The sequence below is a fragment of the Blautia glucerasea genome, from assembly GCF_013304385.1.
Classification (GTDB): domain Bacteria; phylum Bacillota; class Clostridia; order Lachnospirales; family Lachnospiraceae; genus Blautia_A; species Blautia_A ammoniilytica.
This window is the reverse complement of sequence record NZ_JAAITU010000004.1, coordinates 1-57,671: the sequence shown is the minus strand read 5'-3', so window position 1 is coordinate 57,671 and position 57,671 is coordinate 1. Positions and strand designations below refer to the sequence as shown.

Annotated in this window: 50 protein-coding genes, 1 pseudogene and 1 riboswitch (1 of these 52 running past the window's edge); of the genes and pseudogenes, 8 read left to right on the top strand and 43 right to left on the bottom strand. The window is 44.0% G+C overall.

Annotated features, from left to right (window positions below; genetic code table 11):
* On the top strand, window positions 1-180 hold the 3' end of the coding sequence (locus G5B11_RS02850) for a hypothetical protein (protein ID WP_158420878.1). The gene continues 375 nt to the left of window position 1, outside the view; 180 of the gene's 555 nt are visible here — the last part of the coding sequence; the start codon falls outside the window, past its left edge; it ends in the stop codon at window positions 178-180.
* A 155-nt stretch (window positions 181-335) separates the two neighbouring features.
* On the opposite strand, the gene G5B11_RS02845 is transcribed toward G5B11_RS02850, so the two are convergent.
* The 10 genes from G5B11_RS02845 to G5B11_RS02800 form a co-directional block, all read right to left on the bottom strand.
* The gene (locus G5B11_RS02845) at window positions 336-779 is read right to left on the bottom strand and encodes a DUF1934 domain-containing protein (protein ID WP_158420887.1); all 444 of its coding nucleotides are present in this window, start codon (window positions 777-779) and stop codon (window positions 336-338) included.
* Window positions 780-971: 192 nt separating this feature from the next.
* On the bottom strand, window positions 972-1,793 hold the full coding sequence (murI, locus tag G5B11_RS02840) for a glutamate racemase (RefSeq protein WP_158420879.1): 822 nt from the start codon (window positions 1,791-1,793) through the stop codon (window positions 972-974).
* A 159-nt stretch (window positions 1,794-1,952) separates the two neighbouring features.
* Window positions 1,953-7,112 (bottom strand): hypothetical protein, encoded by a 5,160-nt coding sequence (locus G5B11_RS02835; protein WP_173726811.1) that lies wholly within the window; start codon window positions 7,110-7,112, stop codon window positions 1,953-1,955.
* A gap of 273 nt (window positions 7,113-7,385) precedes the next feature.
* The gene (locus G5B11_RS02830; RefSeq protein ID WP_173726810.1) at window positions 7,386-7,640 is read right to left on the bottom strand and encodes a hypothetical protein; all 255 of its coding nucleotides are present in this window, start codon (window positions 7,638-7,640) and stop codon (window positions 7,386-7,388) included.
* A 25-nt stretch (window positions 7,641-7,665) separates the two neighbouring features.
* On the bottom strand, window positions 7,666-9,375 hold the full coding sequence (locus G5B11_RS02825) for a GerAB/ArcD/ProY family transporter (RefSeq protein WP_173726809.1): 1,710 nt from the start codon (window positions 9,373-9,375) through the stop codon (window positions 7,666-7,668).
* Entirely contained in the window at window positions 9,375-10,883 is a 1,509-nt protein-coding gene (locus tag G5B11_RS02820) for a spore germination protein (RefSeq protein WP_262582795.1), read from the bottom strand. Before G5B11_RS02820 ends, G5B11_RS02825 begins: the two co-directional genes overlap by 1 nt.
* Before the next feature lie 150 nt (window positions 10,884-11,033).
* A complete protein-coding gene (locus G5B11_RS02815) occupies window positions 11,034-11,708 on the bottom strand; it encodes a GntR family transcriptional regulator (RefSeq protein ID WP_158421745.1) in 675 nt (224 codons plus the stop codon).
* Complete coding sequence (ispE, locus tag G5B11_RS02810) at window positions 11,698-12,579, bottom strand: 4-(cytidine 5'-diphospho)-2-C-methyl-D-erythritol kinase (protein WP_173726808.1); 882 nt, start codon at window positions 12,577-12,579, stop codon at window positions 11,698-11,700. Before ispE ends, G5B11_RS02815 begins: the two co-directional genes overlap by 11 nt.
* 85 nt (window positions 12,580-12,664) lie before the next feature.
* Window positions 12,665-14,215 (bottom strand): DUF3794 and LysM peptidoglycan-binding domain-containing protein, encoded by a 1,551-nt coding sequence (locus G5B11_RS02805; RefSeq protein WP_158421743.1) that lies wholly within the window; start codon window positions 14,213-14,215, stop codon window positions 12,665-12,667.
* Window positions 14,216-14,254: 39 nt separating this feature from the next.
* On the bottom strand, window positions 14,255-14,665 hold the full coding sequence (locus G5B11_RS02800; protein WP_244092893.1) for a protease complex subunit PrcB family protein: 411 nt from the start codon (window positions 14,663-14,665) through the stop codon (window positions 14,255-14,257).
* A 124-nt stretch (window positions 14,666-14,789) separates the two neighbouring features.
* On the opposite strand from G5B11_RS02800, the gene G5B11_RS02795 reads away from it, so the two are divergent.
* Window positions 14,790-15,530 (top strand): lysophospholipid acyltransferase family protein, encoded by a 741-nt coding sequence (locus G5B11_RS02795; protein ID WP_158421742.1) that lies wholly within the window; start codon window positions 14,790-14,792, stop codon window positions 15,528-15,530.
* A gap of 118 nt (window positions 15,531-15,648) precedes the next feature.
* Here G5B11_RS02795 and G5B11_RS02790 read toward each other — a convergent pair whose 3' ends face one another.
* The 3 genes from G5B11_RS02790 to G5B11_RS02780 form a co-directional block, all read right to left on the bottom strand.
* Entirely contained in the window at window positions 15,649-18,069 is a 2,421-nt protein-coding gene (locus G5B11_RS02790) for a glycoside hydrolase family 3 protein (protein ID WP_173726807.1), read from the bottom strand.
* A 283-nt stretch (window positions 18,070-18,352) separates the two neighbouring features.
* The gene (locus G5B11_RS02785) at window positions 18,353-18,769 is read right to left on the bottom strand and encodes a hypothetical protein (protein WP_158421740.1); all 417 of its coding nucleotides are present in this window, start codon (window positions 18,767-18,769) and stop codon (window positions 18,353-18,355) included.
* Between the two features lie 566 nt (window positions 18,770-19,335).
* Complete coding sequence (locus tag G5B11_RS02780; RefSeq protein ID WP_173726806.1) at window positions 19,336-19,731, bottom strand: hypothetical protein; 396 nt, start codon at window positions 19,729-19,731, stop codon at window positions 19,336-19,338.
* Window positions 19,732-19,856: 125 nt separating this feature from the next.
* Between G5B11_RS02780 and G5B11_RS02775 the strand changes: the two genes are divergently transcribed.
* On the top strand, window positions 19,857-20,921 hold the full coding sequence (locus G5B11_RS02775; RefSeq protein ID WP_158421738.1) for an undecaprenyldiphospho-muramoylpentapeptide beta-N-acetylglucosaminyltransferase: 1,065 nt from the start codon (window positions 19,857-19,859) through the stop codon (window positions 20,919-20,921).
* Here G5B11_RS02775 and G5B11_RS02770 read toward each other — a convergent pair whose 3' ends face one another.
* Together G5B11_RS02770 and G5B11_RS02765 are read right to left on the bottom strand one after the other, a co-directional pair.
* Window positions 20,922-21,449: an RNA polymerase sigma factor gene (locus G5B11_RS02770; protein WP_158421737.1), complete on the bottom strand. Its 528-nt coding sequence runs from the start codon at window positions 21,447-21,449 to the stop codon at window positions 20,922-20,924. It abuts the gene before it with no gap.
* A 43-nt stretch (window positions 21,450-21,492) separates the two neighbouring features.
* Window positions 21,493-21,897 (bottom strand): HIT family protein, encoded by a 405-nt coding sequence (locus G5B11_RS02765; RefSeq protein ID WP_158421736.1) that lies wholly within the window; start codon window positions 21,895-21,897, stop codon window positions 21,493-21,495.
* 231 nt (window positions 21,898-22,128) lie between these two features.
* On the opposite strand from G5B11_RS02765, the gene G5B11_RS02760 reads away from it, so the two are divergent.
* A complete protein-coding gene (locus tag G5B11_RS02760) occupies window positions 22,129-22,815 on the top strand; it encodes a sensor histidine kinase (protein WP_158421735.1) in 687 nt (228 codons plus the stop codon).
* On the opposite strand, the gene G5B11_RS02755 is transcribed toward G5B11_RS02760, so the two are convergent.
* The 13 genes from G5B11_RS02755 to G5B11_RS02695 form a co-directional block, all read right to left on the bottom strand.
* A complete protein-coding gene (locus G5B11_RS02755) occupies window positions 22,767-23,387 on the bottom strand; it encodes a rhomboid family intramembrane serine protease (RefSeq protein ID WP_173726805.1) in 621 nt (206 codons plus the stop codon). The two genes, G5B11_RS02760 and G5B11_RS02755, sit on opposite strands and share 49 nt — an antisense overlap.
* Window positions 23,388-23,513: 126 nt before the next feature.
* The gene (locus G5B11_RS02750) at window positions 23,514-25,004 is read right to left on the bottom strand and encodes an AAA family ATPase (RefSeq protein ID WP_173726804.1); all 1,491 of its coding nucleotides are present in this window, start codon (window positions 25,002-25,004) and stop codon (window positions 23,514-23,516) included.
* 108 nt (window positions 25,005-25,112) lie between these two features.
* Complete coding sequence (locus G5B11_RS02745) at window positions 25,113-26,501, bottom strand: DUF6382 domain-containing protein (RefSeq protein WP_173726803.1); 1,389 nt, start codon at window positions 26,499-26,501, stop codon at window positions 25,113-25,115.
* Window positions 26,498-26,932 carry a TadE family protein gene (locus tag G5B11_RS02740; protein ID WP_262582791.1) on the bottom strand — a complete coding sequence of 145 codons (435 nt, stop codon included), beginning with the start codon at window positions 26,930-26,932 and terminating at the stop codon, window positions 26,498-26,500. The genes G5B11_RS02745 and G5B11_RS02740 overlap by 4 nt, the downstream gene beginning before the upstream one ends.
* Window positions 26,929-27,342, bottom strand: coding sequence for a prepilin peptidase (locus G5B11_RS02735; protein ID WP_158421732.1), 414 nt, complete (start codon window positions 27,340-27,342; stop codon window positions 26,929-26,931). Before G5B11_RS02735 ends, G5B11_RS02740 begins: the two co-directional genes overlap by 4 nt.
* A 15-nt stretch (window positions 27,343-27,357) precedes the next feature.
* Entirely contained in the window at window positions 27,358-28,203 is an 846-nt protein-coding gene (locus G5B11_RS02730; protein WP_244092892.1) for a TadE/TadG family type IV pilus assembly protein, read from the bottom strand.
* Window positions 28,204-28,218: 15 nt separating this feature from the next.
* On the bottom strand, window positions 28,219-29,724 hold the full coding sequence (locus tag G5B11_RS02725) for a DUF5702 domain-containing protein (RefSeq protein ID WP_173726802.1): 1,506 nt from the start codon (window positions 29,722-29,724) through the stop codon (window positions 28,219-28,221).
* 45 nt (window positions 29,725-29,769) lie between these two features.
* Window positions 29,770-29,949 carry a Flp1 family type IVb pilin gene (locus G5B11_RS02720; RefSeq protein ID WP_158421730.1) on the bottom strand — a complete coding sequence of 60 codons (180 nt, stop codon included), beginning with the start codon at window positions 29,947-29,949 and terminating at the stop codon, window positions 29,770-29,772.
* Between the two features lie 15 nt (window positions 29,950-29,964).
* Window positions 29,965-30,996, bottom strand: coding sequence for a type II secretion system F family protein (locus G5B11_RS02715; RefSeq protein WP_158421729.1), 1,032 nt, complete (start codon window positions 30,994-30,996; stop codon window positions 29,965-29,967).
* Window positions 30,997-31,011: 15 nt separating this feature from the next.
* Complete coding sequence (locus G5B11_RS02710) at window positions 31,012-31,860, bottom strand: type II secretion system F family protein (RefSeq protein ID WP_244092891.1); 849 nt, start codon at window positions 31,858-31,860, stop codon at window positions 31,012-31,014.
* Window positions 31,857-33,047, bottom strand: a complete 1,191-nt coding sequence (locus G5B11_RS02705) for a CpaF family protein (RefSeq protein ID WP_173726801.1) — start codon at window positions 33,045-33,047, stop codon at window positions 31,857-31,859. The genes G5B11_RS02710 and G5B11_RS02705 overlap by 4 nt, the downstream gene beginning before the upstream one ends.
* Window positions 33,037-34,056: a hypothetical protein gene (locus G5B11_RS02700; RefSeq protein ID WP_173726800.1), complete on the bottom strand. Its 1,020-nt coding sequence runs from the start codon at window positions 34,054-34,056 to the stop codon at window positions 33,037-33,039. The genes G5B11_RS02705 and G5B11_RS02700 overlap by 11 nt, the downstream gene beginning before the upstream one ends.
* On the bottom strand, window positions 34,053-34,565 hold the full coding sequence (locus G5B11_RS02695) for a prepilin peptidase (protein WP_173726799.1): 513 nt from the start codon (window positions 34,563-34,565) through the stop codon (window positions 34,053-34,055). The genes G5B11_RS02700 and G5B11_RS02695 overlap by 4 nt, the downstream gene beginning before the upstream one ends.
* Before the next feature lie 493 nt (window positions 34,566-35,058).
* On the opposite strand from G5B11_RS02695, the gene G5B11_RS02690 reads away from it, so the two are divergent.
* The gene (locus G5B11_RS02690; protein ID WP_173726798.1) at window positions 35,059-35,691 is read left to right on the top strand and encodes an SGNH/GDSL hydrolase family protein; all 633 of its coding nucleotides are present in this window, start codon (window positions 35,059-35,061) and stop codon (window positions 35,689-35,691) included.
* Between the two features lie 27 nt (window positions 35,692-35,718).
* Window positions 35,719-36,480, top strand: a complete 762-nt coding sequence (locus tag G5B11_RS02685) for a GNAT family N-acetyltransferase (RefSeq protein ID WP_158422765.1) — start codon at window positions 35,719-35,721, stop codon at window positions 36,478-36,480.
* 147 nt (window positions 36,481-36,627) lie between these two features.
* Here G5B11_RS02685 and G5B11_RS02680 read toward each other — a convergent pair whose 3' ends face one another.
* On the bottom strand, window positions 36,628-37,188 hold the full coding sequence (locus G5B11_RS02680; RefSeq protein ID WP_158422764.1) for a folate family ECF transporter S component: 561 nt from the start codon (window positions 37,186-37,188) through the stop codon (window positions 36,628-36,630).
* Between the two features lie 86 nt (window positions 37,189-37,274).
* A riboswitch (THF riboswitch) is annotated at window positions 37,275-37,379 on the bottom strand.
* 136 nt (window positions 37,380-37,515) lie between these two features.
* On the opposite strand from G5B11_RS02680, the gene G5B11_RS02675 reads away from it, so the two are divergent.
* Window positions 37,516-38,679: a hypothetical protein gene (locus G5B11_RS02675; RefSeq protein ID WP_173726797.1), complete on the top strand. Its 1,164-nt coding sequence runs from the start codon at window positions 37,516-37,518 to the stop codon at window positions 38,677-38,679.
* Between the two features lie 2 nt (window positions 38,680-38,681).
* Here the strand turns inward: G5B11_RS02675 and G5B11_RS02670 are convergent, their stop codons facing one another.
* The 14 genes and pseudogenes from G5B11_RS02670 to G5B11_RS02605 form a co-directional block, all read right to left on the bottom strand.
* A complete protein-coding gene (locus tag G5B11_RS02670) occupies window positions 38,682-39,563 on the bottom strand; it encodes an amidohydrolase family protein (protein WP_173726796.1) in 882 nt (293 codons plus the stop codon).
* Between the two features lie 11 nt (window positions 39,564-39,574).
* Window positions 39,575-40,729, bottom strand: coding sequence for an alanyl-tRNA editing protein (locus G5B11_RS02665; RefSeq protein WP_173726795.1), 1,155 nt, complete (start codon window positions 40,727-40,729; stop codon window positions 39,575-39,577).
* Window positions 40,730-40,759: 30 nt separating this feature from the next.
* Entirely contained in the window at window positions 40,760-41,749 is a 990-nt protein-coding gene (locus G5B11_RS02660) for a biotin--[acetyl-CoA-carboxylase] ligase (RefSeq protein ID WP_330603029.1), read from the bottom strand.
* Window positions 41,739-42,728, bottom strand: a complete 990-nt coding sequence (locus tag G5B11_RS02655; RefSeq protein WP_173726794.1) for a helix-turn-helix transcriptional regulator — start codon at window positions 42,726-42,728, stop codon at window positions 41,739-41,741. The genes G5B11_RS02660 and G5B11_RS02655 overlap by 11 nt, the downstream gene beginning before the upstream one ends.
* Window positions 42,729-42,739: 11 nt before the next feature.
* Window positions 42,740-43,012, bottom strand: coding sequence for a hypothetical protein (locus tag G5B11_RS02650; protein WP_158422759.1), 273 nt, complete (start codon window positions 43,010-43,012; stop codon window positions 42,740-42,742).
* 347 nt (window positions 43,013-43,359) lie between these two features.
* A complete protein-coding gene (locus G5B11_RS02645) occupies window positions 43,360-44,052 on the bottom strand; it encodes an LrgB family protein (protein ID WP_173726793.1) in 693 nt (230 codons plus the stop codon).
* Entirely contained in the window at window positions 44,049-44,414 is a 366-nt protein-coding gene (locus G5B11_RS02640; protein ID WP_158422757.1) for a CidA/LrgA family protein, read from the bottom strand. Before G5B11_RS02640 ends, G5B11_RS02645 begins: the two co-directional genes overlap by 4 nt.
* 61 nt (window positions 44,415-44,475) lie before the next feature.
* Window positions 44,476-44,988, bottom strand: coding sequence for a hypothetical protein (locus tag G5B11_RS02635; RefSeq protein WP_173726792.1), 513 nt, complete (start codon window positions 44,986-44,988; stop codon window positions 44,476-44,478).
* 59 nt (window positions 44,989-45,047) lie between these two features.
* A complete protein-coding gene (locus tag G5B11_RS02630) occupies window positions 45,048-45,512 on the bottom strand; it encodes a metallophosphoesterase family protein (RefSeq protein ID WP_173726791.1) in 465 nt (154 codons plus the stop codon).
* Between the two features lie 77 nt (window positions 45,513-45,589).
* Window positions 45,590-46,804: pseudogene (locus tag G5B11_RS02625) on the bottom strand (endonuclease Q family protein); the annotation flags it as partial.
* A gap of 112 nt (window positions 46,805-46,916) precedes the next feature.
* Window positions 46,917-50,225, bottom strand: coding sequence for a fibronectin type III domain-containing protein (locus G5B11_RS02620; protein ID WP_173726789.1), 3,309 nt, complete (start codon window positions 50,223-50,225; stop codon window positions 46,917-46,919).
* Between the two features lie 266 nt (window positions 50,226-50,491).
* On the bottom strand, window positions 50,492-51,673 hold the full coding sequence (locus G5B11_RS02615) for a MalY/PatB family protein (RefSeq protein WP_173726788.1): 1,182 nt from the start codon (window positions 51,671-51,673) through the stop codon (window positions 50,492-50,494).
* On the bottom strand, window positions 51,654-52,832 hold the full coding sequence (locus G5B11_RS02610; RefSeq protein WP_173726787.1) for a trans-sulfuration enzyme family protein: 1,179 nt from the start codon (window positions 52,830-52,832) through the stop codon (window positions 51,654-51,656). The genes G5B11_RS02615 and G5B11_RS02610 overlap by 20 nt, the downstream gene beginning before the upstream one ends.
* Before the next feature lie 200 nt (window positions 52,833-53,032).
* Window positions 53,033-56,239 (bottom strand): Ig-like domain-containing protein, encoded by a 3,207-nt coding sequence (locus G5B11_RS02605; RefSeq protein WP_173726786.1) that lies wholly within the window; start codon window positions 56,237-56,239, stop codon window positions 53,033-53,035.
* Between the two features lie 586 nt (window positions 56,240-56,825).
* Here G5B11_RS02605 and G5B11_RS02600 point away from each other — a divergent pair.
* Window positions 56,826-57,398, top strand: coding sequence for a TIGR00730 family Rossman fold protein (locus G5B11_RS02600; protein WP_173726785.1), 573 nt, complete (start codon window positions 56,826-56,828; stop codon window positions 57,396-57,398).
* The last annotated feature ends 273 nt before the right edge of the window (window positions 57,399-57,671 follow it).

Here is a 57,671-nt window from a genome sequence, read left to right as displayed (position 1 = left end):
ATCCATGGTACTCTGGAGGCTCCAGTCAAGAAGAAAAAAGGCTTTTTTGCCCGCTTCAAAAAAGACAAAGCTCCGGAAGTCCAGTCACAGCCAAAGCAGTCCGGCAAATCCGCAAAAAATACCAAAACTGCTGCAGCTAATACCAATACAACCGACAAGAAAAACAAGAAAAAGAAATAAGCCGTATTTCGGCACTATACGAAATGTCTACACGCTGCGTAGACATTTTGAACAAGCTAAAGCCGTATACAAAAACCTGTATACACAGACCTGCTTCCCAGGCTGTATATACAGGTTTTTTTTTGGATCCGGATTACCCGGATCTTCAATATCTTCTATAAAGCAAAATGATCGTTCTTTTCTTCTACCAGAATAGAAAGACAGCAGTCCGCCACATAACCCTCATTCATTTCCAGGGCATAGTCCACTTTCATATCCAGGCATCCTTCTTTTTCTTTAAATTCCAGATTCGTAGCAGCGATCCCCATCTGCAGAGTGCCAAAGGGTGTGGTATAAAAGGCCACATTCTTCTTTCCCTGTTCAAAGACCATATGGGTATTCACCAGGCCTTTCTTACGCACCTCCATCCCCTTAGGGGAGATCTTGATATAATTTACTGTTGGTTTATTGCTGTCATCCAACATTTCTTCATATCGCACATAATGGCTGCCATTGCGGAAATAGTGTTCCCCCGGAACCACGATCTCTACCGGTTCCTCCTGTCCATCTCCTTCCATCATATGCAATCCGCTTACATGCACCAGCACCTGTTTTTCCATGTTATGTTCATTTCCTTTTCTGTTCAAGAATGCCTCGGCATTCTTGCTGCGAGGTGCGCGTCATGCAATTGCATGACATACTTCTCCTGCGCACCTCTGCAATCCTGCCGGAGCCGGCCTTTTGGATATGCATCCTGCTCCTGTGTTATAATTCTCTGTTTTTGTTATGTTCCTGTTCTTATGCCAGTCCTTTTAGTATTTCTCTATGTCGATCTTCTTTGTCATAGACACATCATAGGGCAGGATGGAATTTGCAAATCCTGTAAATTTGTCTGCCAGATCGCTGACGAAAAATCTATAAGGAAAATCCTCCTGGATTGTTCCTGCACTGAGCATATCTTTTTCTTTCAAAAGCCTTCCCAGCTCCAACGCTGTCTCATAGGCAGGATTCACAAGGCGTACACCATCTCCCATCACCTGTGCGATGGTGGATCTCAGCAATGGATAATGGGTACAGCCAAGGATCAGTGTATCAATGTTCTCTTTTTTCAGATCCTCCAGATACCTTTCGGCTACCTGGGTGGTTACAGGATCATGGGTCCACCCTTCTTCTGCTAAAGGTACAAACAACGGGCAGGGCCGGCCGATCACTGTGATCTTCGGATCCAGCTTTTTCAGATATTTTGCATGGATCCCACTGCCAATGGTACCTTCTGTGCCGATTACACCAATGCGGTGATTCCTGGTCACTGAAGCAGCTACCTTTGCACCGGCCTCGATCACTCCAATCACCGGAATATCCTGCTCTGCCTTTACAGTATCCAGTGCAAAGGCACTGGCTGTATTGCAGGCTATGACAATAGCCTTTACCTGCTGTTCCTTTAGGAAATGGATGATCTGCCTGGAATATCTGACGATCGTCTCCTTTGATTTACTTCCATATGGAACTCTGGCTGTATCACCAAAATATACGATTTTCTCCGAAGGAAGATTACGCATGATCTCTCTTGCCACAGTCAACCCGCCTATCCCGGAATCAAATACTCCAACAGGGGCATCTCTATCTATCTTCATTATTAATTCTCCGTTCTCATGGATTCAGGGCAGAATCTGTCCCCTGCATCTTAGGATTGTTGAATCATTTTACCACCAAATCAGCCCAAGTGCAAGACAGGCTGCCCTTGAGTATGAACCAGAAAGATCCTGCCCATGTAAACGGAAAGACCCTGCTCCTTATTTAACGGTTACTTTGATCTTACAGGTTTTCTTCCCTGATTTTACTGTGATCACTGCAGTACCGGCCTTTTTACCTGTGATCACTCCATTTTTAGCAGCCTGGGCAACCTTCTTGTTGGAGGAAGTATATGTTGCCTTCTGAAGACTTGTCACAGGTGCAACTGTTGCCTGCAGCTTCAACTTCTTGTTCCTTCCAAGCTTTACGCTCTTTGCAACCTTCTTGCCTGTAGCAGCATTGGTAACTGTCAAAGCAGTAGTCTTTACTGCCTTTTTCTGTACCTTTACCTTGAACCATACAGAATATCCGCTTTTCAGTTTCACTGTGATCACTGCAGTACCGGCTGCCTTGCCTGTGATCTTCCCTTTATTACTTACTGCTGCAACCTTTGGTTTGCTGCTAACAAAACGGTCAACACTGTCGCCCTTTGCCAGACCACTTACCTTCACAGTATAAGACTGTTTTACCTTCAGAGGAACCGTTTTCTTTGCCCCAACAGACATGGTAAGTGTTGCCGGCAGTGCAGGAATTTCCTGTACGTTCAGTTCTTTCTGGCATACCGTACATTTCTGTACCTTCTTTCCTGCCACAAGAGCAGTTGCCTCCTGAACCACTGTCCATTCTCCTGCCTGATGGTTACCTGTTGCAGGAATCACTGTCTGGGTCGTTTCAGCACAGGTTGCACACTTAAGAACCTTGTATCCATTCTCACTGCAGGTAGCAGCCTTGCCTCCGATTTCCACTGTATAGCTGTGGTTTCCGGTTGCAGGGATCACTGCCTCTACCGGTGTGTTACACTTAATACATGTAGTCTTTTTCAGACCTGTCTCTTTACAAGTTGGCTCCTTTACAGTAACCCATCCGTTTTCATTTGGCACATGAGCTGTACAAATATCACTGTCCTGATTTTCTTCAGTAAAGATATAATCACTAAGAGAACTGATAAGGAAAGTAACGGTCATGTCCTCTTCCTTATAATCAAATGGCAGTTCTTCCCTTGTTCCATCCCCCCGTACGTGGATCAGCTTCATATTATCTGGATCCATTCCATCCGGGATCGGCATTGTTACACGGATTGGTGCAGATGGCTGGATGTTTTCTTTTCCTTCCACTACCTGGTTATTATTTTTTGTATCCACTACAGACAGCTTAATACTAAGTACCAGACTGTTACCCGGTGTATAACCGTAAGTATTACCTGATTCCTTTACTGTCAGCTTGGCTGCCAGTACCTGATCCTGGCTGGTTCCGGCAGACGCAGCATCCAAAGCAGTAAGCGCTGCTCCTGTAACCTGGATCTTGCCTACCTTATCTGTTACATCTGTAAGGGTATCTGTAACATTCTCATTGGCCATTATTGCCAGCTTCTCTGATATTGGAAGAACATTATTCAAGTTGCCTCTGGAAGCCAGTTCTTCATTGTCAATAGAAATGAGGTCTTTTACAGAATCATTGATGCGTTCCTTCTGCTCTTCTGTTAATTCCTCTGTATCTTCATCAATGTTTTCCAGAATTTCTTCCAGCGTACTGTCGATTTCATCCATCTTATCCCCTATTTGGTCTTCTGACTGATATTCATGAATGTTGACAGTTCCAATATCTGTGCAGATCAAATGCTGGTCATCCGGATCAATTCCTACAACAAATCCCCCGTTAAACCCAACATAATAGGTGATCCCCTCTGTCAGGTTATATCTTACAGTACAATCGGAAGTGTTCACTATTTCCCGCTGAGCTACAGGCTTTTTGCCTTCCATAGCATAGATAACCGGCCGCAGTGCCGGATCAAACACATACGCACCTGTGTGATCCGGTGTGAAAGTATACCAGGCATTACGATACTGTAATGGATTTTTTATATTTTCGTTGGTGCCCATTTTTAAAGTGCCAAGAACCATCTGATCTACAGGCAATACCTGGATCATGCAGTCTTCTTCATTTTCGATGGTCAGCTGATCAAAGGTATTGACATAAATCACTGCTTTATAAGTTCCTGCAGGATAGTGTGCGGAAGAATCTGTATCCACACTGACTTTCTGCGGCCACAGATCATAGCTGTTGCCTGATATATCCTGATTATCCTCATTGGTGCGGATCTCTACATCCTCTGTTGTGCCATCCTGATATGTAACATGTAAGATACCAAACAGATAGAACATATCTATATACTCAGCTATCTTGTTTTCCAGTTTCCACTCTATAGAAGCCTTTTTCACTTCTTTCAGGTATGTGATCTTCAGATTGAAAACATTGGTATACATCTCATCGCTTTCATCGTCATAACCAAGAAATACCCTGCCGCTAAAGCCAACATAATAGGTTGTACCCTGCACCAGATCGTAGGTTTTATACCCTTCTGCATTCATTTCCGGAGCGAGCAGATCCTCAATGTCATCCAGAAACCGGAAGACACTTACTGTGCCCATTTTAGCATCCTCATCTTCTGTATTAATCCCAAGTTTGAATTTCCCGGATGCCGGTGCTGTAAATCTGTACCAGCAATATTTACCTGCAGGGCTGTTCACTCCATTATTGATCCCTACCTTAAGCTCTGCAAGCTGTGAAACTGCTTTCACCTGGAAGGTGTATGTCTGATCCATGGTTGTGATCTGCTTTCCATTGCAGCTTATAAGGATCTTATAGGTTCCTGCCCCCAGGCTGTTCCCAGGTGCCACTTCTATGCCATCTTCCACATCACATCTTTGCAGCTTATAGGTATAAACATATCCATAATCTTCGTCAACTGCTTCCTTCTTATTCCAACCATCAAAAGTAAATTCTTTCTCAACATCATTTTCATAATGAACCGTGAATGTACCACTCAAATACACATCGTCCAGTCGCTCTGTATAGTTCATTTCGCCAAACTCCAGGCTAGCAGACTGAATCGCCGGTGCATCCTCTTTCTTCGTGATGGTAAGATCACATACTGTCTCGGTCACATCCATCCAGTCATATCCCAGGCCTATGTAATAGGTTTTATTTCCTTCAAGGGTATAAACCTGATCTCCATCATCGGTTTTTCCCCAGGCAAGATCCGTGTAATCATTTCCATAATCTTCACGGACTACAGAAGAAACCTCTTTGCTGCCATGGATCACATAATTTCCTGCATCCTTTGTTGTAAAACGATACCATACACATTCCTGATTGTTACCGCTGGTCTTATTATATTTTACTTCTTTATTTACTCCTTCATGAAGCTCTGTCAGCTCATCCAGTGCACTTACATGAATAGTATATTCTTTGTCTAGGGGCACCGGCTTTTCGTTGCATTTTATTACCAGCTGATAGGTTCCGCCAGACAGGAAATTACCTAATGGATGCTCTGTGCCTGAAGCATCCCGATAATACTGTCTGTATGTATTGCCATAGGAATCCTTTACCCCTTCCTCAAACTGTACATCCTGTGTAGCTCCGTCACTGAATATAAGATGAAGGAAGCCTCCGGGCTGCCAGGTACTAGACCAGCCCTCCGTAAATTCTGTGCGCACCAGATTGGTGCTTGCAGACTGCACATGGGGAACCAGTTTAATCTGCAGGTCTGCCTTATTTGCATATTTAGGATACCCATTCTCATCAATACCTGTGTACAGATGGTCAGAAAATTTCAAATAATAAGTAGTTCCTGCTTTCAGCTCATAAGTCCGTCCAAGCCCGGTATCCTTATTATCATCCTCTGAAACAGCGCTCAGTGCATCACTGTTCGCATAACTGGAAGAATCCTCTTTTTCCGGATAAACCCAGCTGTTGATGGACATAGGATATATTTTGTATGTACCGTCTTTTCCAGGAGTAAACTGATACCAGTAGTTCCTTCCTGAACAGCCCTCTATATCTGCATTGGAACCGGACTGCAAAGTACGTACTTCCTTTAATGGGATCACCCGGATATCATATCCATTCTTCTGGCCCACATTCTGGTCGTTACAGGTAAAGTATATTTTGTATTCTCCTGCTTCCAGCTCAACTTCGCCTCTAGACATACCATCATTTGTTATGATATACTCTGAAAAATTATTTCCATATTCGTCATACACACTGCCGCCATTATACTCAAGGTCATAAGATGTTCCGTTATCATAATTTATATGTACCTTTGCACCCCCGAAAGAGACCGCATCCTGATTCGCCACAAAGTCCTTCTGCACATTTGTATCATCTACTTCAACAGCAGAAATCCCCGGAATCTGATAGATTTTCATCTGGGAAGCCGTATTTGATGCATGATACCCGTCATCATCATAAATACTAATGTTACCTCTAAAGTTCACATAATATATTTTCCCCGCTGTCATCGGATAAGCAACGCTGGTAAATTCATGAGGGTGTGTAAACAGCCGGTCAACTCCGGTAAGACTGTCACCATTCTCCTCTATCACATCTACATAATCCCCCACTGGTTCAAAAACATAAATACCTGTTTGGGGAGCTGTGATCTGATACCAGGAATCCCTTCCGTCTGCCGGACTTGCAATATCATGATTCTCATCACCCACAGTAAGCTTTGGTGCTTCACTTCTGGCCTTTATGGTAATGGGACAGATCCCCTCTTTCACTGTAACATCCGGTCTTCCCTTCCCACGGATATCTTTGCCTGTAAGAACCAGGTCATATGTACCTGCAGCCAACATACCACTCACCGGCTGTCCATCTTTTTCATAAGTATAGGTCCACTGATATCCCTTATCATTATCTTCAACTGTAGAGCTGTACTGGTTAAATGTGAGCGTTGTTGTAAAACCATCCCCGTAAGTAATATGCAGCACCGCACCTACGATCCTGCATGGATCAGTAAGATGTTCATAAAATTCAGTCTGTGCATGAAGCATATCTATAGACACAGATGCTACCTGGTCTGCGTCCACCTGACCATCAGCCAGGACAGGATCTGTCCCCTGGACAGTGGCTCCATCTGAAAAATCAGAGAGCTGATCTGCCTCTGCTTCCGGCTCCTCTGCCACATCCTCAACAACTTCGCTTTCCAGATCCTGTGCATCCTCTACTTCCGGTTCTGCAAAGTCATTTTCTGCTTCCACATCTGTGAAAACACTCTCTTCTCCTATGCTTTCTGCAAATACAGATGCAGGTGCAGAAGTCACCAGCATTGCAGCCGTTAAAAGCACGGAACATACTCGTGATATCAAACGATTTTTCATGTTGTTCCTCTCCCTCTTGTGATTATTATTATTTTAATTGTATTGAAAAGATAAATATATGTCAATAAAATCCATCATAAAACCCTATATAAATTCCATAAACCACAACATAAAAAGTAATAAAATCCCATATAAACTCTATAAAACTCCATAACCCCCAACACAAAAGTCGCAAAATTTCACAAAAACCCACATGCCTTCCCCTGGTATACTTATGATTTTGGTGTTAAAACACCAAAATCATGATTACACGGATTGTTCCGTGCTTTGCACTTACAGATTCTTTATAAATTCCACAATCCAAAAGACATATTTAGGCTGTGTATCCTCCACATCCTGCTCCTCTTTCCATTCTTCCGCCGGAATCCTGCAAAAATCAGGGTACAAAAGCCCCCACCATGCCACTATACTGTGAGGCTTTTGTGTATTTCCCATATCCGCTGTATTTCCTGTAAATCCCACTGCCAGAAGACCTGACAGCAGGGAAAGACACAGCCGGGTGCTTTTTCTCCTTAACCACTTTCTCACCTTTTGTACCTCCTGTTTCTTTCCCTTAAGTATTCCCTGTTTTTTCCTGTTTATTCTGCCCTGGAAAATCCACATGGATCTGCTCTCCTTCCACACGGATCACGGGCAGCTTCTGTAGTTCTTTTCCTGTATAAAAATCATAATAAATGTCCCGCAAAGTGATCCCATCAGGTCTTCTGTCCCACTGGTTATTTTCCATGATCCCCTGTACCCATTCTCCGAGAGAGCTTTCTGTACCGGATCTCCAGCTTACAGCCTTCTGGCCGCTTTCTGCCTGAAATACGTAAATATTTTCCCCTACATAAAGCTCCTGCCGCAGATAATCTGCCAGGTGCCTCCAGTTTTCCCTTTCCAGCATGGAATTACCAAGCACCAGGATCTGCAGATGTCCCAGATCCAGATATTTTCCCTGTGACCTACGATAGACCTGCTCTATTTCAGAAAAGCTGCTGCCTGAAACAGTCAGACTGCCCACGCCTTCCTCTCCTGCCTTATCCTGCCCGGTAGCCCGCATCATATCCGGCATTCCATATGTGAAAACATAATTCTTTTTTTCATCCAGATCTACGCCTAATGCCAACGGATAAATTCTTTTTTCAGGCTCAACACCTCCGCATCCCCCTGCAAATAAGCACATACTCAAAACCATTCCCGCAGCTGCCAGACCTTTTTTCTTCCATTTTCCTCGGTTCCGCACCATCAGGAATATCTGCAGAAGCAATAGCCCGGGAAGGAAAACATACTCCAGATAGGGCTCAAAAATCTGCCCGATACCAAGCCCCTTTACTTTCGTCAGGGAAACAGCATAAGCAGCACCTGCCAGCCAGTATCTGCCAGTTCCAAGCATGGCATTTTTCAGGATCTGATCACCGTAATGAAGAAGACTTCCTATAGAAAATAAAAGCCCAAACACCAGGATTCCCATCCAGATCACATCAAATCTCGCCAGCACATTGCCCGGCAGATTGGCACCTGCCAAAAGAGGCAGCACCGGATATTCCTCCTGCAAAACCCTGTTCCATCCAAAAACAGCGGGCAAAAGCAGCTCCATTCCCACAAGTATCCCGCCCAGAGTCAATATCCCACAGGCCAGGACTTTTCCGCTGCTGCCCTGCTTTTCCACGCAAGGCAGGGAAAAAGGCAGAAGCCCGATCCCTGAAAAAGCACACAACTGAATATAAAATCCATCTTTAAACTCCAGACCTGCTGCAACAGAATCCTCTATCATCTGTACAAGATAATCCTTCCTTCCCTGAAATGCGGTCAGTACCATAAGAAGAATAACTGCTGCCAAATACAGGCCACCGCTTGCTCCTGCCATGCGCCCCCGTCTTTGCATCCCTTTATGGGTGCCCATAGCACACACCAGCACTGCAAGAAAAGCGATCCATTTTCCGCTGATCTGGTTTGTCAGGCTCTCCGGTACGATCACTGCAAGCATATGCAGCAGATATCCGCAGGTTAAGATCACATATACTGACAAAAACAAGGCGATCACAATGCCTCCCCCTGTCCCTGCATATTTTTTCAGATTTGTGCAAAAAGGTGCCAGCCGGATGAGAAATACCAGATAAAGGAACAACAGGATCACCGCTGCTGCCGTACCCAGGATCCCCCAGATTCCTGCAGGTCTTCCTTTTCCAAAAAGTCCCAGAAGTAACGGGGATGTAAACGTAAGCAGGATCTGGAAATAAAGCTGTTTGTGAGAAATCCTGTTATTTTCTTCTATTCTCATTACTGTTTTCTCCTTTTCAGCCGGATTCTTTCTTTTCTGCTGGCAAACACAGGCCTGTACCTGCGAAGCCGAAATGGTATCCGGAAAATGCCGTCCCCTACTCCCTGGGCTTTGTTCTTCCTGGTAAACGCACCAAGGTAAGGAAATCCAAAGCTTAAAAGCCCTGCCAGATGAGAGATTACCATGTAGATTCCCAGCACCATCCCGTAAATACCCAGATAGCCGCCAAGAAACAGGAAAAAATATTTAATAAGCCGAAAAGCAGACGTAAATTCTTCATTTGGAATTGCCAGTGAACCAAGAGCAGTAATCGCTACGATCATTACCACGATGGGACTTACCAGATTGGCCTCCACTGCTGCAGATCCTATGATCAGGCCGCCTACGATCCCCATGGCATTTCCCAGTGTTCCCGGTATGTGTACCCCTGCCTCCCGGATCAGTTCAAACCCCAGTTCCAGAAACAAAAGCTCGGCCACACTGGAAAAAGGCACGCCTTCCCTTGCCTGTGCAAAAGACAGGATCAGATTGGCCGGCAGAACCTGGGTATGGAACCGGATCACAGCCAGATAAAGTCCTGGAAGCAGTGTGGCGGCCAGCATTGCCAGATACCGCATGATCCGCAGAAATGAAGCCATCTCAAACCGGTTATACCAGTCCTCGCTGCTTTCCATAAAGCCTGAAAAAGTTCCCGGAAAGATTAAAGCAAAAGGGGAATTGTCACAAAGCAGTACTACTTTTCCGTTTAAAATCTCCTGTGCCGCCCGATCCGGCCGCTCTGTAGTCTGATATTGGGGAAATGGTGAAATCCAGGAATCTTCTGTCAGCTGCTCCAGCATGCCGCTGTCCAGGATCCCATCCACCTGAAAGGCTTCCATCCGCTCCCGTATCTCATCCAGAAGCTCTTCCCGTACCAGATCCTCCATAAAAAGCATATGGATCAGGGTATTGGAACGAACACCCATATAATGCTCTTCCACCTTCATTCTGGTATCCCGCAGCCTTTTTCTTACCAGTGCAGAATTGATCTTTACACTATCAGAAAATCCTTCCTTGGATCCTCTTAGTACCTTTTCCGTTTCCGTTTCAGACACGCCCATACCAGGATAACCGCTGCTTGAGATCTTCATTGCCTGATCAAATCCATCCAGGAAAAACACCGCATTCCCTGCCAGCAGTGCTGCAAAAACTTCCTGCATTGTAGAAAGTTTCCCTGCTGATGCAATGCCAAGGCTGTTGTTCTTCACAAATTCCCGGATCTGTTCCGGAGGAATTTCCCAGAAGTGATTGATCATTTTTCCAAGTGCCGAATCCTCCAGCATCATATTGGCGGTTGCCACTTCCAGATAAACCATCAGGCAGTCTGCTTTCCGCTCTTTTCCCAGCCGCATAGGACGTATCACAATATCTCCGCAGTTTTCACACCGTTTCCTTATATAAGCCTCGTTTTCCCTCAGACTTACCGAAACCTTTTTCTCCTCTTCCGTTTTGCTGTTATTCTTATCCACCGCCATTCCTCCATAAAACATAAAAAAAGAGAGACTTTTACATCTCTCTTAGAATTTCCAGATATTTGGGTTTTATGCAGGAACAGCAGCGGATCTATATCTTTAATAAAGCAGATCCACCTGTACTAGTACGGTGAAAGCAACTGCAGATCACTCTTCTGTCTGAATGGAAGAAATGATCCCCTTGCGCTGATTCTCCAGATGCTGGTAGGAAAGCTCCCTGGCCTGTCCCACATTACGTTCCCGGATCGCCTGTGTGATCTCCTCATGCTCCTTTACAAGAAGATTCCTCGTTTCTTCTTCCTTCAGATATTCTACCCGGTAGCGGTAGATCTGTTCCCGAAGATTGTTCAGTACCTGGATCAGCCTTTTATTGTCAGAGGCCTGATAAATGATCTCATGAAAAGCCACGTCAGCCTCTGCCATCTTCACCAGATTCCCCTCTGCCGTAGTCTGCTCAAAAGCCTTGGCAGCCGCCCACAGCTTCTCAATATCCTCTTCTGTCATACGGGCGCATGCCTTCTCAATGGCCATATTCTCAAGAACGATACGTACCTCCAGCACATCATTTAGATCCTTCTCTGTAATGTTAGCAACCTGTGCACCTCTTCTGGGAATCATGACTACAAGACCCTCCAGTTCCAGCTTACGCATAGCCTCCCTGATAGGAGTCCGACTGACTCCCAGACGCTCTGCCAGTGCGATCTCCATCAATCTCTCCCCTGGCTTCAGCTCACCTTTCAGGATTGCCTGCCTAAGGGTATTAAAAACAACTTCCCGCAGAGGAAGGTACTCATTCATATCTGCCGAAAAATCACTTGTCATTGGTAGTTCCTCCATTCCGGTTGTATACTTCTGTAGCAAATACTACTTTTGCCAGATGGCTGTCCCGCAAAGCTGCTGCTGCCTTTTCCATCTGGGCTGCATCCTGAAAAATGCCGAATACAGTAGGACCACTGCCGCTCATCATAGCTTTCATGGCCCCATACTCTTCCATCAGTCTGCGGATATCCCCGATCACAGGATACCGCTTCTGGATACCTGGCTCAAATACATTCCCCATCCTGGATACTATCCCGGTGAGATCCCCAGCCTGGATATCACGGATCATACCATCAATATCCGGATGTACCGAAACGGAAGTCAGGTCCAGACTTTCATATGCCATCTTGGTAGATACACTTACCGAGGGCTTGCCAATAAGAACATAACATCTGGGAAGAGCAGGTAATGAAGTCAATCGTTCCCCGATCCCTTCTGCCAGGGCTGTGCCCCTCATGATACAATAGGGCACATCTGCACCAATCTGTACACTTCGCTCCATCAGCTCTCGGTCTGTAAGCCCCAGCTGAAACAGCCGGTTCACTCCTATCATGGCTGCTGCTGCATCAGAACTGCCCCCGGCCATCCCTGCTGCCACAGGAATAAATTTCTCCAGCTTAATGGAAAGCCCTTCCTGAACTTCGAACTCATCCATCAGCAGCTTAGCTGCTTTATATGCAAGATTCCGCTCATCTGTAGGCACATAGGGCACATTGGATGTAAGGCTGATGCCTGATGTTTTCTTTTTCTTTATTTCCAGCAGATCATACATCTGAATGGTCTGCATGATCATTTTTACTTCATGATATCCATCAGACCGCTTCCCCAGAATATCTAATCCAAGATTAATCTTCGCATATGCACGTAATCGCATAAAATCCCCCACATCTTTTGTACTTTGTATACAATCCATTTTAAATGAGTTTTGTATTTATTTCAATACATATTTTCATGGGGAATTATACTTTTTTTACCAACAATAATGGCTGCCCCGGTGTTACCAGATCATCTGCCAGTTCATTCATCCTGATGATTTCCTCTTTTGTGGTATAAAATTTTTTAGCAATATCCCACATACTTTCCCCTGGTTTTACCATATACACGGTGATTCCCGCCATACTTTGTATTTTTGCCATGTCGAGAGGCTTTTCCTGGATCCTGTCAATGATCAGCTCTTCCACTGGCTGCTGCACCAGAACATTCAGGCCAAGAACTGCACGGATCTCCAGTTCGTTGCTGTCTGCCATCATAGTAGAGAGCTGCTCCAGCTCTGCCTGCAGATAATAGGAACATCCCTCACGGATTCCCTGAGCTTCGATCACATGGGTAAATGGGATCATTCCTTCCATAGAATACAGCGGCATTTCATCATTTCCTACCACATACAGCACTTTCAAAAGCAGGATCCCTTCTGCCTGGATACCATTTTCCACAATCTTTGTTTTGTCGATTTTTATCGTGCCCTGACTGCTGCACAGCTGCAGGATCTTGCCTTGGGTCTCCTTTACCTGGATCCGGTCTGTTACCCTGCACTTAGAAAAGTTTCGTACCAGAAGCCCTTCCAGTGTTTCTGTTTTCCCTTGAGAAATACACTCCTTAAGAGGGGAATATACATCCTGTACCAATTGGTGATCCTCTTCCCTGTAAAGCTTCAGATCCAGTTCCAGTACCACATCTGCAACCAGGATCCGCTCTTCCCCGTCTGCATCTGGCTTTACCTCCAGTGACTGATGCATCACCCAGGTTTCAATATTCGGAATCATTTCCTCCTGGCATCCGCTGCATTCTACCTCCCTTTCAAAAGGAAGGGCATATTCTACCCACTGCAGGGTATTTCCTTCATCATCTCCGGTATACAGGGCAAACACCGCCAGTTCCCCTCTGGCCCGAAGGAGATGGTTTTCCGGCCGCAGATCCAGACCTCTTACCGAAATGGTATGCCACAACAGATTTCCTATATTGGGCTTATTGGAAGAAATGGTCATTTCATCCTTTATCCGCAAAGTATCTTTCTTATGTACCATCAGACTCATCAGATGAATCTTTTTCTTTTTTACAGAAACATTCTCTTCGCAAACGTCTACAGGAATCAGAATCCCTTTCATTTCATCCACAACTGCCCGTAAGGTAACAATGGCTTTTATATTCAGCTTCCTGGAATGGATCACATGTATACTCAGATCTTCAATCTCCCACTTCAGGCAGATTTTATCCCCACTGACGATTCCCTCCAGGTTCAAAGTCTCCTCAAAGGACAGTTTAGCTGTCAGACTGTGCACTTTTCCGGCTTCTTCCCCCACATACAGCATATCTGCCAGCAGATTTCCTTTTATAAATGCCTTCCCCTCACCCAGGCGCACCTCATCCATGGAAACCTCACCTTTACTTTGGATCATCCGGCCAATATCCGGTTTTACATCCGGCACATTATAATCCACATCAAAAGTCACCTGACTGGTGGCCTTGCTTTTGATCCGCAGCATCTGAACACTTTCTTTTCTTAATTCCACTTTCCCCTCTCCTTCCTGCTTCCCTTTACAAAAATCTTTTTACAAAAACTCCACTGGATCCTTTCGGTTTTGCATCTTAACCACAATGTAAGGGCAGGATGGAACTCCTGACGCCTTTTCCAGATCCTCCGGTCCCAGCAGCCTGGTTTTAAAAAACACTCCGTTGGAGGAACAGCTCAATTCTTTCACCTGAATGCTGTACCCGCCGCTAAGCTGCTGTCCGTAGCCTTTTACCAGATACATCTCCCCGCCTCTTTGATAAGTCATTTGCATTTTTCCGGTTTTACGCTCCCGGATAATCGCTGCCAACTCTTCGGGTATCTGATCCTGGCCGACGATTTCATATTCCAGAGGCTGCCTTTCTTCCTCCCGGATCTTGACAAATCTGCAGCCTGAAAGCAAAACCAGCATTAACAGCAGCAGACTGATCAGCAGTTTTCTCCTTCCCATGGCAAACCTCCACTGGTCTTTCACTATTCATTTTATGCGGTACTCTGCCGTTTATGAACACAGTATTGACTTTCCATTTTTCCCTTGCTAGAATGAAATTCAGGAAAACTAAGGAGCCAAAATTATGATTCGATTTATACTTTGTGTAACCTATGTAGTGGTATTTCTTATCCTTTCCATTCCCCTTCTTATCGCTGAATGGATCATCGGGAAATTTTCACCATCTGCCAAGGATATCAGTTCCCTTAGAATCATCCAGGCTGTATTTAAGGGTGTTCTATGGATCTCCGGAGTTAAGGTCACAGTGATCGGCGAGGAGAATGTTCCCAAGGACGCACCGGTCCTTTACATCGGCAATCATCGCAGCTTTTTCGACATTCCGCTTACATATCCCAGATGTCCTATCCGCACAGGCTATGTAGCCAAAAAGGAGCTTGAGAAGGTACCTCTTCTTTCCAGCTGGATGAAGTATCTGCACTGTCTTTTCCTTGACCGTACAGATATTAAACAGGGACTGAAAACCATTCTTACTGCTATTGAGAAGGTAAAATCCGGGATTTCCATCTGTATTTTCCCTGAGGGTACACGTAATAAGAATGAAAAGGAGACAGATCTTCTGCCATTCCATGAGGGAAGCTTCAAGATTGCCACCCGTGCCAAATGCCCTATTATCCCAATGGCGATTTCCGGTTCAGTGAATTTGTGGGAAGCTCATTTTCCAAAGATCAAGCCTTGCCATGTAGTTATTGAATACGGCAAACCTATTTATGTGGATCAGCTGGATAAAGAGACCCAGAAGCATATCGGAGCATACACACAGAACATCCTTCTGGAAATGCTGAAAAAAAATGAATATCTGATATAACTGTTTGGCAAGCAGTTCCCGACAGTGACCATCTGATTTCACCGGTACACATCCGGTAATATATGAAAAGGAGCACATTCCATACCCTTTACAGTATGAGATGTGCTCCTTTTTATGATCAATCCAGTTTCAGGATCAGTTCCAGGATCCTCTTTGCACAATGCTCCAGATCCTTCCTGTCCAATTCTCCCAGATCCATGGCTCGCTTCACTCTTTCCGGGAAGCCGTTTGCCATTTTCAAGTCGTTTCCTGCTTTAATCTCTTTGTAATGTTCTCCCCTGGTCCACCAATCCGTGGTAACCATTCCTTTGAAGGCCCACTCTCCACGCAAAATGTCTTCCAGCAATTCCTTACATTCCGAAGCCCTGTGTCCATTGATAATATTATAAGAAGACATTATTGCCCATGGATCAGCCTCTTCAACAATAATCTGGAAAGCTTTCAGGTAGATTTCACGAAGTGCACGCTCAGATACCCGGGAATCGCTGTGCTTTCTGTTAGTTTCTTTATTATTAGCCGCAAAATGCTTTACAGTAGCTGCAATATGCCTGGACTGGATCCCACGTACCATGGCTGCTCCCATTTTACCCGCTACCAGCGGATCCTCTGAATAATACTCAAAATTCCTGCCGCAAAGAGGATTTCTGTGGATATTTACTGCTGGAGTAAGCCATACGCCGATATTATTTTCCTTTACCTCTTTGGCTCCGGCCTCACCTATCATTTCTACCAGATCCGTATTCCAGGTACATGCAAGAAGTGTAGCGCAGGGCCATGCTGTAGTGCAGATCCCGCACTCCGGTGCGATCCTGAGACCGGCCGGACCATCTGCAGTCATAATATTAGGTACTCCGTATCCGGGAAGATTACCGAATCCAAAGGTATTCGCCACTCCTGTATTAGGCTGTCCACCCAGAAGCTCCAGCAGGTCTTCTTCTGTGAGCTGGTTTATAAACTCATCCATCGTCAGTGTTCCTTCTGCCACCTGTATAAACTGCTTTGGTTCTTCTTTTCTCACTCCCCAAAGCTTTCTCCGTTCCCATGCACGGATAACCGGTGTAAGCCCTTCCTCGCTTCCAGGATGCATTTTTTCAAAAACACATGCATTCGGATCATTGGCTTCCATTAATGGCAAAGCCTCATAAGTACCGTCAGACAGCATCCTTTTCTTCAGATTGGACGGCACCAGCTTTGCCATAAGCTGCTTTGTAACTTTATCTTCTTTTTGCTCCCAGCTATATGTTGTTTTTTCTGTGTCTCTTACAGAAGTTCCCACATAAAATTCATAGGTTCCTTTTTCCAGGACCCAGGCAGATTTACGGATCTTACCCAGATCATCATAAGAAGCCATCTCATCTGCTTTGAAGGAAAGCTTCAGAATCTGGCTTTCCCCTGCCTGTAAAAGCCTTGTCTTCTCAAACGTGATCAGCTGACGGAATGGCTTTTTAAGCAGTCCCTGGGGTGCCTGAAAGTACACCTGCACCACTTCTTTTCCTGCCCGCTTCCCTGTATTTGTGACCCTTACATAAATTAAGATCCTGCCTTCTCTTTCTTCTGTTTGTTCTGTCTGTACTTCAAAGTCCGTATAGGAAAGCCCATATCCAAAGGGATATATTACTTTTGCAGCAGCACCGGGAATGGTCTCAAAGTACCGATATCCTACATAGATATCCTCCGTATAGTCCACATAGTAGAAAGACTCATGAAAGGTTTCCATAGAGGGATAGTCTTCAGCTCTCCTTGCAAAGGTGTCTGTCAGCTTTCCGGATGGATTTACCTTTCCACAAAGGATCTCTGCCATGGCAAGACCGCCTTCCATGCCTCCCTGCCAGCCAAGAAGTGCACTGCTGATCTGATCATTTTCTTTGATCCATGTAGTGTCCACGATCCCGCCAACATTTAAAACTACTGCAATCTTGTCAAATGTTGTTTCCACCTGACGGATCATCTTCTTCTCATTTTCTGTAAGATAAAAATCCCCATCTGGGAATACCTGCTGGGAGATCTTGGGCATGGTCAGTTCGCCCTGCGGCAGTTCATCATCTTCATCCCTGCATTCTATACCAGAACGGTCCCATCCTTCTCCAGAAAAACGGCTGATCACGATCACGGCAGTATCTGCAAAAGCCTTTGCTCCTTTTAACAGCCCTTCCGGAAGCAGCGGCTCTACAGTCATCCCAGGAGCAGTTCCCTGTTCATACTGGTGGTGCACATTTTCCCTGTAATAATCTGCCAAAGGTTCATATATGTCTACTATACCGGTCTGCATTTTCAGACCTTCATATAAATTACGAATATAGGAAACAGTTACGTCTCCGCTGCCGCCTCCACCTTTCACATAATCAAAGATACCTTTTCCGAAAAGTGCCAGTCTGGTTCCTTTTGCCAGGGGAAGCAGATTTTTTTCATTTTTCAAAAGCACCATTCCTTCTGTTGCAGCTTCTTTTGATAACCGGATGTGTTCTTCGCATGCTGTTACCCGATGGTTTTCTTCCAATGGAAGATTTGGCTGATACAGTGCCCGTGCCCATTTTTTCACTTGTATTCCTCCTTCGTATTCATTGGTGTTCATCAATTGACATTTATTTCTCATCACCTGTAATGATGAGTGCTATATTTTGCAATCATTATACCAGTGAACAATTCATACCTCAATGATTTTATGATTACAGTAATTGTGGGAGTGCAAAGCACGGAACAATCCGTGTAATCATCAAAAAAGGTATCATAAGATGGGGCAGATACATAATGATTTTCATCTTGATATCTGTCTGCTTTCTTATGATACCCTATAGGTTCTTCAGACCCAAATCCTGTTTGTTTTATAAGCTATCTATAATCTCACTGACCTGAAGTGCGCAGTCTCCCAACGGAATCCATGCTTTTGACAATCGGATCAGACATGCTTCATCTGGTGTTTCCTCCGGATGTGCCAGGAAATCCTGGGCAAGCTTAAATATCTCCCGCTCGTCCGCTGTTGCAGGGCGACTGTCTCTGGCTCCCTGCAGGCAATTTGCCTCCATTGCCTCTTCATCGATCAGTTTCTGAAAAATCCCGGCCATTTCATCTGTAGAAGGTCTTTGCCATGCAGCAAGGAAAATGCATTTTGCAATCTCCTTTGTGAGAAAAGGCTCACATTGTACCATCTCAAATAATTCCATAAACCGTTGTCTGTGTAATGCCGAAAAAAAGCAGTGATGTTTAGATATTTCATCTACACAGGAATCTCTCCAATCCATTTTCTATTCCTCCTTTGCAGCTCTGATCTGCCCAACTTCTCCGACAGAAATCTTCACTTCTGCATTCTCCCCGTCACCCTCAAGGCTCTTTGAATACACAGCATAATACCATAGAAAATGAATTTTTGCATTTACAAATTTCTATATAAAAGCCAAATCTTTTTGGTTGTTTTTCCTAAATTTCAGCTATCATTTTTGTTCAAATAGCTCAATTTTTGTTCTTTAATTTCTTCATTTGCTTCTATCAGCTCCTGCCAGACAATTTGGGCAGGCATTTCAAACCGTTGAACGGTAATGCAAAATCACAGTGCTATTTTTTTGTTCTATTTTTCGGACAACGGTTTTTCAATGTCTGACTATTTAGTTTTCATCACCGTATTGTACACTGTGCAGTTGGGTTATTGTTGTTGCACGGAAATAATACGTATTGGATGAATTTGTTTTGTCAAGCAGGTTATTTCTAATCCGGTACCATACCATTATTTTCCTGTGAAATTTACATTACATCTTTAATACGAAAGATTTTCTCAAAAATCACTTAAAATCTGCAATTTTTTTATTATTTTTTAGATTTTTTCTGTCCCTGCCTCTTCTTCGTTCAGGTCCGGATATTCATTCTCTGGGACATTGTCTACGATCACATTAGTCTCATCACTAAATAAGTATGTAATGGTTTTTACAACATAATTCCTGTTTGTTTCGCTTATCATACTTACAGCTAACACGCCAAGAAAACATACAATGGCAAATCCTGTGGTCTTTACTCTCCGATGCTGCTGCACCACTTTGTTATACCTGTTCTTTCCTGCATGGGTTTTTTCCTTTGATTCATCCTCATCTTCCCTGTATACCCCTTCTGCTTTCAGGCGCTCTACCAGTTGCCCATAAAAAACATGGATTTCCTCATCTGTATATAATCTCTGATCTGATAAATCATCCTCATCCACTAATCGTCTACTCATTTTTTTCTCCCGGACATTCATCTGTCCTTGACAATTCTTCCACAGGGGTTCATATTTATCTTAATACATCTGCCAGCCGATTATTTATTCCGGCTAGACTTTTTAAGAATTTTCAGGAGGCCCCTATGAAACATATTGTACTCACCGGTGGCGGAACCGCCGGCCACGTAACTCCAAATATCGCTCTTATTCCCAAGCTCCAGGAAAAAGGATTCCAGATATCTTATATCGGTTCTTATAATGGTATCGAGAAAAGCCTGATCCAGGAACTTGGAATTCCTTATTATGGTATTTCCTCAGGAAAATTAAGACGGTACTTTGACATCAAAAATTTCTCTGATCCTTTCCGGGTACTGAAAGGATATAGTCAGGCAAAAAAACTGATGAAACAGTTAAAGCCTGATGTAGTATTCTCAAAAGGTGGTTTCGTCACAGTTCCTGTAGTTCTGGCTGCAAAAAAGCGTAAAATACCTGCCATCATACATGAATCCGATATGACCCCGGGGCTGGCAAATAAATTGTGTCTTTCTTCAGCAACCAAAATCTGCTGCAATTTTCCGGAAACTGTTTCCACACTTCCAGCAGATAAAGCAGTCCTTACAGGAACTCCTATCCGTCAGGAACTCCTTCACGGTGATAAAGAAGCTGCCCGTAACTTCTGCGGTTTTTCCTCTGACAAACCGGTTCTTCTGGTCATTGGCGGCAGTCTTGGTGCTGCCTCAGTAAATGAGAATGTACGCAAGATCCTTCCTGAGCTTTTGAAAGAATTTCAGGTGATCCATCTTTGCGGCAAAGGCAAAACCGACAGTTCTCTTGAACACACCGCAGGATATGTACAATATGAATATATAAAAGAAGAACTTCCCGATCTGTTTGCTTTAGCCGATATCGTAATCTCCAGAGCCGGTGCAAATGCCATCTGCGAACTTAACGCACTGGCCAAGCCAAACCTTCTGATCCCTCTGTCTGCCAATGCAAGCCGTGGTGACCAGATTCTGAATGCCCGTTCATTTGAGCGTCAGGGCTATAGTATGGTTCTTGAAGAAGAGGAAATCACAGAATCTGTGTTAATGGATTCCATCCGTAAATTATATGAGAACCGCAATTCCTACATTGAAGCTATGCAAAGCAGCAAGCAGTTAGATTCTATCAACCAGATCGTTTCCATCATCGAAAGCTGTATTGCCTGATCAGCCGAAACTATCATAAATCCTGGTATATTCTTCCATCAACCATTGTTTTGTCCTGTAAATACGGTTGTTTACATTATTTTTTGACATCTTGTATACCAAGGCAACCCTTTCAGGAGGAATATCCAGGATTTTTATTGCAACATAAATCTCATAATTCTTTTTATTTTTCTTTCTGAGGTTTTCAAGTGCCTTGAACATGTACTTCTTTTTCTCCACATCAAGGAATTGATCCTCCACAGATTCCAGGTATTTCTCCTGTCCAATCTGGTCCATCTGAAAGATTTCCCGTTTTGTGTAATTTTTCCTCAGATAATCTCTTGCTTTATTTACAGCAGCTTTGGCGACCAATCCTTGCAGCCTAAGTTCACTGCTGCAATCCAGAGCATCTTTGATCTTGTATAAATTAAAAAATGTTTCCTGGCTGATATCTTCCGCAACAACATGACTCTTTACAATCTTATTTGCTATCCTTGTTGAGAATTCATAGTATTTTTCGTAAAATTCCTGGAATTCCGCATTATTCATATACTTGTCCTGTTCTGATCAGCCATCCCATAGATGTGCTCTATCAACCTCTGATTTTTGCCAGTATTTCTTCTTTTACTTCATCAGTCAAAGTTCCAGGCGTCCATGTTACTCCCGCATGATCATCTTTATATCTTGGAATCAAATGCATGTGGAAATGAAAAACAGTCTGACCTGCAGCTTCTCCATTATTCTGTACAATATTAAATCCGTCACAGTCAAGAGCGTCTGTCAGTTTACCTGCCATTTTTTTTGCCAGGAGCATTGCTTTTGCAGCAAGTTCATCCGGTATCTCATAAATATTAGCCACATGACTCTTGGGAATGATCAGAGAATGTCCTTTACTTGCAGGTCCCAGGTCCAGGATCACACGAAAATCCTCATCCTCATACAATGTTGCAGCCGGTATCTCGCCATTTGCGATCTTACAAAAAATACACGTTTCCATCTTTCATTCCTCCTGTTATTTTCTTTATGTATAATGAAATGCATTCCAGACTATATAGCCTCTCTATGCATACATTAGCTATGCCGTGACCCCAACTCTGTAGATAATGAGAAACAAATCAGTATCTTTGTCAGGAATCATTCGTAAATGTCGGATTATCTCGATATTTTTACTACGATATTGCTTGCTGTCAGAGTATTACCATGATACACTTCCAATTGAGGTGATAATATGACAAATACCACTACCGAACAGTTAAAAAACCATTTTCGGCTTACACTGTCAAAATTTTCTCACGAAATACGAAATCCCATTTCTCTGATCAACAGCGAACTGCTTCTGATGGTATCCACTCATCCGGAACTTGCAGATTATCAGGAATGGGAAGAGATTATGGAAAATATGGAATATATAAGAGAGCTTCTGAATGATCTGTCCTGCTACAGCAATGCCGGGCATATCAAACTGGAACTTACAGACCTGAGTTCTTATCTGTCTTCCATTATTTCCTCGGTAAAACCTACTTTCGATTATCTTGGCATTAACTTTGCAGCGGATTGCCCTGACAACCTTCCCATACTTCCAGTTGACCGAATCAAGCTCAGACAGGCGATTCTGAATCTTTTGCGTAATGCACAGGAAGCAGTTCCTTCCTCTGGAGGCAAGATTACCTTCCGTGTCCATGCCAGTGCACAAGCTGTCTGTATTTCTGTCATGGACAACGGATGTGGTATCCCTCCTGAAGTACAAAAAGATATTTTTTCACCCTTCATCACCTTCAAGTCCACAGGCAGCGGGCTTGGACTTGCTGTTACAAAAGAAATTGTAGAAGCTCACGGAGGCAGGATCGATCTCGAAAGTTCTCCTGATCAGGGCTCGGTCTTCCGTATCATCCTTACTGTCCCTTTCCCTGGATGATATAACAGCAAAGCTGCCAAGAAGCCACAAATCAAACCGCCCACATGAGCAGCATTGTCCACCCCTGTACTTGTAAAGCCGAAATATAGAGAAAAGGCCGCCATGATCATCATCTTTTTAATGGAAAGATCAGCCACCCTTCCCTTATTACGCAGAATTACATAAATCATGGCTCCCATCACTCCGAATACAGCTCCTGAAGCCCCTGCAGAAACTGCATAATTACTGCTTTGCATTTCCAATCCCAAAGAAATCACATTCCCTCCAAAGCCAGACAGGAGATAAATAAGCAGATACCTTACTCCTCCAACTGCAGGCTCCAGGCGCTGTCCAAGGACAAACAAAACCAGCATATTATTAGCCAGATGTGAAATTCCAAAATGAAGGAACATAGAGGTAAACACCCTATACCATTCCCCTGCACCTGTTATTAATGGACCATAACCGGCTCCACAGGCGATCATATGAACTGTGTTCTCTGTACCGCCTGTAAAATCTGTGATCAAAAATACGATCAGATTCACCAATATCAGGCACGCTGTTACAGGCATTTTTTTCAATTCATCTTTCATCTAATTTCCCTACTTAAGCATTATAGCATATCTTCAAACCTGCGGATACAAAAAGTTCTCTAAATTCGCACATAAAATGCAAAAAAATTATCAGTCAGTAAAATTGTATCGCTACAATATTATCTCTCAAGAAAGAAGCTCTCTTACCATATCCCTGTCAAAGATTACTGACTTTACATGGTCTACTTCGATCTGATACAGTGCATTCGCCGCAATATGCTCTGCAGCCTGCTCAAGATCACGGATACCGGTTGTATCTGCATACTTCTCAACAACTGCCTCTAATCCGGCCTCACTGATCACACATTCCTGTTCTTTCAATCCCATACGCTTCAATACTTTTGGAAGCGCAAACCGTGAAAAGATCACTTTCTTTTCTTCCGGAGTATAATCAGGAAGCTCGATCACTGCAAAGCGGGACATCAGCGGTGCACTGATCTGATCTTTATCATTTGCAGTTGCAATAGGATATACGCCCACCGTAGGAACCATACACTCCATATAATTATCCGTAAAGCCCAGATTGTCCAGCAAAGTTAAAAGCACATCTGCAGGATTGCCATTTCCTTTCCCGGCAGAAGCCTTATCCAGTTCATTGATAATAAATACAAGATTTGATTCTCCTGCCGCCGAAAAGGCCTCCATAATAATCCCCGGCTTCGCATTTGCATAAATACGTGAACTTCCTGTCAGCTGCTCCGGATCATTAATGGAACTCATATCCAGAGTTGTCCAGGGAAGCTTCAAAATACGTGCTACTGCATATGCGATCTGGGATTTGCCGGTTCCTGCAGGCCCTACCAGTAAAAGTCCATATGCGGGAAGTGTATGAGTCCGGTTGATCTGTATGATCGTCTCAATAATTCTCTGCTTTACCCTTTCCATACCATACAATTCTTCATCCAGGATCTTTCTTGCCTCATCAGGATCAATGGGAGCAAAATAATTACTCTTCCACTGAATATTCATCATAATAGACAATGCGCGTTGTGCATGCCTGCGTTCTTCCTGTGATACTTCATGGGAACGTGCCACTGCCAAATTTCTCCTTGCCCACAACCGTATATTATCAGGCAGTGTTTTCCCTGCACAGTTCATAAAATCTGTAATACTCTGAATACTGGTGAGCTTCATCTCATCGCCATCTTCAACTGCATCCTCATCTTCCTGTTCCTGTGCAGGTGCGTTGCTGGCCAGGAGTCTTCCGATCATAAATTGAAGAAAACCATCCTCTGCCGACAGCTTTGTTCCGCCTCCAAACGCGATCTCACGAATCCTGTAAACTGCATATCCATCTTCCTGATTCTCTCCGGAAAGCCTTACATTAATATGATTTTCTCCCAGCCATTTTAAAAGGCTTACAAATCTTGCATCTATTTTCAGAATATCTGTGCAGAAAACACCCTCATCTTCTTTAAATTCAAAAGAAGTCCTTTTCCCCGGATTTGTAAAATATCCACAGGAATGATGCTTCCATTGCCTCTCTTTATTATCTAAAACCAGCATGGGCATTTCAGGTGTAGCCTCTGTCTCATCTGAATAAAAAACCGTATACGTACACTCACTTTGAACCATTTCTGTCTGTTCAGACGTATTATTAAAATCAAAAACCGGCATGGTGATCCTCCTTTGATATGAATTATATGTAACCATTCCGCATCCACTGTACTAGATAGTTGCAATTATAGCTATGTTTCTCTGCCGCGTCAAATAGCTCTTTGCTTTTTATCCGATTTTAATAAAAATATATCTTGCCTGTGCAAAATCCACCTCGTCCTGATCCTGCAAAAGATAATCCTCCTCTGGTTTCAGCATCTGCCCATTTACAGCCGTCCCATTTCTGGAATTCAGGTCTGTCAGATAATACTCCCCTTCTCTTTTTCTGATCTTGGCATGCATTCTGCTGACAGTAGGAAGATTGATCACTGCATCTGCAGCATTTTCCAGTTTCCCGATTACTGTCAGATCCTCATTCAGGTAGATGGTTGCCAGTTCCCCTGGCTCTTTACTCACCAAAGTAGACGGGCCATATACATTTCCGGAAGACAAAACCACAGTTTCTCCAAGTAATTCATTATCTTCTTTAGCTCCCACACTGCCAACCTGTGAAAAACTGTCTTCTGATTTCTGCATAGGTATTGATCTTTGGTTATATACAATTTCAGCATTTCTGGTTTCTTTTCGCTCCAAAAGTACGGCGGCTAATGTTCCGATCCCCATAAAGCTCACCATCACGCTAAGAAGCAGCCAAAACGGAATCTGCGGCAGATATCCCCAGATTCTGGCAGCCAGGATAAGAAGGCCTACGCCAGCCCCTGTCATGCAGCCCCCTATTTCTTTCCATGGTATTTCCCGTTTTTCTGTGTCTTTTTTTCTGTTTTCCACACTTTTCCTATTTTGATTCCTTTTATTTGTCCTGCTTTGTGCTAACGGAGTTTCCGCCTGCATTCCTGCAGATCCATCTTCCATCCACAGATCTTTCCCCTCCGGAATCTTTGCACTTTTCGGATCTTCTTTCCATACCCCACTGTCCTTTACTTCCTGCTTTATAACGACGTCTTCATCACTGCGTTTACGGAACAATTCTTCTTTGATATGCTCCAGGTGAAAACTATCCTCCAGTGCCCTGCGATAAATACCATATCCAAGCATTACTGCCTGTGAATCCTCATGATCCAATCTGGGAAGAATATACTCCGTAAGACACTGAAACTGAATCCTTATATCTTTTTCATACCCAGGCAAATAGCAGAAGAATAATTCTCTTTTTTCCAGATCCACATACATGTATTCCGGCTGCAGCACCAGTCTTCCCGGATTCAGAAGATATTCTGACATTTCCTCCATTACCTGGATAAAACCTCCAAAAACCAGCCGCAGGTCTTCATGATTCAGTTTCTTATCCTCAAACAAAGACGCCAGCGGCTGCCTGGATGTAATATCATAATAAACCATCAATTGTCCGTCCACTCCCTGCATCCGGCACTTCAGCACAGATGGAATCACATTCCCAACCAGCATTCTCACCTGATAGGAGGCAGTGTCCACCGGCTCCTCCTGATAAAGAATCAGATAATTATGATTCATATCTCTTTTATATTCTGCTTTCATCATCCATCCGTGGCTCCTTTCACCATCTCCGATACGGCTTTTGCTTTCCGTATCCATGACACAGGCTTTATAACAGCAGTCTTGCCTTCTGCCCGAATATGCCAGTCAAATCCTCCAAAACCTTTATCCGTATCCAGATCATAGACTACCTGGATATTCTTTTGTCCACTAACCTGTCCGTTCAGATTTTCCGCTGTAAAAAAACCTGTATTTCCCAGCTCTTCACATTTTTTCCTGGCCACTTCCACAGGCTTTCCATTTTTCTTTATTCCTTCCATGCTTCCGTCTATGGCTGCTTCATAAGCCGCCGCAGTAAGCCATGCCCGGTTATGGACAAAGAAAAAAAGATACACACAGCTCATGATCACCAGTAAAACCAGAAACATCAAACACGCTGCTTCAATTGTCATACTTCCCTTTTTGATCTTCTTCACAGTAAAAGCCCTCCCACATATCCCAACAGGACAAAAGGTACAAATGGCAGTTCCGTTGTTTTCTTTTTTCTCAGGATTCCCAATAAAATCACTGCCCACAGACCACAGCCAATCAATGCCAGACATATAGTTCTCAGGTATTCTTCCGTTTCCAGCACTGTACCCAGGGCAATCAACAGAAGGCCATCTCCTGCTCCGATCTGATTTCCTGACACTGCACTGATTCCCAGGAAACCTCCTCCCACAAGAGGCGGAATAAAATACTGTGCTGTCACGTTTCGATTATAGAAGGCTGTCATAATTCCAAGAAAAGCAAAGATGCCGGTTATTATCAGGGAAATCTCTTTTTTACGTATATCCTTCCAGCTGTTCCATCCAAGGAACAGTATTACCCCTGCTGTTTTAAGCATTTTACATCTATCCTTTCAGCCACATCTGCTGCAGGCATGAATACCTTTAATTTCAGATTCCTTCACAAGTCGTACCGCTCTCTTCAATCCACTACAGGTCTCCAGATTATGGTACCGATTGCCTTTTCCCGTTATGTAAACCCGTCCGGCTGCTTTCTTGCCTTTACTGCAGCTTTCACATGGATAGTATTTTTCCCCATAAGCATTTCGCCTGGATGACACCGAGCTTCCTGCTACCTGAGTAATGGACAGGTCCAAATAGCTGCAGCTCATTTTTTTATGATAAACCTGACCGTTTTCTGTCATATAAACCATTTTTCCGGATTCACTTTCAGATCCATCTCCAATTCCTGTCCGATGTTCCATACCTGTCCAGGTGTGAACTTTTACAGTTGTACAGGTCCACACTGCCGGCAGGGGAAGGATACCCCCAATTGGTTGAAAGGAATATATGTCCGGCAATATCAGTTCACTGGTACCGTTTTCACCCATGGCATAAGTATACATTCCTATTTCTTTTGCCTTCTGGCACAAGGAGACCAGATGCTGGGTCTGTACCTTGTAAATGTCCATAAAAGAGATCATGACAGTTACTGCTGCCAGAAACAGTGGCAGTACCAACGCACATTCCACAGTCAAACTTGCTTTTTTCAGCCTTCTGAAAGGACGGCACAGGGACACTTTTTCAGGACGACAGACTTTGCTTTTCGGGGGAAACAAATCTGCCCGGTATTTCCAAAAGCTTTTCCTTTCTGCTTTGTTATTTCTCGACTCTATCTCTTCAATTTTTTCCATGCCGCAGCTTTCGCCCGGCTTCTTCCACAATTCTGTGCAATGCACCGCAGGTTCCTGAAAAAGCATCCCTGTGCCTCCTTTCTAATAACTATATTCCCTTGCAACGGAAAACACCTTTTTGGTATTGGCCTTCACATCCGCAGATGCTTCCAGTGCGGTTACGCATCCATCCAAGCGGAAAGATTCCCAGCCGGCACTTGTCCTCATTACCAGCTCCACCATATCCATTCCCCGCATTTTTTTATTTTCCCGGTTCATAGACAATAGTAAAATCTGCAGATAATCCTCATAATTCATTCCTCCCGGGCTTTCCTTTCTTTCCGTTTCCGCCACGTCAAGAAGATGTGGCAGATTTTCCAGTGATAGCTGCCAGTTTTCGCCACTTTTTATAAGAGGTACCTTCCCACCTGCCAAAAGCTCCCGCACATCCAGCACGCTTTCCCCAAATGCCCAACAAAGGATCAGTGCCGCCTCAATCACAGGTGCAGCAGGCGGTATCAGAAAGCCGGAGGCAATAGAAGCAGCAAGGGCTGATGCCTGTCCCTGTCTGACCGGATCTGCTGCCAGACATGCTGCATTTACTCCTTCTCTGATCAAAAGAAGCTTTCTGGCTACAGCTTTCAAATTTTCCCTGTCGCTGTCCCTTCCATAAAGCACATACTCTATCTGATAGCTTAAGCCGCCTTTTCCAGGATCACTGTAATTTCCCAGTTTTTCCATCAAATACTGTTGATACAAGATCTGTGATGTTGTAGAAGTATCCTCTTTCAAATTTTCTCTCATAGGCATTCCGCTTTGGATTTCCCGTCCAGATACCAGTTTTCTTTTTGACACTTCCTTATCCGATACCTGCTGTCCCGGCGGCAAAAGCAGATCCAAGATCCCCATCCAGCGGATTCTTCGTATGGAAGGGATAGGATTATCAGCCTGGACCACCTGCGTTCCTGTGTTATCCTCCTTCTGACTTCCATCCCCCAGTTCTTCCGAAAATTCCGAATTTGCTTCCTGTTTTTTCTGTTCTTCCTCGCTTTCTCTGGCAGCACTGCTCATTTCATGGTCATATGATTCCAGTGTGCCTCCATTTTCCGCTTTATTTCCTTCCTCTTCAGCTTTCCGGGTTTTCTCATTTCTTTCCTGCATTTTGTCAAGAAGGAGCTGTATACCATGGCTGCCCAAAGTTTCTTTCATATATTCTGTAATCTGCTGAAAAAAAACTTCCCCTTTCTGATCTGTCAGAAGCCGGTATCCGGTAAGTCCGCACTGCTGCAGCTTCAGTTTCTGACTATTCTGTTTCAGTACAGGTTTCATATATTTTTCCAGTTCGTCACAGAGAAAGGCAAGATCCAAAGCTTCTGTCCCATTTGAAACATCCAGTGCAAACAGATCATATTCCTTTAAAAGTGCCTGATCATACTGTGCAAACAGAGAATATAAACCAATATCCATGCCTGCCAGGATCTGCGTTCTGGCTGCTGCCATACGTACAGATTCAATCCCCGTACAGATCAGTGAAACCACAAGGCTCAGGATCAGTGCCATAAAAACAGTAATACTCCCCTGGGATTTTTTCCTGTTTCTCCCAGCCATAGACAGCCCCTCCTTTCCGGTCATAGCCGTGACCTTCTTTTTTTGTCAGATCGAGTTGCTTTGTTTTGTGATTTTGGAAAGAATTTTCTTAACAAGACTTGTAAGCTGTTCCTTAAAGATAATAACCAGACTGATGAGAACCACCAGAATCAGAATAATCTCCACAACGCCTACTGCATCTTCTTCCATTGCAAATTCCTTTATCAGCTGTCGTAACCCTTTCATCCTTTCACCTCCTTTCTAGTTCCCATAAAAGGCCAGGCAGGCCGGTATCATGATCACTGCCATTACTACCAGAAGCATCAGGATCATAGGCACCAGAAGCTTAGTCGCTGCAGCCTCCCCCAGTACCCGCGCCTTCCTTTTCCGTTCATCCCAAGCCTCCATGGATTCCTTTTCCAACATATCTGCAAGCTGCCTGCTCCCTTTTTGCAGATTCTGAATCAGCATTGTGGCAAAGGTCTTATACTTCACCTGCCCGCATCGTTCTCCGAATCTTCTGTATGCTTCCATCTCCGAGACTCCACTATCCATCTCATGACACAGGATCAGGATTTCTTCATACGCAGTTCTTTTTCGTTTTCCCTGTTTTCGCTGATAATCGAATGCCATTTTCTGAAAAATCTTGCGCACAGTCATTCCAGCCTGTACGAGCAAAGTAAATTTCATAATCAGTCCTGGATAATCCATTAGAAGTTCTTCCTGTCGTTTCACTAGAACAGCCTGTCCTTCCCTTCGTTTTATAAGAAACAGCACCGTCCCTGTAATAAGAAATAGAAAAGCAAGAAGATTACCCATATTACTTCCTGGTTTTTCCCATTCCAGATGTTTCCCCTTCCACTTTTCCGGCAGATAATAATAGTCTGGATCATTCTTTTCCAGATTGTAGTTTGCAATTGCTTCCTCCAGTTCCTTTTTCTGCTGCTGTTCAGAAGTTATATTCTGATCCTGGGTCTTCTCCTGTTCTTCCTCCAATTCTTTCTCTGGAATCTGTACATACATACTGCCTGCTTTTTTTCCATCCACGGATACCATGAACTTCTCCTCATAGGTCTGATCCTCCTCTTTTTTCAGTCCTGTTCCTTCCACATAGACCTGACTGTCTCCATTTTGCACAGTCAGAGCCATTCCAAGCAGGTTTCCAGCCAATGCTACTGCCAGAAACAAAGAAAGGCTTCTGTCTTTTTCTTCTTTTTTGGAAGAAAACCATCCTGCTTTGCTGCCAATAAAAACCACCAGCAGGATTCCAAAAATAACTATATGTATCCACATCTTTCCTCCTGCTTTTCAAACCTCTATATCAACAATGCGCCTTCCCATCCAATAAGCACCTGTATAAATCCCCAAACATACAGTCATTGCACAAATCCCGAATGGATTTCCATACAGTACATCCAAAAAGCCAGGAGATGTAAGCCTCAGATAAAGAATGATCCCAGCCGGCATCAGGCTCATGATCAGCTGTTCCGACTTCTTGGCCGCAAGGGTAGCTTCGATTTCTTTTTTTACATCAATCTTATCTCCCAACATCCTAGCCACCTTCTGAATCACCTGATTCATATCTCCGCCTGTTCTTTTTGCCACATAAAATACTTCAGCAAAATTTTCTATATCCTCCACATTACTTCTCTGCCCCAGATCAAGGAACAGTTCTTCCACTGGAACGCTTACATGCTGCTGATGATCAATATACTGAAATTCCCGTAGGATATCCGCATTCCCATCATACAGCTGCCGCAGATCCCGCACACAGGCCGACACCGCATTTTCCACAGAATAACCGGCCTGCACTGCCACGCTCATGGAATTAAGAGCATCCTTAAACTGAAAATTCAAAGTCTTTCTTCGCTCCTTTGCCAGCCTTTTTCGCTGCCAGCAAATGTAAACGACTGGGATAGGCAAAAATACAACTGCTGCCCATATACTTTTATAAAACAGATAATTAATTCCCAGAGCCAAAAAACTGCCTTGCATCAGATACAATGCCAGTTCCTTTGTACTGAACCGATAATTCTCATAATCCCTGCTTTTTTCCCACTCCCTGACAGAATTATCTTTTCCATAGCTTGGGCTATTTGTCCCCCGCACATGTTTCCGGGTATTTTCCATATCATTCTGCCTGTTTTTCTTTTTCATAAACATATCCCTGCCCTTTCCAGCTTCTCCCTGTGCAGAAGAGTTGCTGTAGACACAAGTCCCTTTTCCTCCTGCCACTGATACAGAGGCTGCATTTGAATCTCTCCGTCCCTGTATCCACAGATTTCCGAAATTTCCAAAACTTTTCTGGACTTATCCCGCAGTCTCCCCAGATGGATCACAATATCTACTCCTGCTGTGATCTGTCTGCGAATAGCGTCCAGCGGAAGTTCCACTCCCATCAGAACCATCATTTCCAATCTTGAAAGCATATCCCTGCTGCTGTTGGCATGAGCAGTACAAAAACTTCCCTCATGTCCTGTATTAAGCGCCTGCAGCATATCCACCGCTTCACCGCCTCTCACCTCTCCAACAATAATCCTGTCAGGACGCATCCTCAAAGCCGTCTTGATCAGATCCCGGATGGTCACTGCCCCGGCTCCGTTAATATTTGCCATCTTCGCCTCCAGACGTACCAGATTGTCAATTCCCTGAAGCCTTAATTCTGCACTGTCCTCTATGGTGATGATTCTTTCATCTGCCGGAATGTATTCCGACAATGCCCCCAGAAATGTGGTTTTTCCACTTCCTGTACCACCGCCAATAATGATAGAATATCTGGCTCTTACAAGTGCGTTTAAAAAATCCGCACATTCCTTGGTCAGACTACCCAATGCAATCAGCTTTTCCATTGTCACCGGTTTGTCAGGAAAACGTCGAATCGTCAGAATAGGTCCATCTAAAGCCACCGGCTGAATCACAGCATTTACTCTGGAGCCATTTTCCAACCGTGCATCCACAATAGGCATGGACTCATTTACCACACGGTTGCATTTTCCTACGATCTGCTGGATCACATCCTCCAACTTCTCCTTTGATGTGAAAGATTTATCCCATTTGGTCAAACGTCCGGCTCGTTCCACAAATACAGAATCCGGTCCATTGACCATAATCTCAGTAACTGTCTCATCCTCGATCAGTTCCTGAAGAACATCCAGCTTGCGCACAGAGTAAAATAGTTCCTGGCGCAATTCCACCTTTTCCTTCAAAGTAGTAAATGAATCTCGCAGGTTAGTCAGGATCAGTCCATCAATTGCTTCCAGGATTTCTTCATCTGACAATTCCCGACCCATGTCCAGCTTCTCCATGAGCATCTGCCGTAATCTGCCAAATTTGTCATCGCTCATTCTCATTCTTCTTTACTATTTTTCTTACATAATCCCCAAGTTCGCTCCATAAAAGCCCTTCTGCATAAGTTTCCATGGAACTGTTTCCCATATGAAAAGGCGGTTTTACCTTTATAATCTTTGACAGCACCTGTGAAAAATCCCAGACCTTCAGAAGATTTTCAAATTCTTCCAGCTTACATACAGATATGCTGTCTGCCAGCACCGGCATATAAATCTGGTTGCATAGATCCAGCATCTGGAACGTACCATCTACGCCCGATCCTATATCCAGGATCAGGATCTCATAGGAGCTGTCCCTGACGATTTCCCGTATCAGCTGCTCCCAGTCCTCCCAGGCTGTCCCACGGATATCTGCCGGTGTCTGTACCGGTGGAATATAATCCAGATTATTCACTGTCTGTATCATCCCATTCATCCGGTGGATCAGATTCTGACTGCCCTGCCGCACATAATATAAAAGATCACTAAGATTATGGTCATACTCCTTTCCCATTAACCTTCCAAAACCTGAATACTCCTCCAGGTTCAGGTAAAGAACCGCCTTTTCTCTGGCCAGCACCTGCCCAAGTGTAAGTGCAAAGGATGTTTTCAGGCAGCGACCCAGTGGAGAATATACCCCCAGAACCTGTGTACATTTCTTCAATACAGGATAAACAGTGGGCTCAACTGCCTTTTCTTCTCCATAACATGCCATCACTTCCCTGATCACATTGGCTGAAGACTGGTACTTGTACACACTTGGATATTGATCTAATTCTGGTGGATGTACACCTTCCGACAGAATTATGATCTTTCCAATATCCAATTCCCGGACTCTCTGGCACATTGCCTTCCCGGAAATCAACAGCAACTCAATATGTACTTTTTCCCCATAAGCAGTCAGACTATCCACTGTAGTAAATGCCTGGATCTCAAAAGGAATATTTCTCTTCTGATTCAGATATTCCATAAAATTCAGAGCATAATCCACCTCAAGGTCACACACTGCAAAAACATTCTTTTTCAATACACACCTCCTGCATACAGCAGTACACTTAAAAATACCGGTACTGTAAAATGAAAATTTTCCAAAGGTAACATCCCCTTTTGGTAATAGGGCTTCCTTTTTCCGGTTCTGGCCGTCTGGCAGATATAACTCCAAAGATACAGGAATCGCTGGCAGATATTGCCGTTAGATATAAGCAGTGCAGCTGAAATGGCAGCGCCAATGAACATGGCTCCAAGAATACATTTCACGATTTCCCCTGCCCCAATAATTCCTCCGATCACAGACAGCAGTTTAATATCTCCAGGTCCCAGCATACGGAATACAAAAAGCCACCCAAGCAGGACGACAGGAATCAGGGCGCCAGTAAAATACCAAAATACACCTATGATTCCATTTGCCAGGATCCGCATTGCCAGGCCTGCTGCCATGCAGAAAAGGATCCAACCATTATCGACCCTGGCGGTACGCAGATCCATCACTACAGCGGCAGCTGCCATCATTACCGGAATCCCGGTATAGAAAAACATGAATATCACCTCGTTTCTCATGAGTGATTCAGATTTCTTATCGGGTGTACATGATCATATAAAGTTCTTAAGTAAAATAGGAAAATTACCGTCTGAACTGACGGTTCTCGATACCGGAAGATATCCGGTGGATCAGCAGATCTAAGATTCGCCCCTGCTGATGAAAAGAGTATAGAACAGTATCCTGGATTTGTCCAGTATATTTTTATGTATTTATTCTAAAAAAACAATAAACTGCAGGAACCATTTCACATATTTTTCATTTCGTCATATACTTCAAATTCTTTCACATATTTTTAATTGGCATATTTTTAATTCCTTCATATACTTTAAATTTGCTCTTTCCACTATCTTTATTAACGGTTATAATAAAAGCAGTGCCTGCGACTTATAAGAGTTTCCGCTTATTGTACCACTAGTGCATCTTCCCGACTGTTCAACCCATTCACAGTTGCAGATGTTATTTTACATCATTGACAGAAAGTGACATATAATGACTACTTTACTTTGTCTTGGAGACAGTATCACAGATTGCGGACGGATTTTACAGACTCCGCCCCTGGGAAACGGTTATGTAAAACAATTATGGGATCAGTTATCCCCATTTTCCCCTGATCTTCAGATCATTAACAAAGGCATTGACGGATTTACCCTTTCCCGGCTGCTGCAGAATACGAATTCTTACCTAGCGCTGAAGCCAGAGATTATTACCATTCTGATTGGGATTAATGACATTGGTCTAATGATGAACACCTGCCGTACATCCGCCTTGCAGGAACAGATGATGAATCGTTTTTCCAGAGATTATGACCAGCTGTTAGAGCAGCTGTATTCACCCCACCGGCAGATCATTCTTATGGAGCCATTTGTTTTTCCATGGCCTGCCCATTACCGTCTGTGGATTCCCTATGTCCGTCAAATGTCTTCCATGATCCAGGAAATAGCGCACACACGACGGCTTACTTACATTCTCCTGCAGGATGAACTGAGCCAGGCGGCCCTGCGATACGGTATTGACCAGCTCACTACAGACGGCATACATCTGACCTGTACCGGTCATCACCTGATTGCATCAAAATTATGTGATACGCTGTATGACACAGCAGCGCAAATACACAGGGATTAAAAAAAAGATTGGAATGATGATATATTTATGAACACTAGCATAAAAAAAATCGAAGACATGTCTTTAAATGCATGGCCTTCCCACAAAATGGAACTTTATGACGGATGGATCCTCCGTTTTTCCTATTTTTATACACACCGAACCAACAGTGTGGAACAATTCGGCACTTCTACGTTATCCTGGAGGGAAAAAGTCTCTTTCTGTGAAAATGAGTACAGCCGTCTTGGCAGCCCGGCGATTTTTAAGATCAGTCCCCTGGTTTCCCCTGATTTTGATTATGTTCTTGAAAATCGCGGATATGAGATTCAGCATACCACAGACGTTATGGTAACAGACCTTTCTTCCACAGCAGACTTAAGTTATCCTTATAGCCAAGTAAATTTTACAGACGATATTCCAGATGTCTGGATTGAAAGTCTTTTTGACTTGAAAGGAACTGCAAATCCTATCCACCGTGCAGTTGTTCCTTCCATGTATCACTCTATTGTAAAGGATACGATCTGTGCCTCCATCTGGGACAACGGAAAGATCATCGCTACCGGACTTGGCATTCTGGACCGGGATTACATTGGCATCTACGCCATTCATGTGAAAGAAGAATTTCGCCATAGGGGGTATGCCAGACAGATCTGTACCGGTCTTCTTGCCGAAGGACAGCAACGTGGAGCCAAGAATGCTTATCTTCAGGTTGTAAAAGATAATGATCCTGCCAGAGCATTGTATACATCCCTTGGTTTTCAATATATATATACTTATTGGTTCCGTGTCCAGCCAGTCACATCCAAATAAACAAAGTCGTTTTAGCGCATACAAAAAGCCGATACTTGATCGATCCAACAGTTTATACTGTGGAAAGGATCCTGTATCGGCATCTTATTTTGGGGAATCGTTATAGTTCAGCAGCCGAATAATTTCGGCATTTGTGTAGCTGTATTATTAAACGGTTTTCTTTTTCATTACTGCTTGAGCCACATCGCCTGCAACCATAGCTGTCAGCGGGCTGAAATACAACAGGCAGGTAAGTACACAGTAAATCGGTATCATAATTGCAAACTGGATCAGTCTTCCCGGCATGATCGCATAGAAGTTATATCCTAACATGATTACCAATCCGGCAGTTGTAAGTACAAGAGAACTGAGAATCGCAGTCACAACAATGGACACACAGATTCCTACAGTCTTACCGGTTTTCTTTTTGTTTGCAATAAGAGGTCTTACCAGCGCTGGAAGCACGCCCCAGAGAATTGCAGCAACAGTAATAAATGGGTTCACAGCATATCCTTTCATAAAACATCCGATAATATCGGAAGCAAATCCACATACACCGCCTGCTACTGGTCCAAGCCATAATCCTGCCAGAATCGTACATACACTTCCTACTGAAATGCGATATGCTCCCAGGTCAATTACCAGAACTCTGGTAAGTACCAGATGCATGGCAACAAGAAGTGCCATAAATACCAATGTTTTTACGTTCCATGTTTGCTTTTTCTGCATAATAAAAACACCTCCATAATGTTTTTGATAATAGAGTAGTTACCATAAATAATAATCCCTCCACATTATGAGATGTTCTCATATGTAGCAACGGGTGCGGAAAATATATCGTAAGCAGCCTTTCGCATGCTTTTCGTTTCACGGCGACTCCCCAGCCAATGAACACTTAACGCATAAATTCCTACTTCGCTATTATTTATTTAATCGGATTATATCACAATATCTGGAAATTTCAATATGTTTTTGTTATAATATTAACGGATTTATTATTTTTTATAAGGATTTCATGTTCACAGCAATGGTCCACTGCTTCATTGGAGGGTTTCCATGAAAAAATTAATTTGTCTCTGTCTTTGCATATGTTGTACTGTTACTGCTGCAGGCTGCACTGCCGGAGATTTGGTTGAAAAATATATCTATCATCAGGATCCTGATACAGATTCTGAAAATGTTTCTGACAAACCTCGGATTTATATGGACGAAGTCACTGGAATGCTTCAGGATTTTACAGGCAGTCAGCTGACATTAAAAACAGAAGAACAGACTTATACCTTTGATGTATCTCAGGCCACTCTGGAATGCTCTGACGGTATGATTTCCGGCGATGAGATCAGCGTGATCTATGAGGGACAGCTTTCTGATACAGGCAGCGATACCAGTACAGTAAAAGCCTTAAAGGTAGTAGATGAATTCCACAAAACAGAAGAACTGAAAGATCGGACTGCGCACTGTGCCATCGTCAGCCTTACCCCTAATACCATTACCATAAAAGCCAAGAACGGAAAGACAGCTACGTATCCTATCACAGGTACCCAGCAATATTACCAGAATGGCATTGCTGCCGGTAACTGGGTATATGTACATTTCAAGGGAAAATTCGGAAAATCCGGGGATGATGCTTCCAATGTACTTGATGCCAGCCATGTAAAAGTAGTCAGTATCTCTGACATAGATCCTATCCAGCTTCCGGATCCCACCCCTACCCCAGAACCATCTGATGATCAGACAGAACCGGATCCATCCACTGTTTCCAAACAGTTCCGTGGTGTGATCCAGAGTATTTCCAATAATGTACTTCAGGTATTACCAAATACCTCCAGTACCAGCGTAGATCTGGATCTGTCCCAGCTGCCCTGTTATTTCCCAGGTGGAATCGCTCCTGGCTCAGGGGTTTCTGTTTATTACACAGGGGAAGATTTCTCTGGCGAATCCCTGGAAGGGATCTCAGTCAGTTCTGTATCCGGAGACAACCCGGATAACATGAGCCAGCATCAGATGAACTTTACAGTATCCGGCACAATCCTTGGTACAACTGCCAATACTGTTACCATCCAGACCGGAGACGGTGCGGTAGTCACCTGCCTGACTGAAAATGCTCAAAACACTTCCACATCCGGCCTCGCTTTAGGTGCTGGCATCAACATTACCTTTGACCCTGCTCTTTCCAGAGAATCCAACATTTATACTTCTATAAAAATCCAGGACGCCTGATATCAGGCGTCCCTTTTAAATCTCTCACGGATCTCTTTCTCTCCCTTTGTAAGCCAGTCATCTATCTCCGCTACCTTCGCCAAAGTTCCAAGGATATCCAGAAATGCATGGTATTCGTCCATAAGTCCCCATCCATGCGGAACCATATAAGCACCGCCATCACTTCCCAGTGCCACTTTCACGCCTGCCCGATAGGCCAGGCGCAGGTTCTCTTCTCCCTGTGCTGCAATCCTGGCAAGGATCTGGCTGTCATATCTGCCGCTGCCCATAAGATTGCGCACAGTAACAAGAGTAGGCACCCACACAGTATTGCTATCTGCCAGCATGGAAATCGTTTCTTCACTTATATAATTCCCATGCTCCACACTGTCTGCCCCGGCCTCAATGGCTGCTTGAACTCCGTAATCTCCATTTGTATGACTCATCACTGCAAATCCCTCTTCATGGGCGATATGAACCATTTCTTTTACTTCTTCTTTATCCAGCGGCTGGCAGGTAATCTTCCCATGATCGTTAAAATCCAGAATCCCGGTAGTCATAATCTTAATAAAGTCCGCTCCCAGAGCCTTGGCATCCATCACCTTCTGATGATATTCTCTTAATGTATCAAATCCGCAGCCCACAATCCCACCATAGTGGCCATTCCTATGAATAGCAAATACCGGTGTCCTATAATCAATCCCGTATTCTCCTGACAATTCCTTCGCCCTTTTGGATACCATCCCTGCATCTCCACCATCACGGACAAACAGAATCCCCAGTTCCTGATACAGCCGAAATCGGCTCTGTATAACTTTATCCTTTACCCCATCCGCATGCAGATCCACTGCCCTGCGGTAATTCAGGCCATCCATAATCAGATGTGCATGACATTCTCCAAACATCTGTCCTCTCCTTACAGTTCCCTGAAAAACTCACGGATCTGATCCTCTCCTGCCTGGACAGAGCCTTGTACAAAGAATGGCTTGCCGCCGCCTCTGCCATTCAGGGCATTATTCATATCCTTTGTCAACTGGCGCAGATCCCCGGCCTTTTCACCCATAGCATATTTACAGCTGCCATCTGCATTGGATGAAAAGACTGCACATCGGCCTCCACAGGTCTGCATCACTGCATCTGTCAGCTTTCTCAGACTATCAGCCTCCATATTCTGCTGGAACAGAAGTACATTGCCTTTACCTGCCCATTTATTTGCCTCTGCAGCAAACATCCCCTCTTCCAGAGACTGCACACGGCCTTTCAGAGAAAAATTCTCTTCCTGCAGCCGTTCTACTGCCTGCGCAGTCCGGTCACATTTGGCAGACAAACGCATGGAAATCTGATGATTCTGGTCATCCACCTTATTCAGATAATCCAGTACACGGTGGCCGCAGATCATCTCCATACGCACTCCTTCCCGAAACTTCTCTACAGAAAGCAGCTTCACCATGCCAATCTCTCCGGTATATGCCACATGTGTGCCACAGCATGCACAAGTATCCACACCAGGGAAGCGCACGATCCTTACCTGTCCGTTAAGCTCCTTCTTGCTTCTGTAATCCAGTGTTTCCAGTGCATCTTTGTCCGGATAGAAAATCTCAACTGCAGCATTCTCCCAGATTTTTTGATTTACCTGCTGTTCTATCTCACGAATCTGAGCCTCTGTAAGTATACCGTTAAAATCTACAGTAATCACATCACTGCCCATATGAAAGCCTACATTGTCATATCCATATGCCTGATGTACCAGACCGCTAACCATATGCTCTCCGGAATGCTGCTGCATCAGATCAAATCTGCGCTGCCAGTTGATCCTTCCTGTGACCTGCGTTCCTGGTTCCAATGGTGCATCTGTATAGTGAAGCAGTTCTCCATCCTTCTCATGGACTTCTGTCACCTTCACTGAATCAAGAACTCCCTGATCACTGGGCTGTCCGCCTCCCTCTGGGTAAAAAGCACTTCTGTCAAGCAGAATCGCATATCCTTTCCCTGCAGCCTGACACGCCAACACCTGTGCCTGAAATTCCCTGATATATACGTCTTCATAATATAGTCTCTGTGTCTCTGTCATCTACTGTATCCTCCACTTTTGTCTGGCTATCTATCCTTCCGGCAGGACTACTGATACTTCTCCGTAAGACAGCTTGCTCTCACTCCCGTCAGCCTCCTTCACTAGAAGTCTGCCATCCGGGCATATGGCCATCGCAGTAGCTTTCCGAAGATTTCCAGAATCCTGAATCTGTATTTCCCTTCCCAAAATAAAATTCTGCTGTATATACACCTGCGAAAGGGATAGCTCCTCGGTTTCCTTCAGCAGATGATTTACGATCTGTGCCATCAGCCTGTTCCTGTCTGCTCTGCCAGCCTCTTCCTCTGTATCATACAACGCTCCGGCAATATTTTCCAGTTCCTCTGGAATTTCTTCTCCGGGAAACAGATTCAGACCAATCCCCACAATAGCAGACTCAATATTCCCACTTTCAAAATCTGTCATTGCCTCTGTAAGTATACCGCAAACCTTTTTTCCGTCTTTGAACAGATCATTGACCCATTTAATTCCAAGAGATATGCCGCATACTTCAAGAACAGCCTTGTAAACAGCAACTGCTGCCGCAGTAGTGATCAAAAGGCTCTCCTGCAGAGACTCACCCGGATGAAGTACAACACTGAAATATAACCCAGCTTCCCTGGGTGAGCAAAAACTCCTGCCTCGTCTGCCTCTGCCCTCTGTCTGCTCCAGGGCAGCTACCAGCGAACCATGACCAGCATCTCCACTGACTGCTGCCAGCTTGGCTGCCTGATTAGTGGATGGGACGCTGTCGTACAATCGTACCATCACATCTGGATGATCCAGATAAAGCTTCAGCCCCTCTACAGACAGCCGGTTGCTGTCTGCTTCTAACATATATCCCTTATTAGGTCCAGCCTGGATCCTGTGTCCTTCTTCCCGCAGGGACTTAACGCCTTTCCAAATCGCTGCCCTTGTACAGTTCAGTTCTTGAGCCAGATGTTCACCAGACAAAACTTCCCCTTTATGCTGTTCTAAAATTTCTAATAATCGCGATTTTACTGTCATCCTGTTATCCTTCATAATGAGCCAGTGCCTTCTTCAGATAGTCTCTGTACTCACAACGTACATTCTCAGGGGATATGATCTCCACACCTGCCCCAAGACCTGCCAGCCAGCCAAAAAACTGCCCGCTTACATTCACACGAACCTTTATGGAAAAATGATTCTCATCTTTACCAATGATCATCGTGGACTGCCCGAAATGGTCAATCACCACCCCTACCAGACGATTCTCAAACTTCAGCCCCACTGCCTCTTCCCGGCCACCAAACATACCGAATGTACCTGCTGCAAATCTGGCCTCATCAAAGCTTTCAAAAAATTCTCTACCGTTGCGCGCTTCTGCCTCCAGCGATATCTTCAGCATCTTATCAACCCGATAATGCTTCACGATCCCGCTCTTCTCATCAAGTCCGATCAGATAATAATTCTCATCCTTCCAGATCATCTTCCAGGGACTGATCCTGTATCTTTCCCCATTACGCTTCAGGCTTAATTGCTTGGATAATGTCCACTCACAATACTGAAAACAGATCTGACGGTCACTGGATATCGCCTGATGGATCTGATCAATATTATGATAGATACTTTCATTCATGGACTTAACCCTGTTCTCTACCCAGACCTGTCTCTGCAGTTCCCTTGCCTGGTGTACACTGGCCAGACCTTCCAGCTTTCTGATCAGCTGTCTGGACTTCCCTGAAGTAATAAACTTGGAGGACTGCACCGCATCTACCAAAAGCTTAAGCTCTGCCAGTTCAAATTCTCTGTGTGCCAGATAAAAACCGGAAGGTTTCTCCCTTCGATTCACTATATCCAAGCCAAACACCCGCAGATTCTCTATATCGTCATAAACGGTCTTGCGCTCTGCACTGATCCCTGCATTGGCCAGATATGCCTGCAGATCCTTCATTGTCATCGGATGCTCTTTGTCTGTACGTTCTAAAAATGCCTGCATTAAATATAATATTTTGATCTTTTGATGAAATGACTTCGGCATCTACACATCTCCTACTTATCTGTGAGCATTGCCACAACTCCAGAATATAATACCATAAATGCAAATATCAGGGCAATAACATCTGCGCCCTTAAAATCAAAATTAAATACCATGGCCCCTGCGATCATAATCTCCGCAGTCAAAATAATACCGAGAAACATAGCCATATTCCTGGAAAGCTTCTCCCCCTTTCTGTGTGCACCGGACTTCCTGGTCATACCGGAAACTGTCCCCTGTGCAAATGCCATCTCCCGTCTGCCTGTACTTTTCTCTGATCCCCACATATACTCTCTCCCCTTATTTCGCTTAATTTTCGAACATATTTTCAGAACATATTTTCTATTTATTGAGAGTATATCACATATTCAGTACAATAAAACGGCATAAATTCTTCTTTTTCGAACATTTGTTTATTTTGTCAATATTCTACAATTTTATGTTCGAATATTTGTTCGTTTTTATGTATCACGATACCAGGGTAGGATTGTTGGAGTGCATAGCACGAAACAGTCCATAGGTATCATTGCCTTAGGCTTTTACCCACAACATCATATCAACTGTAATGCCTGCCACAAAAAAGATACGAAAAAGCTGCCAGAACCGTAGTCCTGACAGCCATAGATCGGTATCATCATAAAAACTGAACAAAAACAGAAGCTCCCACCACTGTAAGAAGCCCTGCCACTGCAATGGCCAGACTGCTCATAGCGCCTTCCACTTCTCCCATCTCCATCGCCTTTGCAGTACCAATGGCATGAGCAGAAGTACCAAGAGCCAGCCCTTTGGCGATAGGCTCATTGATCCTGGCGATCCGGCACACAGCTTCTGCGATCATGTTGCCCAGAACACCTGTAATAATGATCACTGCTACTGTAATGGTTACAATGCCCCCCAGTTCCTCAGATACACCCATTCCAATCGCTGTTGTAATGGACTTTGGAAGAAGCGTAACATACTCCTCATGAGAAAGCCCGAATAACCATGCCAAAGCAAGTACACTTACAAGGCTTGCCAGTACACCTGAAACAATCCCAAGAACCACAGCCTTGATATTCTTCTTCAGAAGATTCATCTGACGGTATAACGGCACTGCCAGACACACCGTTGCCGGGGTCAGAAGATAACTGATATATTTGCCTCCCTCATTGTAGGTATCATAATCAACACCAAGCAGGGAAAGCACACCCATCACACACAGAATCGCGATCAGCAGAGGATTAAATATGGCAAGTTTGAATTTTCTCTTCAGAAGCATGCCTGCTTCATATGCCACAAGGCTTAACACTGCACCTAAAAACACGGAGTTCTCTATAAAATTCGTCATTTGCTGTCATGTCCCTTTCTGTCTTTTTCAATTACAGTCTGTGTTACTCTTCCGGTTACTACCATCACGATCACTGTAGTGATCACTGTGATCATAACAACCGGCACCCAGATTGGCTGCAACACCCCCCAGGCATTCAATAATCCTACACCTGCCGGTACAAACATCACCGGCATGATCTCAATAAGAAAATCCGCCGTTTCCTCTACCTGCCCTACTTTTATAATACCAGTCATCAGCGCAGCCAGCATCAGTACCAGTCCATATACACTGGCAGGTACAGGCAAGGGAAGCAAGGCATGAAGCCCCTCCCCAAGAGCTGATAACAGTAAGATAATTCCAAATTGTCTTAAAAACTTCATTCTGTGCACACTTTCTTTCGTATATAATATAATTTTGTAATATTCAGAAATTCACAACAGCTTATTCTGTTACAACCTTTGTTGATGCCATAAGATCATCCACGATCTGCTGATATGGCTGGGCTTCCTCCAGAGTTGCCCGTCCCATCCTCTGCATTTTTGTAACTCCTGGATACTGAGCGGGTATAGATCTGGTCATCACCGAATCTCCATAAATCTTTACCATATCTCCATTTTCCAGTACATCTCCCTGGACCAGTTTTCCATTACGGTTATAGATCCCCTCAGATGGAATATCTGCCTTGAATACAGTCTTTGTAGTCATGTCCACAAATACCTGCTCCTTCAGTCCATCTCCTGCCTCTACACAGATCGCCCGGATTGCCTCCTGCTCCTGTCTGGCCTCATCTTCCTTATCTTTGGCGGCCTGCATAGATACCACCTTCCAGAAAGATCCGCACATAACTGCCATCACAGCCACCAGGATCACCATTCCAACAATAAATTTCACATCGGCTTTCTTTTTATTCACATCAGATTTCTTTTTATCCACATTGGATTCCTTTTTATCCACATCAACCCTCCTTATATCTGCCACAACTTTCTGCGTTTTTTTATTATACTCCGTCCCTTTTAAATTGCAACTGTGGGAATCACGATTTTTTCCACCTGATAGCTTCCATTTTCTACAATCATTACAGCCATGGTCACATCTCCTCCAAAACGGGAATGGCCGCAGCTTCCCGGATTCAGCCACAACCGGCCATCAATTATTTCCTGGAAATATTTATGGCTGTGTCCAAAAATAACCACCTGTCGGTCTTTCAGATCCCAGGCCACATCTTTTTTATTGTGCACCATAAAAAAGCGGACACCTTCAATCTCAAACCACAGACTTTGGGCAAGCGGACGCTGCCAGCTTCTATCATTATTTCCCTGAACTGCATACAAATCCCCCATTACCCGCAGTTGATCCAAAATTCCAGGATCTGTCACATCTCCTGCATGCAGAATATACCTGCAGTCTTTCAGATTCTCCACAACTTCCTGCCGCAACAGGCCATGAGTATCTGAGATAATACCAATTTTTACCGCCATTTCCCCTTATTTCCTCCTGGTTTTAAGACATAGCTTTACAGTTACGTATTCCTTATTTCTGCTCAGTTTCCGAATTCTATAGTCCCATACGCTCCATCATACCCAGGATGACAGATCACATTTCCCCTTCGGATACATCCAATACTTTCACTAAGCAATTCGCCGCCTGTTTTTTTAAGGTCTTCCAGCGGAACCTGCCGTAAAATGTCAAATTCTGATCCCAGACTTTTCAACAGTTCCTGGTATTTTGCCTGAACCCTTTTACTTGTTGGTGAAAATCCCATAACCTGACTGATCACTTCCGGCAAAGGCACCAGCTTCTCAAAGTGTCTGGCATTCTTTGGTACAAAGCCTTTTTTCCTATCCGCCAGTTCCTGTAGCCTGTGTTCTACGCCAATCGTCAGCTTTTTCCCACAAACCGGGCAAAGCCCATGGTATTGCTCTGTTTCCTCAGGGCTTAAGCAGATCCCACATTTTCGGTGTCCATCGTAATGGTACTTTCCTTCTTCAGGAAAAAATTCCAACGTTCCGTCAAGCCCCTGCCCCTTCTGGATTGCCTGATACAGCCCCTTATAGGATCTGTCTATATCCAGAAGATTTGCCTCCCGCCCCAGCTTTCCCGGAGAATGAGCATCCGAATTGGAAATCAGCTGATAAGCATCCAGTGAGGATAACTGCCAATTCATAGCCGGATCTGAAGATAACCCCGTTTCCACAGCATGCACATAAGATGTCAGATCGCCAAAACATTCTTCCATACTTTGAAATCTGGTAAATGCGCCAAATACTGAATAATGCGGTGTCCATATATGTGCAGGTACCAGCATTCCCTCCGGACAGGTATCCAGCATAAGCTCAAGAAGATCATGGCTGTCAAGGCCCAGGATAGGTCTTCCGTCTGAATGGATATTTCCGATCTTTTCAAGTCTGCTTGACAGCTGATCTGCAGCTTCCAGCCCTGGAAGTATAAGTACATTATGAACTCTTCTTGACTTCCCATACTTTTTATAAACAGAACTGATCTCCCCGGTGATCACAAACCTGGGTGCTTCTCCCGGATACTTTTTGGCCTCCAAAGCCACATACTCCTCTTTCAAACGGTACAATCCATCCTCTGCAGGAATCAGTTTTTCCAAAAGTTCCCCTCTCCATGCAGGATGGGTAAAATCTCCTGTTCCAATAAGACTGATCCCCTTTTTTCTTGCCCAAAGATCCAGATTTTCCGGATTTCCGTCTTTACTGGTTGCCATAGAATACCTGGAATGGATATGCAGATCTGTGATCATCTTCATCTTGCTTTCTCCTCTTCAAAAAACCGCCGCAGGCACATACCTGCGACGGTTCTTCATCATTTCTGATACATCTGTGAATGCCCTGGCAGATCGCTTCTGCCTTGTGCATCTATTATTTTGCTTTTACTGCTTTTGCTGCTGAATAAGCTGCATATACATCTACACCAGCCTCGTTTGCCTTATACGCACGTACTTTGTAGTAGTATTTCTTTCCAGCCTTTACAGTCTTGTCTGTAAGCTTCACAGTAGAGCCTTTTGTGATAGTAGCCAGCTTGGTATATCCGCTGCCCTTCTTTGTGGAACGGTATACTTCATATCCAGCTGCTCCTGCAACTTTCTTCCATTTCAGGGTAACTTTGCCCTTTGTTGCTTTGCCGGAAGTGATCTTTGTCTTTGCAACTGTTACATTTGTTACAGTTGCTGCTGCAGCTGCACTGTTTCCGCTTTCGATAGTCTTACCGCTGTCTTTAACCGCATAAGCAGTACCATTCTTAACAGCAACTACATAATAGTAGTACTTAACGCCTGCCTTCGGTCCTTCATACCATGTCTGCTCAATGCCGTTGCCATTCACATATGATACTTTTCTGTCAGTGGTGGTGGTAGCTGTCAGATCCTCATCAGAAACCTTATAACCATATTTGGAATTAGCATCAACAACCCAATTGTCCAGCCTATTGGCATATCCATATGAATATGAATATGTCTTGGTATCCTTGTTATATGTGGATGCAGCTCTTGTAGTTCTGTATACTTCATAGTAATCAGCGCCTGCTACCGGATTCCATTTAACAGTAATGCTTCCGTCTGCTTTATTTACAGTCGCCTTTACGCCTGTAGGTGCTGCCAGATATGGATCTACCTCAAAGCTGTAGTCCTCAGTGTAGGTCTTCGGGTTACCGTTCTTATATGCACGGATCCTGTAAGTATCTGTCTGTCCATTTGCTGCCGGGAAGGTAAAAGAAGAAGTTGCTGCCCTTGTAATAGTCTTATATGCTTCCCATACGCCTGTATCCCGGTTTTTCTTCTCAATCAGATAGCCATTACCAGCATAAACCGGATTCCAGGTAAGTTTTAATGTACCATTTGCATTCTGCTTGCTGGAAACAATCCATAATGCAAAATCTAATGTACAGCTATCTTCGTCTTCAATATAGTATTTCTTTCCATTTACAACTTTGTATGCACGTACTTTAAATCTGTAATCCTGTCCTGCAGCAAGACGTTTCACAGTGTAGGTCTTTGCGGATGCTTTCTTGATGTCTTTTACAAGTGTCCACTTTTCATAGGTATTGGTTCTTCCCTGGTCTGCGCTGTAGCTCTTTCCATAGGAATCTGTTACAGTACGGAATACCTCGTATCCCTGTGCGCCTTTCAGCTTATTCCAGGTAAGCTTTACAGATGTCTTACCTTTTGCAACTGCTCTCACATTCAGATTGCCGCCCCAGGTAAGAGTTGTATACGTCTTCCATGCACCATAAGAAGTCTTGCCTGTCTTCTCGCTTACATAGTAAGCACGTACACGGTAAGTATAAGCAGTATTAGGTTTCAGCTTCTTATCTGTGTAAATACCATTTGTAGTCTTTCCAAGATTCTGGTATTTCTTGCCAACCTTCTTCTGGAACTGATATCCTGTTGCGTAAGAAGGATCCTCTGCAGTTGCAGTAAGAGTAATGCTTGTAGAAGCAACCTCTGCAGTTACGTTTACATCAGAAACCTTTGGAGATACGGTTACAGTATTGGAAAATGCTCCATACCATGTCTCATCTGCCTTATTGGAATCTTCAAGGCTGCTGTCTTCACTGTATGGTCTGATACATACATAGTAAGTATAGCCTGGCTCAAAATAACTGTTATAGAGAGTAAACTGTTCCTCGCCATCGGAATTTGTTCTCAGCTTGGTCAGTGAAGGATTATTTGAAAATCCAGGATCCTTGGAGATCCACAACTGGATACCGCTGTTTGGAAGCTTAATATTTCCAGTATATTTGAAAACATATCCGTCTTCTGTCTTTTCAGCAAGAACCAGATTGGATGCGGTAGGCTCTTTTGCTTTGACAATCGTAACGATATTGGACGGTGTACCATACTCTATACCCTTTGCGCCATACTTATAAGTAATGGCTCTTACATAATATGTCGCACCTGTTTCCATAGAATATTTTGATACATAAGTACCCTTAGCGCTGCTCTGTACATCCGTTACAAAGTTTGGATCCTTGGACCACTGAAGTTCCCATTTATCATCTTCTTCAAGCACCGGATCAAAACGGAAACTGTAGGAATCTCGTCCTTCGTTGTACATGGTCAGGCCTGTAATTGTTTTAAGTGGATCTGCCTGTTTTGCAGTATAGGTGAATGCAATTACATTAGACCAAACGTCCTTGCCCTGTGCATCTGTGAGGGAATTACCATTTACACGGTTGATCACACGGAGATAATAGGTCTTTCCGCTTTCAAGATCACTCTTGGAAATAGCCAATGTAGTCTTGGATGCATCTGCATATGCATCCTCCCATTCCCATTCATACAGATTTGCATAATCTGGATCGGATGTGTACTGTCCATGAACAGATCCTGCTGTAACAGCACCATCATATGCAAAATACAGATTATCATCATCCTCAGATGCATATCTTAAATTGGTAAGCTGTACAGGAGCATATGTTGCAGGAACTGCGTAAACTACCGGATCAGACCACTCACCAACAGTCTCTACAGCCTCTGCATTTGGAGTTGCAGGATCCTGATAACGGTTCACTGCACGTACACGGATATTATAAGTCTGTCCAGCTGAAAGAGATTTAAGAAGTACCTTCTTCTCTGCATCTGCATATATACTCTCGTAATCAGAGCCATCTGCTGCAATCTTATATGCATACTGTCCTGCCAGATTAGTCACGTCATATGATGGCATTGCACTGGCCCAATCCTTAGAAGCATATCTAAACACATATTTGCCAGTCTTGCTGTCCGTGGAAACATATCCATACTCATTCCCGGCTGCATCTGTTACAGCAAATTCATATTTGTATGCACCCTCTACTGTATTCCAGCGAAGCACCGGAGAAGACACATAATCCTTATCTGTGTCAATATAAAGACCGGTTACCTTAGCAGGTGTGCCAGGAGTACCAACCTGTACATCTGCAGTATCTACGGTTGCCTCCTCGGATACATGATCAGAGAAAACATCCTCTGTTTCTGCCGCATCGCTGCTGAACTCTGTTGCTTCTTCTACTGCCGGCTCTTCCTCTACATCCACCGGTGCCTCTGTCTCTTCTGGCTCAACTGCTTCTACTGCCACATCGCTGTCTGTAAAATCAGCAGCAAAAAGTGTGCTTGGAACAGATGTCATAGTCATTGCTGCTGCAATGGCAATTGCCAGTGATCTGTTAAGAGTTTTAAGATCTTTCTTCATTGCTTTCCCTCCTAGAAAAGAATTCTGCATAGGTATCATCTTGCATACAAATCTGCGGACATACAATTATTATATGATCCACATTTCTTTCATATGTCTACAAAATGATCCTCCTGCATTTAGTGTAAGAATACCATTTTATCCCAGCTATTTCAAGTATTTTCATGCATTTCAACCTATTTATACAAAGATTCACTGTGTACATTTGTAAATTTTGGGTAAATATCTAACATTTCTTTTAATACAGTGAATAACCCAAAACCTTCTTAATCTATGAAGGCCCGGCGGATCCGTTCCAGTGCCTCTGTCAGAGTCGCCCTGGGACAGGCTACATTCACTCTCTGAAATCCACGCCCCAGATCGCCGAAGATCGTCCCGCTGTCCAGCCACAGACCGGCTTTGTAGATGATCCGATGCTCCAATTCCTCCACAGATAGTCCTGTTTCCCTGAAGTCCAGCCATACCAGATAGGTTCCTTCATGGTCTGTCATCTTCACGCCTGGCAGCTTTTCTTCCACATATTTTCTGGTAAATTCAATATTTTCTTTCACATATGCATGCATGGCTTCATACCACTGACTGCCCTTTGTGTATGCAGTTTCACAGGCCACCAGCCCAAGGATACCCAGCTGGCTCATGCCAGCTGCGTCCATCTGCTTCCGAAACCTGCGGCGCAAACCTGGATTGGGAATAAAAATATTGGAAATAAGCATACTTGCCAGATTAAAGGTTTTGCTTGGCGCTGTACAAGTAACCGTAATATCCTCATATTTCTTTTTCAGCCCTGCAAAAACCTGATGTTTTCCCTTGAACACAAAGTCCTGGTGGATCTCATCGCTGACTACCGTCACTCCGTATTTCACACAAAGATCTCCCACACGGATCAGTTCGTCTTTCGTCCATACCCTGCCTACCGGGTTATGGGGATTACACAAAAAGAAAAGCTTTATCCTTTCATCTGCGATCTTTTTCTCAAAATCCTGAAAATCCATATGATAGCGGTTATCTTCTCCAAGGTGCAGATCATTGCTGACTACCTTTCTGTTATTATCCGTGATCACTTCAGAAAACGGATAATAAACCGGAGACTGGATCAGTACACTGTCCCCTGGCTCTGTATAAGCTTTTACAGCCATGGCAAGAGCAAACACCACGCCTGGCGTCTTTACAAGCCACTCTTCCCTGGTATCCCATCCATGACGTTCCCGGATCCAGTTATGTACTGCTTCAAAATAAGGTGTTTTCACTTCACTGTATCCAAAGATTCCCTCTTTTGCACGTTCTACAAGTGCATCCTCTATATAGGAAGATGTTTCAAAATCCATATCTGCCACCCACAGCGGCAGCACATCTGCCGGCATACCCCTTTTTTCTGCAAAGTCATATTTTAGACAATTGGTGTTTTTTCTGTTAATGATCCTGTCAAAATCAAGATTTCTCTCTGGCATAAAGTTCTCCTTCTGTCTCTTTGAATACTTTTTCCAGTTCAGCGATCAGGTCTTTGATATTTTCAATACCAACGGATAAACGCAGGGTCGCTTCTGTGATCCCGTTCTTTTCCCTGATCTCTTTTGGAACATCTGCATGGGTCTGTGTAGTTGGATAAGTGATCAGTGTTTCCACTCCTCCAAGACTTTCTGCAAATTTAATCATACGGACATTTTCCAGAATTGCAAGAGCAAATTCTTTACTTTCCAGCTGGAAAGTAAGCATTGTGCCAAAGCCTCTGGCCTGCTTTTTCATAAGCTCATATCCAGGGTGCTCAGGAAGTCCCGGATAGATCACTTTGGTCACTGCTTTCTGTTTTTTCAGCCAATGTGCAATGGCAATGGCATTTTCCTGGGCACGATCCATACGCACACCCAATGTCTTGATACCCCGAAGGAGCAGCCAGCTGTCCAGTGGAGCCAGCCCAGCGCCGGTTGTTTTGATCAGAAAACGAAATTTCTCACTAATGTCTTCCCTGTTTGTTATCAGAAATCCGGCAAGTGTATCGTTATGTCCGCCCAGATATTTGGTGCCGCTGTGTACCACGATGTCTGCCCCAAGATCCAGCGGATTCTGGAAATAAGGAGATAAGAAGGTATTGTCTACAATAAGCAGCAAATCATGCTTTCTGGCAATCTTAGAAAGTTCCTGAATGTCTGTTACATTCATCATGGGATTGGTAGGTGTTTCAATATAGATGGCTTTTGTGTTTTCCTGAATATAATCTTCCACATTCACCTTATGACAGTCCACCCTTGAAAAAGAAATTCCGTTCTTGGAAGATACATGGTCAAAAAGCCGGATGCTTCCCCCATACAGATCTGCATCTGCAATCAGGTGATCCCCTGGCTTAAAAATCTCCATCAACAGGGAGATTGCTGCCATTCCTGAAGATAAGGCCAGTGCATCAATGCCGTTCTCCAGGGATGCCACCACCTTTTCCAGATGCTCTCTTGTTGGATTCTGTAATCTGCTGTAATCAAAACCTGTACTTCTGCCCACTCCTTCATGTGCATAGGTTGCTGTCTGGTAAATCGGATAGCTGATGGATCCATAATTGTTACAACAGCCTTCCTCTTCTTCTAAGTGAAGGCACTTTGTTTCTATTTCTCTCGCCATTTTAATCCCTCTTATTCCTATCAATTTTATATTATTTATAAGCTGATATAATGATAGCAAAGGAAAAATGGTTTGTATAATTCATTTTACCTGTTATTACTTATAGTTTTTTCCTTATCCCTTTTGGTATTGTAAAGCTTTCATCAACCAAAAACACCTGGCGGAAAACCGAAGTTCTCTGCCAGGTGCCTCTGCTGAGCCTACTTTACAGTTACCTTCACACTCTTGCGAAGTCCATTCTGGGCATAACAGTAAATCGTACACTTGCCTTTTCCCTGGGCAGTGATCACTCCCTTACTGTTCACTGTTGCCACTTTCTTATTACTGCTCATATAACGCAGTACAGCCACATGTTTTACGATTTTTCCATCTGAATTCACTACACTGGCCTTAACGGATGCCTTCCTGCCCTTTTTCAGGGTAATGCTTTCTTTCTTAACATTAACAGCCGTTACTTTGCTGAACTTGCCACCGGTTGTTGGAATATGCATAGCCGGTGTTTTGGAAAGAATGGTCTGTTTGCCATTTACCGTCTTGTATGCAGCCACATAATACTTGTAATAGGTATTTGCCTTAAGGCCTTTGTGAGTCCATTTGGTGGTGCTTCCTTTTACTGTTTTCAGAAGTTTGTAATCTTTGCCGCATTTGCTTCCGTAAATCTTATATCCGGAAGCGCCCTTGATCTTATTCCATTTTATAGTTATAGATGTCTTCTTACTTGTAAGACTGGAGAGATGAACCGGAGCCTGTGCCGGTACAGGAGTCGGTGTTGGAGGTGCCACTGCAGGCGTAGGTGTTGGAGCCGGAAGTGCTGCGATCACCTCTGTTTCCTTATATCCGCAAACCGTACATGTGCGTTCCTTTTCTCCCGTAACTGATACAGCAGCTTCCTTTACAACCTTCCATTCACCGAAGGTATGGCCTTTGGACTCTGTCGTCTCACCATCCAGATTGCAGATCTGCCAATGTGCCTTATCATCAAATTTCCATGTATATTCGTGGTCCTTTTGGGAAATAGTGAGCACCGCATCCTTCGTTGCAGTAAAAGTGCCGCTCGTGACTGTAACCACTACTTTGTACTCGCCTGGCTCTGATACCTTACACTCTGCCTCTGTCAGCCCATCAAGTAAAGTACCATCCTTGTACCACTGATAAGTTAATTTTGCTGTGCTTATTTCATGAGATGCCCGGGCAGTCAGTGTTACAGGTAAGGTAAAGCAGCTGTTCTCCCTGTCTGCTGTTAATGTTACAGACGGAGCATTCAACGACCAATTTTCGTACAGCCTGATCCTTTCGGTGATCTCCATATCCGGCGTCCAGTCATGATCGTCAACATCTACCCATCCTTTGAACGTATATCCTGGAAGCTCTGTCTGAGCTGGGATTTCTGACGGATCCACTTTATTTCCTGGTACGATATATAGATTTTTATTTCTTTGATAATACCTGTCACCCTGTTTTTCTATCCAGTAGAAAGTAACCTTTACTCTTTCTACCCATGTCAAGGTCTGCCCGTCCAGCTTTAATTCGGAGCCAAATCCTTTGTCAACGGTAAAAAGGGATGCATCCGGTGTTAATCCATCCTTCCATTTCACTGCCACCACACCAGGCTCACAATAACCGCCTTTCATCTCTACAGGATTAACTGGTGTAAAGGCATCATCAACCACTACCCTGGGACTGCATACTGGATCAGAATAATCCATCAGCATCACATATCCTTTGATCTCCGGTGAACCGCTAAGATGCAGGGTTGGGAATTTCACATTCTCATCAAATTCAGAATAGCAGACCAGATCCAGGGTAATTGCATTTTCATCCGCATTTTCGCCTTCTCCTGACATATTGCCGCTGATCTTGCCGCCACTGATCTCCAGATCCATATTCAGATGAGGGATCACCTGTCCGCTGCCATCATAATAATCATTCGGATACCACAGACTGGCGCAGATGCCTGCTCCCATACGGGCTGCCGCATTCCCTGTGATCTCGCCGCCAGTCATCTTCAATGCATCTATCACTTCTGTACTCTGCGTAAAAATGCCACCGCCTGTATATGTCTGGTTATTGCAAATCCGTGCGGCAGTCAGCTCAATGCTGTCATTAAAGGCATAAACACCGCCGCCCATGCCGCCGGCAGAACTCATCACTTCTCCATCTTCATCATATTCAATTTGTGGTTCAGCCTTATTTCCCTGTATGGTACCCTTGCCCAGCAGGGCTCTCCCATCGCCTAAATAAACACCGCCACCCTGGCCATAACAATAATTAAGAGTATCTGCAGTTGCAGTATTATTTTCGATCACGCAGGGCTGTCCATCCGGTTCTGTACGATTCATCTTAAGGTCTGACGCCCATAGAAAAACACCACCGCCGTCACCGGCTTGATTATCCGCAATACGGCCGCCGGAAAGCGTCACGGTGGAGCCGTTTTCCCCATAGAGGCCTCCGCCATACTTTGCTTTGTTATCGGAGATCTGTCCGCCACTCATGAAAAAACGAGCCTTATATAAATAAATGCCGCCACCGTAATCTGCTGTATTCCCGGTAATCGATCCGCCGCTCATCTCCGCTGTCCCATACCATACTGTAACCAATGCGGTCTGTTCATCATAATTCGTCCTGTCGGCTCCCTGGATCGATCCACCGTTTATCCTCAAAGTAGCATACGTATCATACGCACCAGATTCTTTATTTGTGTAAATCGCATGCTTGACCTTCGCGTCACATACCAGCGTAGTGCCTGTACCTATGGTCAGTACACCTTCACCTGTTTTTTCCAGCAGAGTCTTGCCAATCCAGGAATCCCCGGATTCTTTGATATTGTTGATATGCACTTCATCAAGTGCCAGGTTGGTACCCATTTTGACCTGTATCATTGGTTTAGACGCATCATTTGCCAAAGCATCTGCCGGACGAATCGTTACTTTCGACCAACGATGATCCTTTTTGTCATTCAGCGTAAGACTGCTTTTCAGATAAATTGTTCCATTCTCCTCAATCAGGGATAAAGCCTGATCCATCGTCTTAACTGCCAGATTACTGGCTTCTCCGCTGTTGGTATCTGAACCGCTGGCAGGATCCAGATATACCTTGCTCAGACTTCCATACTGAAGATCCGTTGTCGCTTCTCCGGAAGAGAATTCCTCTATAACAGTTCCATCGCCAAACAGAACATCGGTCTCTTCATTCCCCTCCTGGATCTGCTGAAACAGCTGTTCTTCATCCTCGCCAACCTCTTGGAAGATGTCTTCTGTCTCAGGCTCTGCCGGCACATCTGTGACGGTCTCTTCATCCGCAGCCACTTCGCAGACTTCCTCTGCAGCCACAGAAAAACCACCCATGGTCGTTATCACAGCTGTACAAACCGCCAAAGCAATCATTTTTTGAAGTCGTTTTCTCTTCATACTTTCACCTCTTTCTTTTTCTTCCTATTCCTTTTCAGTTTCCTTTTTCCGGTTTTCAGTTGCCAGGTTCCCTGGTTCCTGGTTCCTGGTTCCTGGTTTCAGATGCATCAGTATATATATTTCCATCCTCCGAGAAATATTACTGCTACTCTCTGCATGTATATTTATTATATCTAAATCTCATCCGATTTTCAATCATTTTATGTACTTTATCGCTCTGTTTCTGTATTTATATTCATTATAAAATCATTTTTATACACAATAAGCACTTTTATTGTATAATGCTTGATTTTCATGTATTGTTTATATAGTTAGAACTATACTTAATATTCATTTCATTTGTGCAATATTTCTGCAATACCTCAAAATCTGTGAACCATTGACAATGCCTCAGCTTCTTTGCATAATATGATTACAGTGGCAAGTGCAAAGTACGGAACAATCCATATAAGCATGATTTTTTATATTACCAGAGCATTTGTCCTCAAACCATTCAAAATAGCATTGGCGACAATCGCAGATAGTATTGATGAAAATCGCAAATCATATTAACGGAAATCGCAAATCGTATTGGAGGAAATCTCAGATGAATATTACTGTCTATCTTGGTGCAAATAAAGGAAATAACCCACGGCTGCAAAGCGCAGTCCAGGAATTAGGACAATGGATCGGCACCAGCGGAAATGCGCTGGTCTACGGCGGTTCCAAATCCGGGTTGATGGGTGCAATTGCCGACAGTGTGTTGAATGCAGGCGGTGAAGTAACAGGTGTTGAACCACAGTTCTTTATTGACAGCGAGATCCAGCACGATGGATTGACCAAACTGATCGTGACTAAAGATATGACAGAGCGTAAGACTAAAATGATCCAGCTGGGAGACGCCTTTATTGCGTTCCCCGGAGGAACAGGAACACTGGAAGAAATCTCCGAAGTCATGTCAAAGGTATCTTTAAAACATCTGAACGCCCCATGCATTCTCTATAATCTGGACGGTTATTATAATGGTTTAAAAATGCTTCTGGACCATATGATTGAAAATGGGCTTTCTTCCAGAGAACGGCAGGAAGGGATTTATTTTGCTGAAAGCCTTGAGGACATTAAGCGGATTTTAGAATCAGACCGTGAAAAAGAGAACACGGAAACCATTTATCAATCCTGAAAAGCTGATTTTTCAAGCTATATAACTACCGGATGTTATGGCATTGATCGATGATGTATCTGCAAGGTCGAAAATTCAGCGAATGAAGATGCGTTTTGACAACAGAAAACATCCTCAAGTATAAGAAGAAGCAAGCTGATGATGTATTTTTGTGTAGAGAAGTATCTTCATCCTAAAAAACAAGCAAGTTGCAGATGAAATTGAGCATGATTGGCAATGTGACATACTCCCACCACTTAAATCTCTAATTTTGAAGTGGGGGCTTCTTGCTCA

Coding starts and splice junctions, on each gene's coding strand:
- G5B11_RS02620 (WP_173726789.1), bottom strand. CDS start 50,225: ATGAAGAAAGATCTTAAAACTCTTAACAGATCACTGGCAATTGCCATT.
- G5B11_RS02825 (WP_173726809.1), bottom strand. CDS start 9,375: ATGAGAATAGAAGAAAATAACAGGATTTCTCACAAACAGCTTTATTTC.
- G5B11_RS02705 (WP_173726801.1), bottom strand. CDS start 33,047: ATGAGCGATGACAAATTTGGCAGATTACGGCAGATGCTCATGGAGAAG.
- G5B11_RS02605 (WP_173726786.1), bottom strand. CDS start 56,239: ATGAAGAGAAAACGACTTCAAAAAATGATTGCTTTGGCGGTTTGTACA.
- G5B11_RS02725 (WP_173726802.1), bottom strand. CDS start 29,724: ATGGCTGGGAGAAACAGGAAAAAATCCCAGGGGAGTATTACTGTTTTT.
- G5B11_RS02610 (WP_173726787.1), bottom strand. CDS start 52,832: ATGGCGAGAGAAATAGAAACAAAGTGCCTTCACTTAGAAGAAGAGGAA.
- G5B11_RS02690 (WP_173726798.1), top strand. CDS start 35,059: ATGACTACTTTACTTTGTCTTGGAGACAGTATCACAGATTGCGGACGG.
- G5B11_RS02715 (WP_158421729.1), bottom strand. CDS start 30,996: ATGTGGATACATATAGTTATTTTTGGAATCCTGCTGGTGGTTTTTATT.
- G5B11_RS02695 (WP_173726799.1), bottom strand. CDS start 34,565: ATGTTTTTCTATACCGGGATTCCGGTAATGATGGCAGCTGCCGCTGTA.
- G5B11_RS02600 (WP_173726785.1), top strand. CDS start 56,826: ATGAATATTACTGTCTATCTTGGTGCAAATAAAGGAAATAACCCACGG.
- G5B11_RS02745 (WP_173726803.1), bottom strand. CDS start 26,501: ATGATGAAAGCAGAATATAAAAGAGATATGAATCATAATTATCTGATT.
- G5B11_RS02710 (WP_244092891.1), bottom strand. CDS start 31,860: ATGAAAAAGAAAAACAGGCAGAATGATATGGAAAATACCCGGAAACAT.
- G5B11_RS02645 (WP_173726793.1), bottom strand. CDS start 44,052: ATGACGAATTTTATAGAGAACTCCGTGTTTTTAGGTGCAGTGTTAAGC.
- G5B11_RS02750 (WP_173726804.1), bottom strand. CDS start 25,004: ATGCCGGTTTTTGATTTTAATAATACGTCTGAACAGACAGAAATGGTT.
- G5B11_RS02685 (WP_158422765.1), top strand. CDS start 35,719: ATGAACACTAGCATAAAAAAAATCGAAGACATGTCTTTAAATGCATGG.
- G5B11_RS02800 (WP_244092893.1), bottom strand. CDS start 14,665: ATGGGAAGGAGAAAACTGCTGATCAGTCTGCTGCTGTTAATGCTGGTT.
- G5B11_RS02730 (WP_244092892.1), bottom strand. CDS start 28,203: ATGCTTTTTCAGGAACCTGCGGTGCATTGCACAGAATTGTGGAAGAAG.
- G5B11_RS02660 (WP_330603029.1), bottom strand. CDS start 41,749: ATGAAGGATAACAGGATGACAGTAAAATCGCGATTATTAGAAATTTTA.
- G5B11_RS02770 (WP_158421737.1), bottom strand. CDS start 21,449: ATGAATAATGCGGAATTCCAGGAATTTTACGAAAAATACTATGAATTC.
- murI (WP_158420879.1), bottom strand. CDS start 1,793: ATGAAGATAGATAGAGATGCCCCTGTTGGAGTATTTGATTCCGGGATA.
- G5B11_RS02755 (WP_173726805.1), bottom strand. CDS start 23,387: ATGAAAGATGAATTGAAAAAAATGCCTGTAACAGCGTGCCTGATATTG.
- G5B11_RS02775 (WP_158421738.1), top strand. CDS start 19,857: ATGAAACATATTGTACTCACCGGTGGCGGAACCGCCGGCCACGTAACT.
- G5B11_RS02765 (WP_158421736.1), bottom strand. CDS start 21,897: ATGGAAACGTGTATTTTTTGTAAGATCGCAAATGGCGAGATACCGGCT.
- G5B11_RS02720 (WP_158421730.1), bottom strand. CDS start 29,949: ATGAAAGGGTTACGACAGCTGATAAAGGAATTTGCAATGGAAGAAGAT.
- G5B11_RS02795 (WP_158421742.1), top strand. CDS start 14,790: ATGATTCGATTTATACTTTGTGTAACCTATGTAGTGGTATTTCTTATC.
- G5B11_RS02670 (WP_173726796.1), bottom strand. CDS start 39,563: ATGTTTGGAGAATGTCATGCACATCTGATTATGGATGGCCTGAATTAC.
- G5B11_RS02815 (WP_158421745.1), bottom strand. CDS start 11,708: ATGACAAGTGATTTTTCGGCAGATATGAATGAGTACCTTCCTCTGCGG.
- G5B11_RS02655 (WP_173726794.1), bottom strand. CDS start 42,728: ATGCCGAAGTCATTTCATCAAAAGATCAAAATATTATATTTAATGCAG.
- G5B11_RS02845 (WP_158420887.1), bottom strand. CDS start 779: ATGGAAAAACAGGTGCTGGTGCATGTAAGCGGATTGCATATGATGGAA.
- G5B11_RS02665 (WP_173726795.1), bottom strand. CDS start 40,729: ATGACAGAGACACAGAGACTATATTATGAAGACGTATATATCAGGGAA.
- G5B11_RS02785 (WP_158421740.1), bottom strand. CDS start 18,769: ATGGATTGGAGAGATTCCTGTGTAGATGAAATATCTAAACATCACTGC.
- G5B11_RS02835 (WP_173726811.1), bottom strand. CDS start 7,112: ATGAAAAATCGTTTGATATCACGAGTATGTTCCGTGCTTTTAACGGCT.
- G5B11_RS02615 (WP_173726788.1), bottom strand. CDS start 51,673: ATGCCAGAGAGAAATCTTGATTTTGACAGGATCATTAACAGAAAAAAC.
- G5B11_RS02735 (WP_158421732.1), bottom strand. CDS start 27,342: ATGCTTAAAACAGCAGGGGTAATACTGTTCCTTGGATGGAACAGCTGG.
- G5B11_RS02680 (WP_158422764.1), bottom strand. CDS start 37,188: ATGCAGAAAAAGCAAACATGGAACGTAAAAACATTGGTATTTATGGCA.
- G5B11_RS02630 (WP_173726791.1), bottom strand. CDS start 45,512: ATGGCGGTAAAAATTGGTATTATCTCAGATACTCATGGCCTGTTGCGG.
- G5B11_RS02650 (WP_158422759.1), bottom strand. CDS start 43,012: ATGTGGGGATCAGAGAAAAGTACAGGCAGACGGGAGATGGCATTTGCA.
- G5B11_RS02640 (WP_158422757.1), bottom strand. CDS start 44,414: ATGAAGTTTTTAAGACAATTTGGAATTATCTTACTGTTATCAGCTCTT.
- ispE (WP_173726808.1), bottom strand. CDS start 12,579: ATGCGATTACGTGCATATGCGAAGATTAATCTTGGATTAGATATTCTG.
- G5B11_RS02780 (WP_173726806.1), bottom strand. CDS start 19,731: ATGAGTAGACGATTAGTGGATGAGGATGATTTATCAGATCAGAGATTA.
- G5B11_RS02675 (WP_173726797.1), top strand. CDS start 37,516: ATGAAAAAATTAATTTGTCTCTGTCTTTGCATATGTTGTACTGTTACT.
- G5B11_RS02760 (WP_158421735.1), top strand. CDS start 22,129: ATGACAAATACCACTACCGAACAGTTAAAAAACCATTTTCGGCTTACA.